41 protein-coding genes and 5 pseudogenes are annotated in these 51,097 nt (G+C 42.8%); 30 read left to right on the top strand and 16 right to left on the bottom strand.

The features are described from left to right. Positions 1–223 (bottom strand): transposase (locus tag IQ224_RS02500; RefSeq protein ID WP_130757148.1); only part of this gene is annotated, 223 nt, incomplete at its 3' end. Between the two features lie 355 nt (positions 224–578). Here IQ224_RS02500 and IQ224_RS02495 point away from each other — a divergent pair. Further along, complete coding sequence (locus IQ224_RS02495; RefSeq protein WP_002736498.1) at positions 579–1,505, top strand: class I SAM-dependent methyltransferase; 927 nt, start codon at positions 579–581, stop codon at positions 1,503–1,505. A gap of 14 nt (positions 1,506–1,519) precedes the next feature. Then, positions 1,520–2,173, top strand: coding sequence for a HupE/UreJ family protein (locus IQ224_RS02490; protein ID WP_194032485.1), 654 nt, complete (start codon positions 1,520–1,522; stop codon positions 2,171–2,173). Positions 2,174–2,304: 131 nt separating this feature from the next. Here IQ224_RS02490 and IQ224_RS02485 read toward each other — a convergent pair. After that, a pseudogene (locus tag IQ224_RS02485) lies at positions 2,305–3,310 on the bottom strand (helix-turn-helix domain-containing protein). A gap of 200 nt (positions 3,311–3,510) precedes the next feature. Here IQ224_RS02485 and IQ224_RS02480 point away from each other — a divergent pair. The 4 genes from IQ224_RS02480 (at position 3,511) to IQ224_RS02465 (ending at position 7,980) form a co-directional block, all read left to right on the top strand. Further along, positions 3,511–4,008, top strand: coding sequence for a hypothetical protein (locus IQ224_RS02480; RefSeq protein WP_194032484.1), 498 nt, complete (start codon positions 3,511–3,513; stop codon positions 4,006–4,008). 183 nt (positions 4,009–4,191) lie between these two features. Then, the gene (locus IQ224_RS02475; RefSeq protein WP_194032483.1) at positions 4,192–4,332 is read left to right on the top strand and encodes a hypothetical protein; all 141 of its coding nucleotides are present in this window, start codon (positions 4,192–4,194) and stop codon (positions 4,330–4,332) included. A 79-nt stretch (positions 4,333–4,411) separates the two neighbouring features. Then, positions 4,412–5,026 (top strand): Uma2 family endonuclease, encoded by a 615-nt coding sequence (locus IQ224_RS02470; protein WP_002744674.1) that lies wholly within the window; start codon positions 4,412–4,414, stop codon positions 5,024–5,026. A 203-nt stretch (positions 5,027–5,229) separates the two neighbouring features. Beyond that, positions 5,230–7,980 carry a glycerol-3-phosphate acyltransferase gene (locus IQ224_RS02465; RefSeq protein ID WP_002744675.1) on the top strand — a complete coding sequence of 917 codons (2,751 nt, stop codon included), beginning with the start codon at positions 5,230–5,232 and terminating at the stop codon, positions 7,978–7,980. 117 nt (positions 7,981–8,097) lie between these two features. Here IQ224_RS02465 and IQ224_RS24835 read toward each other — a convergent pair whose 3' ends face one another. After that, complete coding sequence (locus IQ224_RS24835) at positions 8,098–8,283, bottom strand: hypothetical protein (protein WP_002744676.1); 186 nt, start codon at positions 8,281–8,283, stop codon at positions 8,098–8,100. 303 nt (positions 8,284–8,586) lie between these two features. Then, on the bottom strand, positions 8,587–9,282 hold the full coding sequence (locus tag IQ224_RS02460; protein ID WP_002737332.1) for a response regulator transcription factor: 696 nt from the start codon (positions 9,280–9,282) through the stop codon (positions 8,587–8,589). Between the two features lie 118 nt (positions 9,283–9,400). Here IQ224_RS02460 and IQ224_RS24500 point away from each other — a divergent pair, with 118 nt between their 5' ends. Then, positions 9,401–9,535, top strand: a complete 135-nt coding sequence (locus IQ224_RS24500) for a hypothetical protein (RefSeq protein ID WP_255527397.1) — start codon at positions 9,401–9,403, stop codon at positions 9,533–9,535. A gap of 76 nt (positions 9,536–9,611) precedes the next feature. Further along, positions 9,612–11,768, top strand: a complete 2,157-nt coding sequence (locus tag IQ224_RS02455) for a putative PEP-binding protein (RefSeq protein WP_194032482.1) — start codon at positions 9,612–9,614, stop codon at positions 11,766–11,768. Positions 11,769–12,113: 345 nt separating this feature from the next. Here IQ224_RS02455 and IQ224_RS02450 read toward each other — a convergent pair whose 3' ends face one another. Together IQ224_RS02450 and psaM are read right to left on the bottom strand one after the other, a co-directional pair. Then, a complete protein-coding gene (locus IQ224_RS02450) occupies positions 12,114–12,464 on the bottom strand; it encodes a hypothetical protein (RefSeq protein ID WP_194032481.1) in 351 nt (116 codons plus the stop codon). 155 nt (positions 12,465–12,619) lie between these two features. Then, positions 12,620–12,712, bottom strand: coding sequence for a photosystem I reaction center subunit XII (gene psaM / locus IQ224_RS02445; RefSeq protein WP_012264462.1), 93 nt, complete (start codon positions 12,710–12,712; stop codon positions 12,620–12,622). Positions 12,713–12,900: 188 nt separating this feature from the next. Here psaM and IQ224_RS02440 point away from each other — a divergent pair, with 188 nt between their 5' ends. Both IQ224_RS02440 and IQ224_RS02435 read left to right on the top strand, forming a co-directional pair. Continuing rightward, positions 12,901–13,620 (top strand): TerC family protein, encoded by a 720-nt coding sequence (locus tag IQ224_RS02440; protein WP_002744686.1) that lies wholly within the window; start codon positions 12,901–12,903, stop codon positions 13,618–13,620. 97 nt (positions 13,621–13,717) lie between these two features. Then, complete coding sequence (locus IQ224_RS02435; RefSeq protein ID WP_002744687.1) at positions 13,718–14,200, top strand: thiol-disulfide oxidoreductase DCC family protein; 483 nt, start codon at positions 13,718–13,720, stop codon at positions 14,198–14,200. Positions 14,201–14,348: 148 nt separating this feature from the next. On the opposite strand, the gene IQ224_RS02430 is transcribed toward IQ224_RS02435, so the two are convergent. Then, complete coding sequence (locus IQ224_RS02430; RefSeq protein ID WP_194032480.1) at positions 14,349–15,023, bottom strand: cadmium resistance transporter; 675 nt, start codon at positions 15,021–15,023, stop codon at positions 14,349–14,351. Positions 15,024–15,239: 216 nt separating this feature from the next. Here IQ224_RS02430 and IQ224_RS02425 point away from each other — a divergent pair, with 216 nt between their 5' ends. From IQ224_RS02425 to IQ224_RS02400, 7 genes and pseudogenes are all read left to right on the top strand, one after another. After that, positions 15,240–16,502: a sulfonate ABC transporter substrate-binding protein gene (locus tag IQ224_RS02425; RefSeq protein WP_194032479.1), complete on the top strand. Its 1,263-nt coding sequence runs from the start codon at positions 15,240–15,242 to the stop codon at positions 16,500–16,502. A 171-nt stretch (positions 16,503–16,673) separates the two neighbouring features. Continuing rightward, positions 16,674–16,859 (top strand): annotated as a pseudogene (locus tag IQ224_RS24830) (hypothetical protein). A gap of 245 nt (positions 16,860–17,104) precedes the next feature. Beyond that, positions 17,105–21,526 carry a hypothetical protein gene (locus tag IQ224_RS02420; protein ID WP_194032478.1) on the top strand — a complete coding sequence of 1,474 codons (4,422 nt, stop codon included), beginning with the start codon at positions 17,105–17,107 and terminating at the stop codon, positions 21,524–21,526. Next, on the top strand, positions 21,519–21,713 hold the full coding sequence (locus IQ224_RS02415) for a hypothetical protein (RefSeq protein ID WP_002753142.1): 195 nt from the start codon (positions 21,519–21,521) through the stop codon (positions 21,711–21,713). Before IQ224_RS02420 ends, IQ224_RS02415 begins: the two co-directional genes overlap by 8 nt. 47 nt (positions 21,714–21,760) lie before the next feature. Beyond that, a complete protein-coding gene (locus IQ224_RS02410; RefSeq protein ID WP_228036062.1) occupies positions 21,761–23,722 on the top strand; it encodes a hypothetical protein in 1,962 nt (653 codons plus the stop codon). Positions 23,723–23,933: 211 nt separating this feature from the next. Continuing rightward, positions 23,934–26,939: a DUF6603 domain-containing protein gene (locus IQ224_RS02405; RefSeq protein WP_194032477.1), complete on the top strand. Its 3,006-nt coding sequence runs from the start codon at positions 23,934–23,936 to the stop codon at positions 26,937–26,939. 131 nt (positions 26,940–27,070) lie between these two features. Then, entirely contained in the window at positions 27,071–28,972 is a 1,902-nt protein-coding gene (locus IQ224_RS02400; RefSeq protein WP_194032476.1) for a hypothetical protein, read from the top strand. A 178-nt stretch (positions 28,973–29,150) separates the two neighbouring features. Here IQ224_RS02400 and IQ224_RS02395 read toward each other — a convergent pair whose 3' ends face one another. Beyond that, complete coding sequence (locus IQ224_RS02395) at positions 29,151–30,212, bottom strand: anthranilate phosphoribosyltransferase family protein (RefSeq protein WP_002744702.1); 1,062 nt, start codon at positions 30,210–30,212, stop codon at positions 29,151–29,153. A gap of 43 nt (positions 30,213–30,255) precedes the next feature. Then, entirely contained in the window at positions 30,256–31,227 is a 972-nt protein-coding gene (locus IQ224_RS02390) for a LysR family transcriptional regulator (RefSeq protein WP_002737888.1), read from the bottom strand. A gap of 792 nt (positions 31,228–32,019) precedes the next feature. Between IQ224_RS02390 and bchD the strand changes: the two genes are divergently transcribed. The 5 genes from bchD to ispD all read left to right on the top strand — a co-directional run bounded on the left by bchD (position 32,020) and on the right by ispD (position 37,457). Beyond that, positions 32,020–34,017 carry a magnesium chelatase ATPase subunit D gene (gene bchD / locus IQ224_RS02385; RefSeq protein ID WP_002744710.1) on the top strand — a complete coding sequence of 666 codons (1,998 nt, stop codon included), beginning with the start codon at positions 32,020–32,022 and terminating at the stop codon, positions 34,015–34,017. A gap of 364 nt (positions 34,018–34,381) precedes the next feature. Then, on the top strand, positions 34,382–34,885 hold the full coding sequence (locus IQ224_RS02380; RefSeq protein WP_002744711.1) for a hypothetical protein: 504 nt from the start codon (positions 34,382–34,384) through the stop codon (positions 34,883–34,885). A 10-nt stretch (positions 34,886–34,895) separates the two neighbouring features. After that, positions 34,896–35,786 (top strand): hypothetical protein, encoded by an 891-nt coding sequence (locus IQ224_RS02375; protein ID WP_194032475.1) that lies wholly within the window; start codon positions 34,896–34,898, stop codon positions 35,784–35,786. A 468-nt stretch (positions 35,787–36,254) separates the two neighbouring features. Continuing rightward, positions 36,255–36,653 (top strand): DUF1824 family protein, encoded by a 399-nt coding sequence (locus IQ224_RS02370; RefSeq protein ID WP_002737278.1) that lies wholly within the window; start codon positions 36,255–36,257, stop codon positions 36,651–36,653. Positions 36,654–36,776: 123 nt separating this feature from the next. Continuing rightward, complete coding sequence (ispD, locus tag IQ224_RS02365) at positions 36,777–37,457, top strand: 2-C-methyl-D-erythritol 4-phosphate cytidylyltransferase (protein ID WP_002736698.1); 681 nt, start codon at positions 36,777–36,779, stop codon at positions 37,455–37,457. Here the strand turns inward: ispD and IQ224_RS02360 are convergent. After that, a pseudogene (locus IQ224_RS02360) lies at positions 37,452–37,664 on the bottom strand (serine O-acetyltransferase); the annotation flags it as partial. The gene ispD and the pseudogene IQ224_RS02360 sit on opposite strands and share 6 nt — an antisense overlap. Before the next feature lie 185 nt (positions 37,665–37,849). Between IQ224_RS02360 and IQ224_RS02355 the strand changes: the two are divergent. From IQ224_RS02355 to IQ224_RS02335, 5 genes are all read left to right on the top strand, one after another. Continuing rightward, complete coding sequence (locus IQ224_RS02355) at positions 37,850–38,128, top strand: hypothetical protein (protein ID WP_002744722.1); 279 nt, start codon at positions 37,850–37,852, stop codon at positions 38,126–38,128. A gap of 85 nt (positions 38,129–38,213) precedes the next feature. Then, positions 38,214–38,654 (top strand): DUF4164 family protein, encoded by a 441-nt coding sequence (locus IQ224_RS02350; RefSeq protein WP_194032474.1) that lies wholly within the window; start codon positions 38,214–38,216, stop codon positions 38,652–38,654. A 135-nt stretch (positions 38,655–38,789) separates the two neighbouring features. Continuing rightward, a complete protein-coding gene (locus tag IQ224_RS02345; protein WP_194032473.1) occupies positions 38,790–39,299 on the top strand; it encodes a type IV pilin-like G/H family protein in 510 nt (169 codons plus the stop codon). A gap of 308 nt (positions 39,300–39,607) precedes the next feature. After that, complete coding sequence (locus IQ224_RS02340; RefSeq protein ID WP_194032472.1) at positions 39,608–40,069, top strand: type IV pilin protein; 462 nt, start codon at positions 39,608–39,610, stop codon at positions 40,067–40,069. A gap of 690 nt (positions 40,070–40,759) precedes the next feature. Then, on the top strand, positions 40,760–41,548 hold the full coding sequence (locus IQ224_RS02335) for a hypothetical protein (protein WP_002744728.1): 789 nt from the start codon (positions 40,760–40,762) through the stop codon (positions 41,546–41,548). Here the strand turns inward: IQ224_RS02335 and IQ224_RS02330 are convergent. Continuing rightward, the gene (locus IQ224_RS02330; protein ID WP_002744729.1) at positions 41,545–42,012 is read right to left on the bottom strand and encodes a DUF29 domain-containing protein; all 468 of its coding nucleotides are present in this window, start codon (positions 42,010–42,012) and stop codon (positions 41,545–41,547) included. The genes IQ224_RS02335 and IQ224_RS02330 overlap by 4 nt on opposite strands. A gap of 103 nt (positions 42,013–42,115) precedes the next feature. Next, the gene (locus IQ224_RS02325; protein ID WP_002744730.1) at positions 42,116–42,562 is read right to left on the bottom strand and encodes a DUF29 domain-containing protein; all 447 of its coding nucleotides are present in this window, start codon (positions 42,560–42,562) and stop codon (positions 42,116–42,118) included. A gap of 244 nt (positions 42,563–42,806) precedes the next feature. Here IQ224_RS02325 and IQ224_RS02320 point away from each other — a divergent pair, with 244 nt between their 5' ends. After that, the gene (locus tag IQ224_RS02320) at positions 42,807–43,742 is read left to right on the top strand and encodes an NAD-dependent epimerase/dehydratase family protein (protein WP_002744731.1); all 936 of its coding nucleotides are present in this window, start codon (positions 42,807–42,809) and stop codon (positions 43,740–43,742) included. Positions 43,743–44,292: 550 nt separating this feature from the next. Here the strand turns inward: IQ224_RS02320 and IQ224_RS02315 are convergent. The 3 genes and pseudogenes from IQ224_RS02315 to IQ224_RS02305 form a co-directional block, all read right to left on the bottom strand. Further along, complete coding sequence (locus IQ224_RS02315) at positions 44,293–46,464, bottom strand: EF-hand domain-containing protein (RefSeq protein WP_194032471.1); 2,172 nt, start codon at positions 46,462–46,464, stop codon at positions 44,293–44,295. A 240-nt stretch (positions 46,465–46,704) separates the two neighbouring features. Then, positions 46,705–46,818, bottom strand: a pseudogene (locus IQ224_RS02310) (DUF4277 domain-containing protein); the annotation flags it as partial. A gap of 407 nt (positions 46,819–47,225) precedes the next feature. Further along, positions 47,226–47,666, bottom strand: a complete 441-nt coding sequence (locus IQ224_RS02305; protein WP_002744733.1) for a DUF29 domain-containing protein — start codon at positions 47,664–47,666, stop codon at positions 47,226–47,228. A gap of 713 nt (positions 47,667–48,379) precedes the next feature. Here IQ224_RS02305 and IQ224_RS02300 point away from each other — a divergent pair. Next, positions 48,380–48,565, top strand: coding sequence for a transposase (locus tag IQ224_RS02300; protein ID WP_084989917.1), 186 nt, complete (start codon positions 48,380–48,382; stop codon positions 48,563–48,565). A 530-nt stretch (positions 48,566–49,095) separates the two neighbouring features. Continuing rightward, positions 49,096–49,260: pseudogene (locus IQ224_RS02295) on the top strand (IS5/IS1182 family transposase); the annotation flags it as partial. Between the two features lie 404 nt (positions 49,261–49,664). Here the strand turns inward: IQ224_RS02295 and hisD are convergent. After that, positions 49,665–50,921 carry a histidinol dehydrogenase gene (hisD, locus tag IQ224_RS02290; RefSeq protein WP_002734219.1) on the bottom strand — a complete coding sequence of 419 codons (1,257 nt, stop codon included), beginning with the start codon at positions 50,919–50,921 and terminating at the stop codon, positions 49,665–49,667. Positions 50,922–51,097 lie beyond the last annotated feature (176 nt).

Raw genomic sequence — 51,097 nt, 5'->3', positions numbered from 1 at the left:
CTACTGTACTTTTAGCTTGGGCGGCAATTATATCTGAGGGGTGAAAATAGGGGGAATTCCAAAAGTCGTAGGTGGCACTCGCTGCGGCTAGATTTCCCGAAGCTTGTGGCACACTTGTACTAGGTTGGCTGGCCAAGTTTTCTACGATACTGATTAACCTTTTCTTTCTTCTGGTGTCCCCTAGGTCTGCATATTGTAATTCTTGGGCTGCCCATTTCTCCATTTTTTTGCTTACCTCCACCTTAATTCCTTCTTTCAAAACTATACCTATCAATCGTTTCCCCTTTTTTTAAGTTTCTTCTCTTTTTGTTAAGAAAGATCTGACTAATGGATAGCTTAATAAGGGGGGCATCTGAAAGTTTTCAACACCTACCTACTTAAAAATTGGCAAGATGGGGGTTAGGGAGCTTTTTGCTTTTATCAGTCAACAGTTATCAGATGTGAGTTTTCAGTGAGTGGTATTAACTGAGTAGTATTAAATGGCGGTGACAGTGCTGTTTTTTCACTGATTACTGATTACTGATGACTGATCACTGTTATAAGATGAGAAAGGGAAAATTTACGATCGAAGCTTTTCTATGACAGTTACACCCGTTCCGGCCTCCTTTAATCCTGTTTCTGGTCTAGTTAACCGTATTCTCGGCATAAAACCGCTTTTTGACATCGCTCGCTATCAGGCCCGCAATATGATGATTAAAAGAGCCGAAAAACTAGGCGTACCTTGGCGAGAAACCGTCAAACAATGGCAGCAACGGGATTGGAGTCAGGAACTGCAAGCGGTAGAAAATCCCGATCTCGTCTATCCCGAATACTACGTTTGTTCTTTCCACGCTTACGAAAAGGGCAATTTAGACTGGTTGCCAGCTTTTGAGGTAGAATCTGCCGCCTATGCTGTCCATTCTACCATCTGGCCCGGGGCGGGGATGGACGGCGACCCGCGATTGCGGCGGGAATATCACCGGATATTAAAGGAGCAAATCAAGGCAAAAATTAACGATATTGTCGATTTAGGCTGTAGTGTCGGCATGAGTAGCTTCGCGCTGCAAGATACTTATCCGCAAGCGCGGGTAACTGGGTTGGATCTCTCTCCCTACTATTTAGCAGTTGCTCAATACCAGGCTCAACAAAAACAAAAGACGATTCAATGGCAACACGCGGCTGCGGAAAAAACTCAATTACCCAGTCAGTCCTACGATCTGGTATCTTCGTTTTTAATGTTTCACGAACTACCCCAACAGGCTACTAGAGAAATTTTCGCCGAAGCGCGTCGTTTATTGCGATCGGGGGGTTATTTGACGCTGATGGATATGAATCCGCGCTCGGAAATTTATCGAAAAATGCCCCCTTATGTCCTAACCTTACTCAAGAGTACCGAACCCTATCTCGATCAATATTTTACTCTCGATATCGAACAGGCATTAGTTGAAGCGGGGTTTCAAGCACCGATCATTACCCCCACCAGTCCCCGACACCGGGCGATTGTGGCGCGGGTTTCCGAATCATAATTTTGAGGTAATCAATGAAGATAATTTTTCGTCAAAGCTGGACAAGGATATTAACTATTGTCCCTCTCTTCCTGTTAATTTTTGCCAGCAAAACCCTTGCCCATCATGCCACGGGAGGGCAAACTCCCGATAATTTTTGGAACGGATTTTTATCGGGTTTAGCTCACCCAGTTATCGGTTTAGATCATTTAGCTTTTGTGGTGGCTAGTGGTTTAATTGCTGTGGGGATGGAACAGGGTTTATTAATTCCGATCGCTTTTGCGATTGCCACTTTAATCGGGACGGGTATTCATTTACAGGGAATAAATTTACTTTTTCCTGAAGGGATTGTTGCTCTTTCTGTGGTGCTTTTTGGCGTGATTTTAACCCTGAAAAAAGGTTTACAAAATCATTCTAATCTCTATACGATCGCTCTGGCAACTTTGGCAATGATCGCGGGAATTTTCCACGGTTATGCCTACGGAGAATCAATTATCGGGGCGCGAGTTGCCGCTTTAGTTGCCTATTTAATTGGTTTTACCGTGATGCAATTAGCGATCGCATCTGGTGCTTTTTTCCTTGGCACTGTCATCAAGGAAAAATTAGCCCAGCAAGCGACTCTAATTAGTAAGTTCATCGGATTGGCAATTATGGCGATCGGTACAACTTTTTTAGTGGGAATTAAGTAAATTAATCTCGATGGGGCTAATTATTAATGGCTCTCTTGAGGTTATGGAATCGAAGAAAGGGCGTACATATACGCCCCTACCAAACAAGTACGGGAAAGGCACTAATCCTAATTCCTATGCCTACTATTTTTTTAGGTTTCAGAGGGGAAGTAACCAAACAGTTTTTTATAATCAGAGGCCAGATATCCTCGATGAAAAAAACCTAATTCTTCGGCAATTTCATAAGTTAATTTTGTCTGATTATTATTTTGGTTAAGAGATTGATGTAAAGCATTAAGACGAAGCAATTTAAAATAATTGTAAGGCGACATTTGATAGAAGTCCTTAAATATATATTCTAAGGTACGTTGACTTACTTCTAAGTCTTGACAAATAGCTGGAATAGTCAGATCAGAACGCAGATTTTTTCTCATCATTTCTTCAGCTTTTTTGAGGATAGAGGTGCGTCTGATAGTATTTTTAGGGGTTTTAATATCTTTGGTTACTGCTAAAGTCAAAAGAAAATCTTTGACAATTTTTTCTAATTTTTGCCTGACAAAATTCAATCTTAATACTTTTCTTTGCCCAGATATTTGTTGACGATCTAAATTAAATAGCATTTGATAAAGTTGATGACAATATTGTTGGAGATGACGAATTTTTTCCGATGGGCAAATCACAATAGAAGAATCGGAAGAATTTAAAAAATTTTTCCGATTCTGGTAGCTCTAAAGTTTGGCACAATTTCTGAAGATAATCATCATCAACGTAAAGCTGAAAACGATTGGAAAAAGGATGTTGAAAAACGGAAATTTCTGATTTAGGGGGGACAATTCCCAGATAGTTATTTTCCAATGAGTACAAATTTTGGAAGAAGACAGAATTCACCTGAACAGGAATCGCAAAAACCCACATTTTAGAATGGACTACTCCCGCAACATTCGTTAAACAATTACGTTGGGATAACTCTAGCATCACTTCATCGATGATGATCCTTGAAAGATACCCTTCAAAATGATCGCCACTGAGTTGTACAGCATCTAAATCGACAAATTCTCGATTCTGAAAATAACGAGAAAAGTTGCAAAAATATTCACTTTTAAAGGTTAATTCCTGAGAATTAATTAAAATATTGGTTTTACTGTCAAAAATAAACATCTATGTATAACTCCTTAGTTATTGAGTAAAATTAAACTTTTTTGCCCATCAATTTAAAAACTTGCGTTTTTTGGATCGTTTTAGCATAGACGACTGAGTAGTATGAGTTACAGCAGAGTTGATTGGTTAATTTTGTCCATCAGTGTCATCCAGGTTAAATCTCTCACTTTTTCCCGTTATCGATTACCAAGTAAATGTCGATGGTTAAACAATATATGCCATTTAAAGATTGCTCTGGGGTATTGGGTGCAGAAATTCCTCAATTACGTCCCCCGGCATTTTCTGATGACCAAAAATATAACACATTTAGCTATACCTATTATCCAGGGGGATTGGAAATTTCCGATAGCTATATCTATTATCCAGGGGGATTGGAAATTTCCGATAGCTATATCTATTATCCAGGAGAATCAGAAATTTCCGAAGCCCTTGCCAGAGAAATCACTATGTTCGCCGTTCCCCCGACAAATTATCTAGGGGGATTGGAAATTTCCGATAGTTATATCTATTATCCAGGAGGATCAGAAATTTCCGAAGCTGTTGCTGGGGAAATCTCTATGTTCGCCGTTCCCTCGAAAAATTATCCAGAGGGATTGGAAATTTCCGAAGCTGTTGTTCCTAATATTAGCACTCGTTTCTATGCGATCGAAGCAATCATAGCATTTTTCATCAGAATGAGGCATGGGCAAGGGGCTTAAACCCTTTGTTGGCAAAACTTGTCGATACCTCAGTAACGTGAAAAGCGCTATAACTATACATCTAAGCCGCCGACATCGTCTTCATCATCAGGAGGGGCTGTAACATTCAGCGTTAATCAAGGAGACCCGATCATAAACTTACTAGGCGGATCCGATGGTAAAAATTTTTATGAGGGTGTAATATTGCCAAATGGAGATATTAAAACTAACTGGCAACTGACTCCTTTTATGAACCTCGCCGTCGTTACCAATTATATTTTTGGTTTCGTCCTCATCGTTTTTGGCAGTGATAGTGCGATCGCAGATTGTGTAGAGAGTTTGTAGGGTGGGCAATGCCCACCCTACATTCAAGGTAAAATAGAGCCAAGGAAGTTAGTAGAGAGAGAAAGCTATTTTGCCAGCTATGAGCCAAACCCTACCTAAAACTGTTAATTTCGAGGAATTCGTCCCTTGGCTGCCTGAAAATTCTGAAGTACGTTATGAGCTACACAATGGAAATATTATTGAAATGGCACAACCCGCAGGAGAACACGAGGAAATCAAAGGATTTTTAACTGTTAAACTCAGTGGAATAATTGATAGACTGGGGCTTCCTTATTTAATTCCTAACCAAGCGATTGTCAGACCTGCTGGTAAAAACTCTGGTTATTTTCCTGATGTATTAGTGCTAAATCGAACCAAGCTCGCTCAGGAAAAATTATGGAAAAAAGAATCAATCCTTAGTGAGGGTGCATCTATCCCTCTGATCATTGAAGTGGTATCGACTAACTGGCGTGATGATTACTACTTAAAATTTGCTGATTATGAAGAAATGGGTATTCCCGAATATTGGATTGTCGATTATGCAGCCTTGGGTGGGCGTAATTTTCTTGGCACTCCTAAACAACCGACCATCTCTGTTTGTCGCTTAGTTGAGGAAGAATATCAAATTCGGCAATTTCGAGACAGTGATCGCCTAATTTCCCAGACTTTCACGGAATTAAATCTCACTGTCAATCAGATTTTCTTAAGTCTTTAGGGTGTGTATCGTCCACCTTACTCTTTTCGCTTTTTTCTTCAGTTTGAGGGGTTGATTTTGCCGCTTAAAATCCGCAATTATTGCCTTTATTTGCTCCATCTGCTTGAGTTTTAAGCCATTAATCTCAATTTATTTTATCGCTTTCGTGTTCATGTTCTCAAGGTCGTTACTAAGACAAGATCGTAAACTAAGACGCATTTAAAATGACAGAAATTTGGGGATCTCTATTTATTTTTTTAGTCTGTCCTATAATCGGGGGATTGCCTCTGATCGATTGGATAAATTATCTCGTAACTGGACGTAAATTATCCCAATTAGGTACTGGTAATATCGGTGTAACTGCCGCTTTTTACCATGGGGGTAAATTGGTGGGAATTTTGGCGGTAATTTCGGAAGCAGCCAAGGGAATTATCGTTATTTTCCTAACCCGTTTATTTTTTTCCACCGGCTCCACGTGGGAATTATTAGCTTTAATTGCCTTAGTCATGGGGCGCTATTGGTTAGGAAAAGGTGCAGGAACTACTAATGTTTTCTGGGGATTAATTGTTCACGATTTTGTCGCTGTTTTTCTCACCTTAATCATTAGTGGGATTAGCTTTACTGTCTTTCGAGAAAAATCTACGGGTAGATTGGTAGGATTATTTTTATTAGCTTTAATTCTCACCTTGCGTCGTCCCCACGATTCAGGTTATATTATAACTGCCATTGCTTTAGCCTGTTTATTAGGGGCAATTTTTCAAAAAATCCCCGACGATTTAGACTTACCTGAAGCAAATGTTAACAATGAATCAAAAACTATGTTTCGTTTTTTTCGTGGAGATCGATCAATCCAAACTCTTGATGACAATCTAGCAGCTTCAAAAGTGGGACAAAAGTCCGCCACTTTAGCCGATCTTAAGCGTGCCGGTTATCCCATTCCTAGGGGGTGGATTTTACCACCAGGAGATGATCCACAACCGTTAATAGAATCTCTTCATCCTGATATTAATCATCCCTTAGTCGTCCGCTCTTCCGCTATTGGAGAAGATAGTGAAACCGCTTCATCTGCCGGACAATATACTACAATTCTTAACATTGTCGATCAAGAAAATTTAGCGGCGGCGATTTTAACTTGCCAAACCTCCTATAATAGTCCTAATGCTGTTAATTATCGACTCGATCGAGGTCAAGAAAACACGGCCATGGCTGTGTTAATTCAAGAACAAATTCGAGGAGTTTTTTCGGGGGTTGCCTTCAGTCGTGATCCGATTAATCCTCTCAGTTTAGATGTGGTTATTGAAGCTTTACCCGGAGATGCCACCAGAGTTGTATCGGGAAGAATCACCCCCGAAAGTTATCGAGTTAATTTAGAAGAAAATATCATCATCGGAGAGGGAGATATTCCCCCAGCTATTATTCAACAGGTAGCCAATCTTTGTCGGCAATTAGAAACCCTTGATCATGGCATTCCTCAAGATATAGAATGGACTCATGACGGACAAAAATTATGGTTATTACAGTGCCGTCCTATCACTAATTTACAGCCAATTTGGACAAGAAAAATCGCAGCTGAAGTTATCCCCGGAGTGATTCGTTCTTTGCCTTGGTCGATTAATCGTCCTTTAACCTGTGGAGTTTGGGGAGATATTTTCCAGTTAGTTTTAGACAAAAAAGCTCTCGATTTGGACTTCAATGAAACAGCGACTTTACACTATCAAAGAGCCTATTTTAATGCTTCTTTATTAGGCACAATTTTCCGTCGCATGGGATTACCTCCAGAAAGCTTAGAATTCCTAACCAAAGGAGCAAAGTTTACCAAACCACCGTTAACGGCAACCTTGGCTAATTCCCCTGGTTTATTAAAACTTTTAGGACGGGAATTACAGTTAGAAAAAGACTTTAGCCAAGATCAAAAAAACTATTTTATCCCAACGCTCGAAAAAATTAACGCTACTTCCCTAGAAGCTTTATCTTCAGGGGAGATTTTAGAGCAAATTGAGGAGATTTTAACCGTCTTAAAAAAAGCCACCTATTATAGTATTCTTGCCCCCCTTAGCTTCGCTTTGCGTCGCAGTATCTCGCGAGTACCTTTTGAGAAATTGGATAACTCTCAAGCACCAGAAATAGCCTCAATGCGATCGCTGTCTGAACTGAGAAAAAATACGCTCGATCGAGATTTTGACTCAGCTTTTTCCCTCTGGTTAGAAACCTACGGTTATTTAAGCGAAGTGGGAACCGATATTTCGATACCGAGATGGCGAGAAAATCCCCAAGAGCTGCTACAACTACCCTTAGATAGTCCGGGCAATAATAGCCATAAAAAAGTTAAATCTTCCCATACTGTCCAAAAAAGATTAAATATCAAAAACCAAGTGACTGAAATTTACTCCCGTCTTTTAGCTCACCTACGCTGGCATTTTCTCGCTTTGGAAACCCTCTGGTTACAGCAACAAATATTATCAGAGACGGGAGATATATTTTATCTAAACTACTCAGAAGTTACCCAGTTAGGTCAGAATAATACAATCGCCAATCTTAACCAGATTATTCGTCAGCGTCGCCAACAATTCCAAGAAAACTCTCAATTAAACGATATTCCCTATATCGTCTATGGACAACCCCCGAAAAAAGAATTTTTAGTCTCAAATTTAACTGCCAAAAAACGCTTACAGGGAATTGCCGCTAGTGGGGGGACAGTGGAGGGACGAGTCAAAATTATGCCAACCCTACAAAATCTAGAAATTGCCCCTGATACTATTCTCGTTATTCCCTATACTGACTCAGGATGGTCCCCTTTATTGTCCCAGGCTGTGGGCATTATTGCCGAGGTGGGGGGACAATTATCCCATGGTGCTATCATTGCCAGAGAATACGGAATTCCGGCGGTTATGGATGTGCATAATGCCATGAAATTGTTAAAAGATGGTCAATTAATTCGTCTCGATGGCAGTCAAGGAATTATTGAAATTCTCTAGGCATTAGGGGACAGGGTGTTCCCTATCTAATAAGTAGTCATGCAAAATAAATTTCCTAGTGAAGATAGGCAAAAGGCAAAGGGCAAGAGCTTTATCAAAATGTGTAATTAATTTTGCTTAGGTACTTACCAAATCCTCTTTAAAAGGTATAGGAGAGCAGGGAGCGCCGGAGTTAGGAGAAGGGAGAAAAAAGCTATCTCCTGTCTCCTGTCTCCTGACTTCTAACCCAATGTTGGTCAAAGATAAGCAAAAATTATCTATTGACTCCAAAAACTTGAGAATATTTAAATTAATATTTCGCAATATTTACAAATTCTTAAGAATTAATTGAGAAAGATTTTTATTTAACAACGATGTTCCAATGGTTACAGCGATTTGATATAATTTAATAATCGGGTATTCTATACTTTTTTGGGCAGCAAAGGTTGAAACCCTTGCCACACCTAGAAGATAATCCCAATTAAGACAGGTAAATGAGTCAATTTCACCCACAACGATGATCTTTTTTTTGTGTAGTTTTATTGCAAAAAAAAAGTTTTTTTGACAAAAAGCACAAAGTATGATATACCACCAATGGATTTCTAGCCGCAAACAGTAGCTGCTATATTAACTGGTTAAACCGTGTTTTAGGGCAAAACGTACCAATTCCGTGCGACTATTAGTACCAGTCTTGCTAAATAAGCGACTGACGTATTTTTCTACGTTCCTAACGCTGGTTTCTAGACGACTGGCAATTTCTTTATTCATCAATCCCTCCGCTACTAAATCTAAAACACTTTGTTCCCGGGGGGTCAGATCAACTTTAATCGGGGGGGGAGTGGTAGTAAAAGTGTTCTGTTGTCCCACCTGCTGTTTTAATTCCCGGATATCTCGGGCAATTTCTTCTAATCTAGCGTTTTCGCTGGTGGCTTGCAGGGATTGACGACGGCGCTCGATTAAAGACTTGATTAATGCTTCTAATTCTTCGGGATCGAAAGGCTTGGATAAATAAGCATCACAACCAGCATTATAACCCTGAATGCGATCGCTGGTCATACCCCTTGCAGTGAGAAAAACCACGGGAATTGTCTGAAAACGAGCATCTTCGCGCAATTTCTTCAGAAACTGATAGCCATCCACCTGCGGCATCATAATATCGGAAATAACTAATTCCGGAATTTCTTGATTGAGTAAATCCCAGGCTTCGTTAGCATTACTAGCAGTTCTTACCTCGAATTCATCCCCGTACTGTAGATATGCTTGCACAGATTCACGAACCCCCGGTTCGTCATCCACTAACAAAACTTTCGCAGGTGTGTCCATCAATTTCTCGCAGCGATCGAATATTGTCCGAATCCTATCTTATCAGCTAAGGAGATAGGAGTCAGTAGTCAGGAGATAGGAGCCGGTCGTCAGGAGTCAGGAGATAGGAGTCAGGAGATTGCTTTTATTTATTCTCCCCTCTCCACACCCTACACCCCACACCCTACACCCCACACCCTACACCCTACACCCTACACCCTACACCCTACACCCCACTTTCCAGATCATCCTCAAGATAGTGACGGTGAGTTAAACTAGCAGATAGAACCAAAAAGTTACAAAAATCACACAATAATTTTACAATCCTTTCACCATTCTTAACAAATCCCGTGACCATTCTCTGCTGGCTCGATCGCATTAGTGCTTCTGATCGCCCCCTGGTGGGGGAAAAAGCTTTTATTGCCAGTGAATTACACCAGCGAGGATACCCAATTATCAGGGGATTTGCCATTTTTAACCGCATTTTTGCGGAATTTTTGGAAACTATCAACAATACTGACTCATTCCTGACTGATTTTCCCCAGTCTTCCCTCTATTTAGACGTAGATAACCCAAAAGCTCTGCAATTAGTCGCCAAAGAAAGTCGGCGGGCCATTTTACAAGCGCAAATTTCTCCTCTCTGGTTAGAAGAACTAGAGGCGGCCGTGGCACAATTAGCCATGGATAGCCTAGTATGGCGCTTTTCCTTACCAGCTAATCTGTCTCGGCGAACTCTCGGTTTATTTTCCGCCCCCATCAGTGGAATTAAAGCAGATAATCTAGAAAATGCCCTAAAACAAGCTTGGGCGGAGTTATTCACCGCCAGAAGTCTATTTTATTGGCGAAAAATGGGAATTGGTTTAGAAAAAATTCAATTATCTTTACTGGTACAACCGTTATTACCAGCCAATTGTGCGGGAAATGTGCTGATTAATGAGGATAACTGGCAAATTCAGGCGGTTTGGGGATTAGGACACAGTTTAGTTAATGGAGAAGTGGCACCGGATATCTATATTATCGATCGCTCCGGTCAATTACGCAGTCGGCAATTAGGCAATAAATCCAGGGCTTATTATCTCAACAGTGACAGTAATCTGCTTGCGGCACAATTATTAGCACCCAGTTTACAGGAAAGCTACTGTTTAGATAATTTCGCCATCGATCGCCTTTGTCAACTGGTTCAATCTCTGCTAGCGGAAAAACCCAGCTTAACCAGCATAGAATGGCTGATGATGCTAGATGGTCAAATTTATATTCTCAACTGTCACAGTCAGGAAATCACCGCTACTACCTCCAATTATCCCTTAAGAGGATTAGGGGCATCCCCGGGGTTGGTATCGGGAGTGGCAAAAGTGATCAGCAATTTCGACTCCCCAGAGGCAAATTTTCAGGATTGCATTCTGGTTACTACTAATTTACCTCCGAAAAAACTGCCCCATTTACGCCAAATTCGAGCAATGATCACGGAACAGGGGGGATTAACTAGCCATGGAGCCATCTTAGCCCGGGAATTAGCCATTCCTGCCATTGTCGGGGTAAAAAATGCCACAGAAATTATCCGCTCAGGCGAGATAATTTTAGTAGATGGTACGAGGGGAATTATTTCTCTAGCATCTCAGGAACAGATTTCCTTACCCCCACCACCCTCCAGAGAAACCGACGGGACGGCAATTGCTACCCGTTTGATGGTTAATCTCAGTCAAACTGAAAGTATTGCCAGAATCCGAGAACTGCCTATTGATGGGATCGGTTTATTGCGCTCAGAATGGATGATTTTAGAGTTACTTTCTCAGCGCAATCTAGAAGAATGGTTAACACCAGAGCATCAAGAAGCATTGATCGAGAGATTAAGTGATTTAATCGCACAATTTGCCCTTAGTATCCAGCCTAAGCCTTTATTTTACCGTTCTTTTGATGCTCAACATTCGGCTAAAGACAGTCGGGGAACCCATGGTTATATATTAGATCCGACTCTATTTGATCTAGAATTGCAAGCTTTACGACGGGTACAAACCACCAGCGCCACCAATATTAATTTACTGCTTCCCTTTGTCCGTGGGATTGAAGAATTTATTTTCTGCCGGCAACGGGTACAATCGGCTTTACTCACTCAAGTCCCTTCTTTCCAATTGGGGATAATGGTGGAAGTACCGGGGGTAATCTTTCAATTGAGGGATTATGTGCAAGCAGGGGTAAAGTTAATCGCTATTGGTACTAATGATTTAACTCAATTAATTTTAGGTAGCGATCGAGAACATTTCTCAGAATATTTTAACGCCCGTCATCCCGCAGTCAGGGCAGCTTTACAACAAATTATTACTCAAGCAAAAGTTTTACAGATTCCCTGTTCCGTTTGCGGCATGGCTATCGTCCAGTATCCTGAAATTATCGATGATCTGATTGCTTGGGGTGTGACTTCTCTTTCGGTGGATACAGAAGCAGTTTTAGCCACTAGAGAGGCAATTGTTCGCGCCGAAAGAAGGTTTTTATTGGAAAATGGCAGATAACCTCGGCATCTCCTATTTGTGACTTTCCCTCACATATTGGTGAGCAGCAGCAGTTATTCAAAGAGGGCGAATGCAATTCGCCCCTATAATAATATGATTGCGCCAATGGTAGGGGCGCACCGTGGTCAGTGAGTTTATCGAACTGCGTGCGCTCAAAATTTCCTCTAGATATTTCTCCAAAATTCAGCTGCACCCATAATAATCCTCTTTTGTCAAGGCAGAAATGCTTAAGAATTGTGTCGCTGTGGTCATTAGTTTTATACTGACAAATGCTCAGACCGACTCTGTGGATATCTCCTCTCCTCTAGAGTCTTAACAAGTAATTGAGATCTACGAACAGCTAATCTACTGGGAAACCCAAAAAATGCGTCTTTGATTAGGATCCCGTCGGGGACTTTGTTCACCCATCACTTGCCGCGCTTGACTAGGATCGAAGCTGCGAGTAAATTGATCCCGCAATTGATTGACGCGTTCCTCCTTTTCTTGGGCTGCCAAACGCACTTCTTCTAATTTTGCCTGTTGCATCTGTTGGTAGGGGAGCAAACGAGCGATCGCAAAAACCGCCGTGATGGAAATGGCGCTATAGGCAATAATTCGCAGCCAAATCTCGATAACTTGCCATTTTTGGGATTTATTGCCACTTTTTGGCTTTTTTTGTGTTTTTTTGTCGGTTTGGTTTCGTGTTCGTGCGGTCATAGATTTATGAGTACAAGTAAAATCGGTGAGAAAGGTGGCTAATTACTTTTAAGTTACACCTAATAACTGATAACTGATGACCGATAACCGAAAAAACCCCAATCGGTCTATCCTATAGCTAGGTCAGACGGGATTGGGGTTTATTGAAAGCGACTTTACTTATAAAGTTCCGTCGCTAGACGAAAAGCCAAAATCCCGGGGATTAAAGCAATTACCAGAGCGACTAGAACTTGAGTATCAGAAAGCATTGCTGATTATCTCCTCATAAAGATATTCATCCAATACTTTCCGACATCATCGGGGTCCTCTGCATCATTTCGTTACAAGACTTCATATCTCCCCCCCCGATGACGGTTATCTCCCCTAGAAAAGAAAGTTGTAAAAGCGTTAAGCTGAAGTATTGCCATGATTACATTTATTTTTACCTGCGGCCTCAATGTTAGACTCGCTCCTTGATTCATCTCTAACCCTTAGTCTAAAAACCCCGTTAATTCTGTTGGTTCTCATTGCCCTAGAAGCGGTATTATCAGCAGATAACGCCATTGCTCTCGCTTCCATAGCACAGGGATTAGGAGATCATCAGCGTCAACGTCAGGCCTTGAATATTGGCTTAGTTTTCGCCTATATTCTCCGTATGGTCTTGATTCTTACTGCCACCTGGGTGGTTAAATACTGGCAGTTTGAACTTTTGGGAGCAGTATATTTGCTCTGGTTAGTCTTTAATTACTTTGCCTCCCCGGAAGACAAGGATCACACCCATCATAGTCTCAAGTTTCAATCTCTCTGGCAAGCTATCCCCCTAATTGCCGTTACTGATTTAGCTTTTTCCCTCGATAGTGTTACCACCTCCATCGCCGTGGCCGATGATACTTGGTTGATCCTGCTTGGTGGTACGATCGGAGTAGTTACCCTGCGATTTATGGCGGGTTTATTTATTCGATGGTTAGAGGAATACACCCACCTAGAAGATGCTGGTTTTGTCACCGTCGGTTTGGTGGGTTTAAGATTGCTGTTGCGGGTGATTAGTCCCGATTTTGTGCCGCCAGAATGGATTATGATCAGTTTAATTGCTATCCTCTTTGCTTGGGGTTTCTCAAAACGCAACGATCGAGAACCAGTAGATAGTGATCCCATCCAATCTGATGAATTGCCATAAAATAATCATCAGGAGTCAGTCATCAGTGATCGGATTTGAGTTTTCAGTTCACTGATTACTGTTTACTGTTCACTGAAAAGAGAATCCCTAGAAGATCATGTCATCTTTACCGACTCCATCTGCTGATACCTTAGAAAATTCTACTCGATCGCCCTCTTGGAAAATTAAACTCCTCTACGATGGAGAATGTCCCCTCTGCTTGCGCGAGGTCAATTTTCTGCAAAAACGGGATGCTGGGAGAGGATTAGTTGCTTTTGTCGATATTGCCGCTGAAAACTATAATCCAGAGGAAAATGGCGGTATTTCCTTCGCAGCAGCCATGGGACGAATCCATGCTGTACTAGCCGATGGTACTATCATTCAAAATGTGGAAGTGTTTCGCCAAGTCTATGATATTTTAGGCATCGGTTGGATTTATGCCGCTACCAAATGGCCGGTTATCGGGTTTCTAGTGGATACTATCTATGAAATTTGGGCTTCTTGGCGATTAACCTTAACTGGACGACCGAATTTACAAAAAATCTTAGCAGAGCGTCAAAAACGTCTGGAATGCAACGCATCAAATCGTTGTTCTGGCTGAGTCAAAATCTTCTAACTCTACACCCCACTCAGAATCACTCCCTGGGATGGGATAATTCTGCCTAGGAAATAAATGGTGTTTTATTCTCTCTTCCTCAATTCTGACTCCCGTGGGAGCCAGAGATTGGCGATTTTTACGGAGGCCTAATTTAGCTGGTGGGAATCAACAGGCGATAGGAGCCGTTATCGAGAATAATCCGTAGGCCCAACCACATCAGCACAAAAGGGAAAAGCTTGCTGGCATAACGGCCGAGGACAACCGCGATCCCCGGTTGGCGGGTTAGATTATAGGAGAGAAATAACCAAGTACAGACGATTAGATAGCAGATCGGGATGATTACGGCTAACTGCGCCACGGTACTATTGGCGAATAGGGGAATATAGATACCGAGATTATTGCCGCCATTGGATATCGTGACCGCGGAAACTCGATAGGTTTGGCGATCTCTGAGGACTTGACCGAGGGATAGTCTGCGGGAGGCGAATCCGTGAAATCGGGCGTTTCTTCGCAAATTAACCTTGCGATCTGCGGTTTCCCTCTCGTTATCGCGATTTAACGTCAGTAAATTTCTCACACCGATGAGGATCGGCAAGATTCCGAGAAGACCGATATAAATCGGTGGGATGATTAGGCCGAGTAGAAAACCGACCAAGCTAACCGATACCAAGACCGTAAACCCGACTAGCTCGCCTACGACAACGTGAACTGGGCGAAAGGTACGATTTACCTCGCTAAAAAAGCCGGTTAGATAAATATTGTCGTCGAAGGTGGTGGCTATGCCAGTGGCCACCGCGATTTTGACGATTTCGATCAACCAATCCATCCATACCACCTCGATCTCTCAAATGCAGGCGCAATTTTATTTTGAAACTATATCATTTTCAATACATTTATAAATGTACTTTGTTACACAATCGAGGAGTCGTGGATTTCTATAGTATGTAGATAAAACTAATGGCAGCCGTGCCGATCGAGTTGGGAAACCCTTCCTTCTTGTCTCCTTGCCCGACGATAAATCTTGTTTTCTGCGAGAAATCCCATGCTCCACCGTTCGATCAAGTGTCTCTGGAAACCGTGGCGAAATTGCCGGGGAGTTCTTCCCGCGCTGCTTTTTTTGACCAGTCTGGTGGGGAGCTTTCTCCTAGCTGGATTTTCCGACACGAACGCAAAGCGCTCGCTACGCGAGATCGCCGTCGGTCAAAATTCTCCCTCGGATAACCCGATTTTGAGCCTCGTCAATAGCTTTAAATTCCCCCGGAATACCACTCCCCGGCTATTAGAGACCGTGGGATTATTTATCGCTGGAATTCTCTTCTGTATCCTGATCGATCGCTGGTTCAAGCGCTCGACCCCCTCCGATATCACTCCCCTCGCCAAACAAGCGCGGCGGTTAGGAACCCTCAAGATCGGCTACCCTGAGGGCATGACTAATCTGGAAGTTCTCCGCGCCCAGGCCTTTCTGGAAAGACGCTTAAAACCCTTTGGGGTGACGGTAACGTGGACGAGTTTTCTGGCTGCTTCCTCTCTGATCGAGGCCTTGAGCAACGGAATGATCGACTTCTGCGGTGGTGGCGGTACGGCGAGTATTTTCTCGCAAGCGGCCGAACACGTCTTCGTCCGGGTAGCTAAAGAAAAATATACCGCCCCGAAAGGTCAGGCGATTCTCGTGCCAGAGGATTCGCCAATAGAGACGTTGGCGGATTTAAAAGGAAAAAGAATCGCCTTCGATCGAGGTTCGAGCGCCCATTACGTCCTTATCCGCGCCCTGATGAGAGTGAATCTAGAATTAAACGATATCGAACCGGTGTATGCAACCCAACCGGAAGCGCTGGTGCTTTTCCGTCGCGGTGAGATCGACGCTTGGGTGGTGTGGGTTCCCTATTCCCCCACCGAGACGCGCACCTATCCGGGAAGATCGGTGGCCGATCTAGGGGGTATCTTTGGGGAAAACGCCTCTCTAGAAGTGCCGACCTATTATTATGCAGTTCCCGAATTGGTGCGGGATTATCCCGATGTACTGAAGGTGATTTTAGAAGAAGTGAACGAGGCAGGTGCTTGGGCAAAACAACAGGAGTTAGAGGCGACGAGACGCTTGGCAGCTCACCATGAGATCGATCCAGCGATCATCACTAATCTTGAACAACGGGCCTCTGAACGTGCCATTATCCCGATCGACGATCGCTCTCTGACGGCCCTACAACACCAAGCTAATATCTTCCGAGACCTGAAGCTGATCCCCCATCGAGTCAATGTGCGCGACGGAACCTACACCCTACAGACGAAACAAAATTGGACCTATTAACCCGACGGCAATATTTTGGGCATTGGTTGGATTTATGCCGCTACCAAATAGCCGATGATCGGGTTTCTAGTGGATATTATCATTATTATTCTCCCTTTTGCATGAGCGCCTGTCCTTATCTAGCAGCGGAATTTAAAGCATTGACAAACTTGAAATGTTTGGTTCTTCAGTTTGTCTTATGCAGTGGACGGGATTGTAAGGAATGAAACCCTTATAGAGACAGGCGTTGCTGCGATTTTTGCCAATTGTTTTCGATCTAGAGCGAACTAATCAATTAAATCTCTTGCCAGATAAGGATTTAGTCGATTTATACCCCCTATCGAACCATACCAAGTAACGAAGAACCCGAATTCATAACAAAAAATAACAAGAAATAACAAGAAATAACAAAAAAATTTACAAAAATTTACAAAAAAGAAGACCAAAAGTGTTGAAAAATAAATCAATGATCCGTACCATTCAAAAGGTAAAGAAAAAAACGAATCTTAAAGCTTCTGCAAGTGAGTTGGGCGCATTTGCCAACCTCTCCCCAGTGGAACAGCGAAAATTCCCAAAACTGACGATTTAGGTTTCTGCTTCATTCATCCCTACATACTATAGTTATGACCACACTTCTAGTCCCGGTTTACCTTGATGCCCTCTACCTCCCCACCAAGACGGATGTACTGGGGGAAATGACTGATTATAGTAAGCTCCCCTACTATAAAAATAGCCAATTAGTAAATCGCGGTAGTGCTTATATTAGCGAAACTGTATTAACGGTTCCCTTTACACAACCCCAATTGTCCTTAAAAGCAGGCATTCACCTACACTGGTCTTTACCAGATGCGCTGACTAACGGTATAGCAAGAGATGGAGAACAAGGCATTACATTTCCCCTTGTACCTAATCGCTGGTTAATTATACGACGTGGGAGCAATATAGCAGAAAAAAAATGGGTTGTAGAAAGTGATTATCTGTATCCTGAAGGTGCTACACCAGAAGATACAATTAATATCCTCTATTATCCAGCTACCAATGAGTATCAACCCTATCGTTTTCTGGGGCGTAAATTAGAATTGGGAGCATGGCGCTCAGGTACAGCAAATGCCCAATATATTCAGGAATTGTCCGCTATTGGACCCTTCGCCACAGTTGACAACTTAGACAACGAAAAAGTTGCCTTTGCTGGTTTTTATCCTAACTGTCGTAGTGTGTTCGGTTTTCATGATGGGGACTTCACCACCAATACAACCCCGCCCAAAGACCTACGATATGATGTCATTGGCTGGTATAGCGACGGCAAAAATGATTATCTTGACAAATTTATCAAAGAACAGTACCCAGACAGAGATCCTTTAAGCCTTTTAGACACTTTGCAAAGTAAAGCTGGCTGGACAGTAGAAATAGGCAATAACCAAAGTTTCCCCGATCGTCTTCTCTGTCATGCTTCCCTAAGTTTTGCGCCTGGTGCTTCTGTAACTAACCCACAAGCGATTAAAGGAACGATCGCCGTAGGAAACAACCAAGAAGAAGCCATAGCAGCTTATGTAGCTCGTCAACTGGACACAACAAATACAGAAAATCGCAAAACGATTGAGGAGCAGCTAGAAGCCATACAAATGAGTGGGCGTTTAGTACAGCAAAATCTCGACTTTGGACCCAAGTTTCGACAAGGACTACACGAGGACAGCTTTACTGGCCAATGTAAAGAGATATCATGGCAGGTAGTGCCGGAATCTGATCCCAAAATTTCCCAGTCGGGAAGTGCCAACCCAGCAAATGCCGTGCAAGGCGAGGGAATAATGCAGGTGACATTATCCGCCACCATCGGCGATCGCATAAGTGAAGTTAACGAAGCACAGCGTGAATACGACCAACAATTAGCAAAAGTTGGCTCAATTCGAGAACAAGTCTATGCTGATTGGTATAAGTATATGCTGGCCACTTATGTTCTTGTCAATCCAGATGAAAGATTGCTAGATAGAAGCAAAATACAAACACTGGGAACAAGCGCAGTTAATTTTATCAACAAAACAAGCGACAGTAATCTAGTTCAAACGTTCCTTAAGGACACTGCGGATAACAATCAATATGGAGTAAAAGCCTTAGAGAATGCCATCAAAGCTGCTGGAGTTTTGAAGGTACTAAAAAATGAACAGGATCAAAATCAAATTGTCAGTGCCTCTGTCTCTAATAATCTTCCAGGATTTCCAAATTACCCTTTTGACAGTAATTCAAAAGCAAGCCAACTGGCCCGGTCGATTAACACACTAATTGCTGAAGTTCAGAAGTTTAACAAAGAATCCCGTTTAATTGCTCCCAAAAAATCAGTCCAAGTCACTGGCGATTCTACCTTAGTGGATGACGATATTGCCATGAAGTGTTTATCTTTCGATGGCAATCAGAATTATGAAATCTCTAATTTAGGAAATATCCAGTCCCTCTCGATGTGGGTAAACATACCAGAGGGAGTTCAGGGTTCCCTTTTAGAGGTGAGAAGCACCAGCCTTTATGTTAATTCTACTAATGGAATTAGCAGCACTTGGCAAAAAATTTACATTAACGGACAACAGGTAAACGGACCGATTAACTGGACAGCAATTCCTAAGAATCGGTGGGTTTTCCTCCACTTAGAGGCTAATAACCCCTTTAGTGGCACCGTCTATTTAATGTCTAACTCTTCCGGTAGCCATCGTTTACGGGGGCGCATTGCCAGCGTTAGCTTCCACAAAAAACCCCTATCTCCGACCGAAATTGAGCGGGATTACCAAGACAAAATCGGTTTGTTCCGACCATCTTACACCATCAAAATAGTTCCAGGGCCTCGCTATTGGCAGCCAAGTGATCCCGTAGTTTTAATGACTGGGGAAGTCGCTAAACCGACTCGCAACCGTGACGACGAGCGTTTGAGGACAGATGGTTTGCTCCAATGTAAATTATTAACTCAGTCCATTGACTTGCAGAGCTTACCTGACAACACCTTAAATATTTTTGTCCAATTTCTCAGCGAGTTTGGCAACAACCCCACAGAAAAAATTGGCTTCCGTCAATGGGCAAATCAGCCTTGGAATCCCTTCCTGTTGGAATGGCAAGTGCAATTGAAAGGACTAGAACACAACAGTCAACAAACCAAGAACGACAACAATAAGCACACTCCAAGTGTAAACTACGACACTAACATCTTCAAAGATAAATATCAATTGCGGGTCGATGGACTTGAAATCACCCCGACGAATCTAAGTGCGAATCATTTTGCTAATTATCCCGACCTTTACAGGGGAGCTAGTTTTCTCTCTTCCTCGGCTAGTATGTTGCTCAAGGACAATCTTATAGATTACTTGACTAAGTATTTGTTGCCCGACTATTACCAAGAACAAAATATATCCCCAGACGACCAAACCGAGGACTACCTGGTCAAGAATTTTAACGCTGTCAAGGGGTGGTATGACAAGAAAAACCCCACAGCTAGTGATCCTTTTTTTACGGCGCTGCGGGCCTATCAACAACTGCAATCTCTTAACGGCTGTCTCGCCCAGAGTCTCGGTGGTTTTAGTGATGCGCTACTCACCTATAATCGGACAATTCAGTTAGATGTCAACGATAATCTACTTGCAGCAAATGGACCAGCAAAAGACTTCCTGAAAAACGTGCAGAACACTTTAGAACTTAGCTCTCGTCTCGTACCGGACAGTATTTTGCGATCGCCTTTAACTGGATTCGATTTTAGTCCCATTCGTGTAGGAGGATTAAAAATTACTGATTTACGACTTGTGGATACCTTTGGACAGGTTAATGTCGTGCTTGACACTAACAATAGCCGTGAGATTGTCACTAGCCAACCCCTAACACTGCCATCAGCTTTTGCTAATGTATTATCATCCCATCCCATCTACCTGCCACCCCGTTTAGCCCAACCCGCCCGCTTGAATTTTCGCTGGCTATCGGCCACCCGACCACAGGGGACTCGCCGCAGTAAAAGCAGTAAACAAGATCAGGAAATGAATGATACCCTCGCCACTAAACCAATCTGTGGCTGGGTTTTGCCCAACAACTTAGATAACAGCCTGACTATTTATGATGATGAGGGCAATGCTCTAGTCATGATTGACCGCACCGCTCAATTGCGCTCTATTCCGGGACATGATTACACTGAGCAGGAAATTAACGACATTATTGCTCGGACTAACCCCTATCTCAAGCAAATGGTCCGGTATCTGAGAGATCAAGGATCGGCTTTTATCGCTGATTTCCTCACCACTGTCAATGCAGCCTTAGAAACCATTGACCCTGAAGGATTTGCTCAAAATAAAGCCATATCCTTGCTAGTGTCGCGACCTTTAGCCCTAGTGCGCTCACGCATCAATCTAGATATCCAAGGCATACCCGCCGTTAGCCAGAACAGGATATCTTTCTCTAACGATCTTTTCTACAATAAATTCCGAACCACACAAGCTTTTGAAAAGGTCAAATTCCCCATCCGTATTGGTGAATATCAGCAGTTTAATGATAGTTTGGTGGGCTACTGGGTAGAAAAAGCCGATGGTACTTACACAGACAGCGTTTTTTATGCTCCCCAAAGTTGCTATGTTCCCCACAAAAATATCAAAACCCTGTTTGATGATGAAAAAGATCCCACCCCTGACACTCCCTTGAATCTGGAGCAAACCTTAGAGGAAAATACAGCCCAAACTCTAGTGATGTTAATCGACCCTCGTGGACAAGTTAACGCGACTTGTGGCATACTTCCTGCTAAGAGTATTTCTATTCCGCCAGAACAATATTTACCTGCCTTACAAGCGATCGAAGTTACTTTTTTAGCGGCACCACTTCTGAGTGATCTTAACCCAATCAATGATCTTGATCAGATCAAGCTTTCCCTTCCCGAAGTACCCAATTATGAATGGTCTTGGTTAGGAAAAGAAGGGAATACCTGGTCAAATCGTCCCCTCGTTCCCTTTGATTCTCAGTCCGTTTACTCCAGTCCACAAAAAATCTATGATGGCTGGTTAAAATTAACCAGAAAAACAGAAACTAATGAATGAAGCCGAACAAATTTCCCTCAAATTAACTTTGGGGGAAGTCAACCAAGTTTTAGAAGCTTTGGGTACTATGCCCTATCGCCAAGTCTATCAACTGATTGGCAAAATCCAGAGACAAGGAGAATCCCAATTACAGCAACCTGAATCAACCGATTCATGGACTCAAGAAGTCCAAACTGTCAGCGAGTAAAACCCAACCACAAAAATTAATTTCTTTTTTTCCTAGGAGTAATGATCATGCTTACCAGAGTTCCCGAAGAAATCCGTCAAGCCCAAAAGGCCATTGATTTTGACGAGTTTTTCAGCCAAGAGCCTTTGAAATTTCAGTTTTATTACGGAGACAACAGCCAAGCTGAAATTGTTAACACCATCTATTTAGAAGATGGTAATGAACCCTTAACGTTATATTTAGAGGTGTTTAATGATAGCGAACAGGATGTCATCTTTAAAAATTCTAATTCCCTAGCTGGAAAATTAGCGACTGTTCAAGCAGGAGGTTCTCAAGCGGCTAGTGAGAAAAAATGCCATTTTCAACTCCGTTGGGAAAAAGATTTAGGACTTAAACCTAGTGAGATAGAAATAGATGATAAAAGTGGCCAATGGCAAGTCAACTATGACGAAGAATTCCGCTTTTTCTCAATGTATTTTCTTCACCAATCTGGACTAACGTTAAAACCAAATGAGAAGATTCAAATAGGTTTCTCGAAACTTACAGCCAATAATCGCACTGTGAAAAGCAGCAACGTTGAATTGCTGTATGGTGGAATCGGTCTAATTTCGACAGGAACAGCAAACGAACTCATTGAAGAGCAAGTAAGTTCCAAAAACGCGGTCTCTGTAATCAATCATCTCCGCAAGACGCAAATTCCTTTACAATTTCGGGTCTTAGGTTCTAATGCGATTCTCAATGATGGAACTACTCAAAACACTCTGAAATTAAAGGTACTCAATTCCCCTTTATCTAATAACACGCGACCAATTCTCTTATTAAACCAAAGTTCAAAGTTTATTGTCAGCTTTGAGCAGGGAGATCATCCAGACGCACTGGTGGCAACAACTAGCCAGTTAAATAGTGTTAAAATCAACGTAACAGATACCAATTCTTGGGCATCAGACCATACGGCAAATTCCACTCAGTGGAGTTTTACACCCAAGATAAACCAATTAACAGCAGGACAGGGAATCGAGCTAACAATTAGCCAGTTAGTGACCAGCAGTGCTTCTGGACTAGCCTGTATATATATTGACTATCAAAACATTGGTAGCTATCCCGATGGTCGGCTAGTTATACCTATCGAAAAAACGCCACTTTTGTATAGTGGGGGACAGGTTGGCATCGGTACTAAGACTTTTGACCGGGAGACGACTAAACTTAAGGTTAACGGCGATATAGTTTTAGGGAAGGATGAAACAAATAAAAAATTTATATTTCACAGTCGCACAGATTATAATGGCGATTTTCTACAGATCACTCATGACAAGGATAATCAAAATTGGGATTGGGATCAAGGAATCACTTTAAAAAGAGGTGGTAATGTCGGCATCGGTACGAGTACTCCCGCAGCAAAACTTCATGTCGCTGGTGGAAATGCGGTTATTAATGACAATGTCGGCATCGGTATTACGAATCCCACAGCTAAACTTCATGTGGATGGAATGGCCATTGTTACTGGAAAACTTGCCATTGGTAACAATTTCTCACCAGAAATTGATCTAGCAATTGGTGATAATCAAACGGGGCTAAAGTTAGAGTACAATAAAACCCTGAGCCTCATAGCAAAAGGTCAGCAACGAGTAAGAATTAATGCTGATGGACCAGTTGTCATCTTTGGTGCGTTTATGGCGGGTTCTAGTAGCACATCGATTGATCGAATATTGTGTGGCAAAGTCATTGTCAGACCAGGGGTAAGCCCGAGTGGTTGGGCCTGTTTCGGAGCAGAGATTAAACAAACCTCTCGCCCACAAACTGGTGCGTTCAAACTATGGTTTGAGAGACCATTTATGAGAGATGGGAAATTTTTTTCTGACGATCTTATTCTTATGCTGACGTCAGGAGATGCAACCTGTACAGTCCATCTTGTTCAACTTGCAGAGAATTACATTGAGGTACAGACGAAAGATGCTATGACTCAAAAACTTAAAGACGCATCTTTTCACTTTGTTATTATTCAACCAACTTCGCATCGGCAAAAGTTATAGTTATTTCAATTAAAATTGAGACTATCAATGCCAGAGTTAATAAGGGTTTCATCAGTCCAGAGTGTATCAGACTTATCTGAAATGACTATATTTTTTTGAGCAAATCACTGATTAGCAAAATCCAGAAGCAAGGAGAATCCCAATTACAGAAATATGAACCAAAAATTCATTGTCTATTGTTAAAATTCATCAACCAAACCCCAACAAACCGATGGCTACAAACACAAAACCCAACTTAAAAGAAGAACTGGAAAAAGGTCTCTCAACAACCTCAGATGACTCACCACAAGAAGGTCCAAAAATAACAATTTCTCTCGGGGAAGACATCGAGTTTATCTGTGAAACTAAACCTGATAAATTGCCAGATAAAGGTAAAACCATTGTCGCCTATACAGCTTACAAGGAAGAAAAGGAAGACCCCTTCAGTATCACCCTCAATGATTTGATGGCAACCCTGGACCAAAGTATAGCTGACTTGTTACCAAAGGGACTCAAGAATAAATCCATCAATTTCAAAAATGTGATGGTGATTTACCGGAAAGAAAACAAAACAAGTAAAGGAGAATGGCTGTTTGTCCTAGATTTAGATATCGCCACCAAGATCAAATTAAAATCCCTTCCCGTAGTGGGTGATTTAATCTCCGATGAAGTCGGTGAAGAAGAATTAGTTCCTTCCCTGCGAATTGTCGCCGCTTCTAAAGCTTTTAGCATCAAAGAAATTCGCGTTTTAAATGACAAAATCCCTGAAGTCATCTCTCCACTACCGGTTCCCGAAAAAGAGGATAAAGACGACAAACGCTCTGTCCGTAAAGGTTTCAGCTTATCAGGTAAATTGGGATTACCCGATGCTGATAAGATTTTGAGCTTGTCGATAAGTCCACAAGCAGAAGAAGAACAAGAAGAATTGGCTCCTGGTGGAGAAGAAGAAGAAGATAATGTCACCAACAGTAACTTAGCCGTTTGGTTTGATATAGACAAAACCTTCGGACCGTTTTCACTTAAGCAAATTGGCTTCCAATATGAGGAAGAAGACGACGAGGCAGAAATAGCCATCGTCATTGATGCTGTCCTCAAAATCGCTGGTTTGACCCTCTCTTGCGACGATTTAGGAGTCGGGATTTCCTTAGACGACTTAACGCCATCCTTTAAAATATCGGGCATTGGCATAGAGTACAAGAATCCAACTATCGAAATAAGCGGGGCCTTACTGCGTGCCGACAAAGAAAAGAACGGCATAAAATACACAGAATATCTGGGTTTAGCCAGACTCAAATTTGATCTAGCAGGTAAAAGTTTTGGTGTCAGCGCCATCGGTGCCTATGCCTACTACGACGGTAAACCCTCCCTATTTCTATATGCCGTTCTTGACGTCACTATAATAGTTGATCCCTCCTTCATTATCACGGGATTTGCTCTGGGTTTCGGCTACAACCGCTATCTGAAAGTACCCTCCATCGACGAATTACTAGATTTTCCCCTAGTGGCCGAAGCAGTAAAACCCAGCAAGAAGAAATTTTCGGATGATAATGAACTGATTACCAAAAAACTGACTGAGATGGATAAATACATCCCCGTATCCATCGGCTCCGGCTTTGTTGCCATCGGACTCAAGTTTACCTGCTTCCAGATGTTAGACTGCTTTGCGCTGCTAACCGTCGCCATTGGGGAAGATTTCGAGATCAACCTGTTGGGAATTGCCAAAATGAAAATTCCCACTCCGGCAAAAGACTCGAAAAATACAAGCTGTATTCTCAATATGACGATGCTCCTACGAGCCAGATTTTCTCTGAGTGAAGGAGTAATCTCCATAGAAGGTCAATTAGCCTCGGATTGCTATCTCTTATCCCCAGATTGCCGCTTAACTGGTGGCTTTGCCGTCTGTCTCTGGGTTTCTGGCCCTCATGCAGGGGATTTTGTCATTACTTTAGGCGGTTATCACCCCCTATTCAAAAAACCTGCCCACTATCCTACAGTTCCTCGTCTGGGTTTCCACTGGAAAGTAGGAGATTGCCTATCCCTCAAGGGAGAAAAATACTTTGCTCTGTGCGCTCATGCCATCATGGCCGGTGGCCGACTAGAAGCCAATTTCAAACTCGGTAAACTGTGGGCTAACTTTGTCGCTGAGGCTCATTTCCTCATCTCTTGGAAACCCTACTACTACGAAATCCTAGTACAAGTGAGGATTCAAGCTGGCTATGGAATACTCGGACCTGTTAGTTTAGGGGTGCAACTCCATATTTGGGGTCCAGAATTTGCCGGTACAGCCACATTTAGAATTATCTTCGTCAAAGTCACTGTGGAATTTGGCGATCAATCTTCTCGCTTACCAGAGCCTATCGATTGGGAAAGTTTCCAAAGTTCCTTCTTACCCCCTGCGAAATCAACAGCACAAGGTTCATCAACAGCTGCAGACGTTTGTAGTGTTGTTCTCAATCAAGGAGTCACCAAACAACTCTCACCGGCAACAACCAAAGAAGTCGCCTTTGTCGTCAATCCCAAAGAGTTAGAGCTAGTAGTTAATTCTGCTATCCCCAGCAAGCAAGCATCTTACCAAAAAAATACCCAAGATACCGAACCTCTCACTGTTAGCAATGCGAACACCGATTTTGGCGTTCGTTCCATGGGCATTAAAAAGGATCAACTCGAAAGCAAGTACAACATCAAAATTACCCGGAAGACAAAGGGAGGAGATGAGTCAGAGTCAGTAACCGTTGACTATGACCAGTTCCAATTTATCCCGATAACTCAAGATGTGCCAACCGCACTTTGGGGCGATGCTAAAGTTAAAGTTGTCAAAGTAAAGGGTAAAGACTCAGAACGAATTCTTCTCCCTGAAGCTAATGATCAGCAATTTGTCAAGAACGTCTTCTCCGGTTTCCGGATTGTTCCTCAAATCAAGCAAGATGTCTGTAGCACCAATAGTATTGATGTCAAGAAATTGCAACACGATACCACCTGCATAGATGATGTTTACGCTTGGCAACAAATGACGGCTTTTTCTGGGGTTTTTACCCACAATGAAGCTCTAACTACTTCTGAGGTTTCTGCCAAAAATGAAGCTCGAACTACAGCCATCAAAAACAACATTGTCAGTGCCAATACTGAGAATAAGCGCAACAATCTGCTCCAATCTCTCGGCTTTAATCTAGCCGATGATGTTAAATTAACCGATTCGGTGGCTAATTCTTTTGTCATTGCACCCCAGGTTAAAGCGTAATGCAATTAGGGGAGGTCAGCTGTTGCCCATTTAAACGGGGAATTCTAGGGTTAGAAAATCCCTAAAACTCCCCCCTCTCTCTCCTACTCTCTAGCTTCAATCCACAATCTATAATCCACAATCGATTAATCATGTCCACATCAACAGTTAAAGTTCAATTCATCCAACATCGCCAACCTCCCCTAGATAGTGGTACTTACACAGTCGAGGTTGAACAAAAAGTTAAAACCAAACAGTCTGACAAAATACCTGAGCAGACATTCAGTAAAGAGCTTACCTTTTATGTAGATGGCCACCGTTTTGCTCCCCTAACTCCTGATGCCATTTATGCCGTTTTTCCCCCTGCGGGAAACTTGGGTGAGTATTCTAATGCCTTGCCCCATATCATCCTCAAACGCGGTACTCTGCCTTGGGAGCGTACTATCAAATCAACAGATCCTGATCTCCCTTGGTTAGCTCTCCTTCTGTTTCAGGAATCAGAAAAACCTGAACCAAAAACAATTAAATTAAGGGAACTCAAAGCAACTTCTGGTGACACTAAATTCCCCACATTTATAGACGAGCCAGGGCAAAATGATGAAGATGTTGTGACGGTAATTGATATCCCTCAAAACATTTTAGAAAAGATTCTTCCTCCAGAAAAAGATATGACTCTCCTTGCGTCTGTTAACCAAATAACCAACGAGAAAAATGAATCTCTCAGTGAACCTTTAGCCACTATTTTAGGCAACCGTTTACCCAAGAAAGGGGAAGTAAGTACCGTTCATTTAGTCGCCCTTGAAGAACGCTATGATAAGGATTCTGGAAAATTTAACTATCAAGGTGCAGGACCTAACGATTTCATCCGTTTAGTTAGTCTTGCTAGTTGGAGTTTTACCTGTGTTAATAGTAAGCACAATTTCGATGCCCTGCTTAAAGAAATTGATCGCGAACCCGATACCCTCAGACTTCCCTCCCAAGAACCTCCCCAAAACCCAGCGAAGCAATACCTAGATTTAGGTTATGTACCTCTCCACCACGCTCTGCGACAAGGAGATAAAACAGTTTCTTGGTATCATAGTCCTTTAAGTACAGGCCAAAGCCAAGATAACTTAACCGCTCCTGTTGCTATAGCTGATGAATTAATGCGTTATGATCCTAATACGGGTATGTTTGATGTTTCCTACGCTATGGCTTGGCAGTTAGGACGAATGCTGACCCTACAAAATCAACCCTTGGCTGTTGAGATTTTTAACTGGAAACGCTCTAAAGCTCAAGATTTACATCAGATACAGCAACAAGTGCTGCACCTACCTTTCCAAAGCACAACTGAAACTAACGGGGATCTACCAACAGCGATCGCCAATTGGTTCCAAGATTTAGAATTGCTCAAAAACGTTCCCTTTAACTATTTGGTTCCCGATACACGGTTACTTCCCCCCGAATCTTTGCGCTTCTTTTGGATAGACTCTTATTGGGTTGACTGCTTACAAGATGGGGCTTTTAGTGTCGGACGAGTCACGAAAGAAGACTTGCGATTAGATGTTCAAAGTCGTAGTTTACGCCGAAGCAAAACCCAGTCTGATAAAACTATTACCGGCTTCTTGTTACATTCAGAAGTAGTATCCGGTTGGCCCGGTTTAGAAATAGAAGGTTACGCCACTCCCGTAACTGGAAATAATTTTGTCGGACCAGAGAATAAACTAACCATACTCCGAAGAGATCTGCTATCAGATAATATCTTACTCTGTTTTTTTGCCGGGGAAGTCAAAACCCTTGACCTTTCAATTAAGGGATCATCCGTTAATTGTGGTGTAGATCCGATTAAAAAAGGAACTAAGATTACTAAAGGACTACGAAACCTCGATGGTGAGCAAAAGACGGACGACATAGAGGTTCCCTTCCGAAATGAAAATCTAGGAGTGATTAATATTGAGGAAATGGCCAAGAGGCTCAAACAAGGGTTAAATGTCCCCTACGATTTCACTTCTGCTCAATTGGCAGCAACCATGATTGAGGGATCGCCCAAAGTTAGATTTGTCGCACGGGGTTAGAGTTGTTGGGTAATGTCTTTGGGCTTTTGGGAAATCAAAAAGTACCGGATATGGGAGTGATCGGGGGGAAAATTCCTGGACTTTTTCCCTGAAAATTAGGTAATTGACCCCCTCAAAATCGGTAAAACCCTACACCCGACACCCTACCCCCACGACAAACTTTTTCAACAGACCCTATCTATTGCTGATTTTCCAGATAATTACAGATTTGTTCTAATTTAGCCAGGGCTTTTCCTGACTGTAAAGATTGTTGTGCTTGCTGGAAACCGGTGGGGATATCTGGGGCAATTCCACAGCGCCAAAGATAAAAACCACCGTTAAAAATTGCCGCATCGGTTAATTCGTTATTTTCTCCGGCTAATAAACCCTTTAATTTAGCGGTGAGCATCTCTAAAGATTCGAGGGGATAATCCGAGGGACAGAAGCCATAATCGCGAGGATTTAGGAAAAATCGCTGAAAGGAAGGGGGATCGGTGGGATTTCCCAGACCAATAATCGCCGTCCGATTACAGGCTAAATCACAACTCCCCTCTAATCCTTTCACGGTGGTGAAGTGAGAGATATTTCTCAGAGCGAAAGTTTCGCGAAAACGATCCTCGGTGGGGGGATGAACAAAACCCGATATCTGATGAATATTACCCACAAAAGGCGACCACATTAACTCTACCGTGGCCATGGGCGGACGTTTACCGATTTGCTCCCGATAGGTGACAAAATTCTGTACTAGGGGAAAATGGTGCGGAATATAGAAAAAAGTCAATCCTGTGGTGATTAAACAGTCTTTCACTGCTGCTAAGGATAATTGACTAAAATCTGCTCCTAATTGCTGCCAGATTTCCCTGAGGGAAATACCGTATTTAGTCGGCATTCGATCGCCCCCGTGCAGGACTACGGGAACCCCCGCCAACCCTAAGATTAAAGTAGTGATCGGAGTAACCGGGGCAGTGCGAGAGCGTCCATCGTAGGGATTGCCAAAAATAGCGATCGGATGCTGAAAAGAGGCTGATTCTAGGGTTATTTGCGGACCAAGCTCGGCGTAGGCATCAAGCATTCCCGCTAACTCATCGCTGGTGGGGCGTTTAATGCGATGGGCAATCATAAAAGCGCCGATTTGGACTGGGGTTGCCTCTTGGGTTAACATCATCTTGGTGGCCATCGCCGCTTCGGGACGGGTTAGATTTTTGCCCGTATGGGTGCCACTACCGATCGCTTTTAATAATTCTCGAAAAGTATCGCTCATCTCAAGGAAGAAAATAAAGAGTAAATAGGATTGATGGGAATTGCTAAGGCTGGACAGGGTGATTTTCTAAGCTTTTAACCACACTTTGATTCATTTGCCGCACTAATTGACAAAAATGAGCGATCGGTGGTATCTGTAGGCGATCGCTGGTGGTGACAAGGACTACCTGACGGGTGAGACGATGACTAAATTTACCATGGTTAAGATGGGGATTTTCGCCACTAGGGGAAGCAAGAGGACGAATGGCGAGAGTGGCATCGCTACGCGCTTCCATCAGGGCAGATTGAGGCAGAAGAGCGATAATATTACCCTGACGCACCACACCGCGAAAAGCATCAAGGGTGTTTAATTCCATGACAGTTTTTAGGTGGGCATCCTGACGGGAAAACCATTCTTGTACTAATCTTTGCATTCCGTAGCCATCTTTGAAAACCACTTGCGGATAGGGGATTAATTCCGACCATGGCACTTCTTTGTATTGGGCAAGGGGATGATTAGCGGCCATGAGAATTTCGATCGCTTCTTCGTATAATATTTCTACCACCATCTCCGGGCTAGAGGTGAGAAAACGATTATTCATTACCAAGGCCAGATCTACTAAACCATCCCGCAGCACTTTTAATGCGCGATCGCTGCCCAGGGCTGTAACTCTTAACTGCACTTCTGGGTATTCAGCACAAAATTTCGGCAAAATCGGCGGTAAATAGTGGGCGCACACGGAATGAATCGCCGCCACGCACAATTCTGGCTGTTTTCCCGCCTGTAGGTCAGTGATTTCCTCGTGAACATTCGTCCATTCTTGACAAATTCGTTTCGCCCGGGGCAGTAATTTCTCGCCAGCAATGGTTAATTTCGCTTGGGCGGTACGATGGAAAAGAGGTAAGCCCAAATCGGTTTCTAGGGATTGAATCTGGCGACTGATAGTCGATTGGGTGACTCCACACTGGCGGGCAGCTTGACCGAAATTGCCTGTATCGGCTACGGCTAAAAAGGCTTGCAATTGCTCGATCCGCATTCTTTCTGGTTTTAATTACATTCCGTCATGACCTTATGACAATAACGAATTTTACTGGGACTTTTGGTAGAAATTGCTACCGTTTTCTCAGTTATCAGTTAGCAGTTAGCAGGTGTCAGATTTGAGTTTTCAGTTCACTGATTACTTTGGCTCTTCGGTTTGTGTTATGCAATGGATGGGGGTTATAAGGAATGAAACCCTTATAGAGACAGACATTACCGCGATTTTTGTCAATTGTTTGCGATCTAGAGCGAACTAATCAATTAAATCTCTTGCCAGATAAGGATTTAGTCGATTTATGCCCCCATATCGAACCATACCAAGTCCCGAAGAGCCATTACTTTTTACTGTTGACTGAGCATTGAAAAAAGCTCCCTGCTCCCTAGGGTTGATTCATTTAAATTAAGTACAGCTGATTTTCAGTCAATAAATTTGATCGAAGATTCTCAAGTTTATCTTTTTCTAACCAAAAGAGTTAGTCATAATAATTAATCTTTAATCCTCTGCCAATATTTATTATGAATAGATTGATAAAGCTTCTTTCCAAGCCACTAAAAGCCTATCTCTCTTGAAATTGTCTGAGAGTACATCCTCATTTTACAAAGACAGCGATCGCTTTTACTTTTGATATTCTGATGGGAGAATGAAACAGCCCTACCTTGATAAGGGGGGTGTCTGATAATTTTTAACGCCTACCTACTTAAAATCTGGGTTCGGGAATCAAAAGGGGAAAAGCGCCAGACCAGGGAGCTTCTGTTTTACACTAGAATTTGGCCGCCTGAATCTAGATATATGCCCACTCTGACCCTCAATTTTCCCCTGACTGCCGTTGTCGGCCAAGAAGCGATTAAATTAGCCCTACTCTTAGCTGCCGTGGATCCCGCCCTCGGGGGTGTGGTAATTGCCGGTCGTCGGGGAACCGCCAAATCAGTCATGGCGCGAGCGATACATTCCCTACTGCCACCGATCGAAATTATTGCAGGTAATGTCTTTAATTGTGATCCCAACAATGCCGACGAATGGGACGATCGCACTAAAGAAGAATATAGCAGTGGAGAGGTCCCCACGGAAGTTATACGGGCCCCTTTCGTGCAGATTCCCCTGGGAGTCACCGAGGATCGTTTATTGGGTTCCGTCGATGTGGAAGAATCGGTGAAACAGGGGGAACCAGTCTTTCAACCCGGTTTATTAGCCAGCGCCCATCGGGGAATTCTCTACGTCGATGAAATTAATCTACTCGATGACCAAATTGCTAACCAATTACTCACGGTTTTAAGCGAAGGACGTAACCAAATCGAACGGGAAGGCATCAGTTTTCAACATCCCTGTAAACCAATCCTGATCGCTACTTATAACCCAGAAGAAGGGGATTTACGAACCCATTTATTAGATAGAATTGCCATTGCGCTTTCCGCCGATGGTGTCCTTAGTTTAGACCAACGAGTAACCGCCGTCAATCAGGCGATCGAGTATGCTGTTTCTCCCACCGCTTTTATCGCCCAATATGCCCAAGAAATCGATGATCTAAAAACCGAAATTATTCTAGCCAGGGAATGGTTAAAAGAGGTAAAAATTAAACCCGAACAAATTAGTTATCTAGTCGAAGAAGCGGTGCGCGGTAGGGTAGAAGGTCATCGCGCCGAGATTTTTGCCGTGAGAGTAGCCAAGGCCGCCGCCGCTTTAGAAGGTCGGGATTTAGTCAGTGCCGATGACCTAAAAAGAGCCGTCGAATTAGTTATTGTACCTCGATCGCTGATTACGCCACCACCTCCGGAACAGGAACAACAGCCACCGCCACCACCGCCACCACCGGAACCGCCCCAAGACGAAAACCAGCAGGAACAGGAAGAAAAAGAGGAGGAGAAAGAGGAAGAAAAAGAGCCGGAACAGCCAGATAATCTGCCGGAAGAATTTGTTTTTGACCCAGAAGGGGTTTTACTGGATCCTAGTGTGCTGTATTTTGCCCAGATGGCCCAGCGTCAGGGGAAATCGGGGGCGCGTAACCTGATTTTCTCGGAAGATAGGGGACGTTATATTAAGCCGATGTTACCCCGGGGCAAGGTAAAAAGAGTCGCCGTCGATGCCACTCTCCGGGCGGCCGCACCCTATCAAAAAGCCCGTCGCTTGAGGAATCCCGAACGTCATGTGATTATAGAAGAAGGGGATCTGCGCTCAAAACGACTGGCCCGCAAGGCCGGTTCTTTAATTGTCTTTGTCGTTGATGCCTCCGGTTCCATGGCCCTGAATCGGATGCAGTCGGCCAAAGGTGCGGTTATGCGTCTGTTAACGGAAGCTTACGAAAATCGCGACCAGATTGCCCTGATTCCTTTCCGGGGTGAGCGAGCGGATGTACTATTGCCGCCGACCAAATCGATTACCCTAGCGAAAAAACGTCTAGAAACCCTGCCCTGTGGTGGCGGTTCCCCCTTAGCTCACGGTTTAACCCAAGCGGTTCATGTGGGGATGAATGCCCGTTTATCGGGGGATATCGGTCAAGTGGTGATTGTGGCGATTACCGACGGTAGAAGTAATATTCCTTTGGCGAAATCTTTAGGCGAACCGATTCCGGAGGGGGAAAAACCCGATATTAAGGCAGAACTGCTCGATATTGCCGCTAAAATTCGCTCTTTAGGCATTAAACTGCTGGTTATCGATACGGAGAAAAAATTCGTCTCCACTGGTTTTGCCAAAGAATTAGCCCTAAAAGCCGGGGGTAAATATTATCATCTACCCCGGGCCACGGAACAAGCGATCGCATCTATGGCGCGAGGGGCAATTGCGGGACTGTAGCTAGTGGTTAGGGGGTGCAGATCATTTTTGTCAATCTACCATCCCCACCCTAGCTTTAAGCCCTACCCTGTCAGGGTTTTAGACTATTCTTGGGCTAGAAACAAATCGCACCCCCAAATGCGAGATGCTTACACGCAGTTTTTCATACATTTGTATTAATTGAAAAGTTACCGATAATTTCTCGGCAGTGGATATTTCTGTAATCTTGAGATACACGCCTAAAAATTGGCTATTGACTCTAATTTTGCTGATTTTCTGTTTTTTTTGGTCTGGTGTGGCAGAATCTAGAAAAACTTAACAATAATCAGCAATCAGCGAGAGATATACTACAAACAAACATGAGCAAGTTTTAATTAAGATAACTATGAGCTTTCGATTTGGCAAAATCTTGATAGCAGGGGTATTAGCGACACTTTTGCTAGTAACTTCCTGTGCTAAAGCTCCCTCGCAATTTGACCAGGCGCAACAGGAAAGTACCGCTCGCGGGGCGGCGGCAGTGGTGAAAGAATCCACCTCTGGCGGCAGTTTTAATCGGTTTTTCCCGCCCTCTGGGGGAGGATACGAGCGCGTCTATACCCAGGAGAAAAAAGGCTTTGCTGAGGCAAAACTGAAGCAAGATGGCAAAGTTCTGGCTATGTTAGCCATATCTGACATTAGCAATAATCCCGCCGCGGCCAATAAATTCCAAGACAGTCAAACCACAATCAAAGGTTTTCCCTCTGTGGAACAGGGTGCAACCGCCAGCGCCGTTTTAGTCAATAATCGCTATCAAGTCAAGGTTTTATCGCGGGATACGGATTTTACCGCCAGCGATCGCCAAGCTTGGTTAGCTAAGTTCGATTTAGATGGTTTAGCAAAATTAAAGTAAGGAGACATCCGTGAGTAAGCCAATTTTTGAACTGGTGGACAAATTACCGACGAATAATCTCACCGTCAAAGTTCTCAAAACCCTTGATTATGTGGTGCCGGGAGAGTGGGATAACCTAGTCGGGTTTAAAAATACGATTATCAAAGTCACCGGCGAAACCGACGAAAGCATGATCCAACAGATTGGCGATCGCGCCGTTTGGTTGTTTAATGATAAATCCCAGGGCTATCAACGGGCGCTCTGGCTCTACCAAACCATCGACAGCGCCGATAATGCCCTAGCCACTGCCTCTCTTGCCAATGCCGTCGGTGGTAAAATTCCCCTCATGGGCGGTTTAATCGAAAGATTAACCCCTGCCCCCGAAAAAGCGCAAACCATCGATCTAACCTTGAAATTAGTGACCGAATTAATCGCTTTTTGTCAAATTAATGGCATTCCGGGGGATAGTATCGATGATTTCGTCACTTCTCTGGGAGATTATAGCGGCGAATCCCTAATGCGGATGGCGGCGTTAGTTTGTTTGGATGGTTTAATTCCCCTGGGGGGCAGTTTTATCCGCAAAGTGGAATCCACCCTCAGTATTCTCCACCCAGAAGACTTAGAATCTAACTCTACTTTCGGCAGTATCAAAGAATTGATTCCGGGGGGAAATACTGCCAGAAAATTAGACTTTATCGGTCAAAGTTTCGACTCGACTAAAGGTTGGATGAGTAGTTTTGTCAGCGATCGCGATTTGAGCCAGCAGGGATTATTGAGCAAAATTCAGGGATTTATCGACTTTTCTGCCGATAAATTGGTGTATGTTGGGGCATTCCTCGATATGACCACCAATTACTATGAACATACCGGCATTCAAACCCTGGCTCGTCGTTTAATCGAAAGAGCCGTGGCGGAAATTTAACTGCAAGACTCTGAAACAACCGAAGAAAAAGCTCTAGAAAAAGTTTAGGCTCTTCTAGGTTCTGTGTGATCTCGCGTAGCGAGCGCGTTGCGACCAGTTTAACTTACATAATGATCGATCGATCTTTGTGTCCTTTGTGTCTTTGTGGTTCGTTCCACCCCCTCGCTCTTGAGAAATGTATCCTAGAATACATTTTACCCACCAAACCTAGGAGAGCCGTGCTTACTTCAGCTATTAAAAAGCAGCGCGTGAAATGCCCGCACAAAATGGAGCGATCAAACAACCCCGATAAATTTTCCTGTCCCCAACCTGATATGATCGAAATTGGCGATCTTACGATTAAGACCAATGCAAAATTTTCCTATCTCTAAACCCCAATGATTTAGGGCTTTTTTACTTGGGAATTTGTCGTTAAGGACAGCAGCATCAGCTTATTTTTTATCTTTAGCCCCGCCTATCTAACCGCTCATGTCTATTGAAGAAGCTTTGAAACTCCTAAAAGAATATGGATGTATTAAACTAAAAATTGCCCAATCTCCTGAAGAAGAAGAAGCTCTAAGACAGGCAATTTTATTGGTTAACCAAGGTTCGGAATCAATTAATTTAGGTATCTGTGCCGATAACAATGAAGAGGGATTTAAAGCTCTGAAAGGTTATCTACAAGCCCTAGGATACCCCCTGCCTAATAGTCTCCCAGAAGACCAGCCAGAACAGGGAGCGGTGTATATTAAATATAATACCCAAAGACAAGCTTCCTATCTCGATTCTTATACGGGAACCTATCGCGGTGTCCTGGTTTCTTGTCAATCAGAAAACGATCAATTAGTCGGTACTTATGGTCACTTTCCCCTCGATTTATTCTCTTAAGAGGGATAGTTTTGGGCTTATTTAAGCTATTAACAATCATCGGCGCCCCCCTAATCAAGGGGGGATTAAGGGGGGATCAAAGACCAAATCTATTGAATTCTTAACTTTTTACCTGAAAAAAATATGTATTTGTTAATTCCAGCAGCGGGAATGGGTAAACGGATGGGCAGCGATCGCAACAAGTTACTGCTCACCCTGCACGGAAAACCTCTCCTCGCTTGGACTTTGCTGGCTGCCATGCAATCCAGGGCAATTATCTGGATTGGCATCATGGCACAACCGGAAGACTTTGAGGAGATCCGAGAAATTATAACCGCCATAAATGCCCTTAAACCCGTGAAAATCATCCAAGGAGGCGAAACCAGACAAAAATCGGTTTACAATGGCTTACAAGCCCTTCCAGAGGGGGCTGAGACGGTTTTAATTCACGATGGGGCGCGATGTTTAGCCACCCCCGAATTATTTGATCGCTGTGCTGTCGCTTTAGCCACTTGTCAGGGTTTCATAGCGGCGGTTCCGGTGAAAGATACGATTAAAATTGTCGATAGCAAGGGTTGGATTAAGGATACACCCGATCGCTCGCGGTTGTGGGCGGCCCAAACGCCGCAAGGTTTTCAGGTAAAATTATTAAAAGAATGTCATGAACAGGGCCGAAAATTAGCTTGGGAAGTCACCGACGATGCCGCCTTATTAGAAAAATGTGGTTTTCCCGTCAAAATTGTCGTCGGTGAAGAAACTAACTTAAAAATTACTACCCCCGGAGATCTGGCAATTGCCGAATATATTTTAAGTCAACGTTTATAATTTTTCATCTACTTTAACGCCGTCCGGTTTAACAATACGAGCGGGAATACCCACCACCACGCAATTAGGTGGAACATCCTTGACTAGCACTGAATTTGCGCCCACGGTGACATTATCGCCGATGGTAATATTTCCCAAGACTTTAGCGCCGGCGGTAATCCTGACATTATTGCCAATTTTGGGGCGACCGCTTTTATCTTTATAGCCAAAGACCGATTTTGTCCACAATGTAGGGGCGAACTGCGTTCGCCCAAAAGGTACATTATCAAAGCGCAAGTCCCTTATTTATGACAATGAAGTAACTAGAAGTGGCTACTAGGCAAGGCTACGAGCTTTATGATCATAATAAATAGCTGCTCAAAAAACCCGAAAACCCCATAGGAGTTTAGCAAATGTCCAACGAAACTGTAACTTATTCCCTAGAAGCTATCCTGATAAGGATTGAGAGTAAAATCGATAAAATCGATGAACGTCTCACAAAATTAGAAATCGGACAGGCCGAACTCAAAGCAGAGTTAAAAGGCGACATTAAAGTATTAGACGAGAAAATCGAGGGGTTAACTACACGGGTTGGTTATCAGGAATTTACCAACCGGGGGATTCTCATCGCTTTGGTGGTGGCCGTCCTGGGAGGTGCCGCTAAACTTTTTGGTTTTTTCCCCAATCCCTAGAACTGGCTCCTAGGCAAGGCTAGAGGCCTTATGATCATAATAAATGGCCGCTCAAAAACCCGAAAACGCCATAGGAGTATAGCAAATGTCTAACGAAACTGTAACTTATTCCCTAGAAGCTGTCCTAACTAGGATTGAGAGTAAAATCGACTCCCTAGAAAAACGGATGGATGAGAGATTTGACAAAGTAGATGAGAGATTTGACAAAGTAGAGGACCGGCTAACCAAAGTAGAAATCGGACAGGCCGAACTCAAAGCAGAGTTAAAAGGCGATATTAAGGTATTAGACGAGAAAATCGAGGGGTTAAAGGGAGAGTTAAAAGGCGATATTAAGGTATTAGACGAGAAAATCGAGGGGTTAAAGGGAGAGTTAAAAGGAGATATTAAAGTATTAGACGAGAAAATCGAGGGATTAACGGCACGGGTTGGTTATCAGGAATTTACCAACCGGGGGATTCTGATAGCTTTGGTGGTGGCTGTCCTGGGAGGTGCCGCTAAACTTTTTGGTTTTTTCCCCAATCCCTAGAACTGGCTCCCAGAAACGACAGCAACCCACTTCCCCAAATTCCCAAAAAAATTTTTTCCGACAGTGATAGGTTTTCTCAAACAAGTGGGTAAGTTGTTTATAGAGAACAAAAAACACCCACTCGAGGAGATAGCCATGAACTCTACCTTTAAATTCAAACTCATCCAAACTCTCAACAAAAAGAACGCTAATAAAGGTTTCACCCTCATCGAACTCCTAGTTGTTGTCATCATCATCGGTGTACTCGCCGCCATCTCTCTCCCCAACCTCCTCGGTCAGGTAGGCAGAGGCAGACAAGCTGAAGCTCGCACCAATCTCGGTGTCGTTAACCGCGCTCAACAAGTCTTCCGCCTGGAAAACCTCACCTTTGCCACTGCTATGGCTGACCTGCCTGTCACCACCAGTACTACTTACTATGGTGCCGTTGCACTTAATGGTACTCCCACTGCTACATTCGCCGCTCACACTGTTGCTGCCGGAAGTAACTATACCAACGATATTCGCGACTACTCTTCTGCGGTAGCTCAAACTACCTCTGGTGCGTTCAGTGCAATCATTTGTGAAATGAATACCCCCACTGATACAGCTACAGCCCTGACTTCAACCGCTTCTTGTCCAAGCGGCAGCCGACAAGTCGGACAATAGATATTTTTTCCAGATTGCCTAAAAGCTGTCTGGCATAATAACCAAAATTTGATACTTAGCGCAAGGTGGCGGGGAAATCTTCTCTTGAAACCTTGCGCTTTTGATTATTTTGGGGAGAGGGTTTTTCAGTAATCAGTTTTTTTTAGCCATTTGGTTTTTTCCCCAATCCCTAGAACTGGCTCCCAGAAACGACAGCAACCCACTTCCCCAAATTCCCAAAAAAATTTTTTCCGACAGTGATAGGTTTTCTCAAACAAGTGGGTAAGTTGTTTATAGAGAACAAAAAACACCCACTCGAGGAGATAGCCATGAACTCTACCTTTAAATTCAAACTCATCCAAACTCTCAACAAAAAGAACGCTAATAAAGGTTTCACCCTCATCGAACTCCTAGTTGTTGTCATCATCATCGGTGTACTCGCCGCCATCTCTCTCCCCAACCTCCTCGGTCAGGTAGGCAGAGGCAGACAAGCTGAAGCTCGCACCAATCTCGGTGTCGTTAACCGCGCTCAACAAGTCTTCCGCCTGGAAAACCTCACCTTTGCCACTGCTATGGCTGACCTGCCTGTCACCACCAGTACTACTTACTATGGTGCCGTTGCACTTAATGGTACTCCCACTGCTACATTCGCCGCTCACACTGTTGCTGCCGGAAGTAACTATACCAACGATATTCGCGACTACTCTTCTGCGGTAGCTCAAACTACCTCTGGTGCGTTCAGTGCAATCATGGCTCTTCGTTACTTGGTATGGTTCGATAGGGGGGCATAAATCGACTAAATCCTTATCTGGCAAAGGATTTAATTGATTAGTTCGCTCTAGATCGAAAATAATTGACAAAAATCGCTAAATGCCTTTCTATATAGGGGTTCCATCCCTTATAACCCCCGTTCATTGCATAACACAAACCGAAGAGCCGCAATCATTTGTGAAATGAATACCCCCACTGATACAGCTACAGCCCCTGTTGATACCAACACTTGTGGGCCCAACAGCCGACAAATCGGACTATAGATATTTTTTCCAGATTGCCTAAAAGCTGTCTGGCATAATAACCAAAATTTGATACTTAGCGCAAGGTGGCGGGGAAATGTTCTCTTGAAACCTTCTGCTTTTGATTATTTTGGGGAGAGGATTTTTGGGTCTTCTGGACATTGGGTGAAAAATGTTTCTGTCACCTTTGGACGAACCCAGTTTGCACCTACATTGTGAAAAAACCCGTTACTGTAGGGACGCAAGGAACCTGCGCCCTCCGATAGATAAAATTTGCTTATCATCGAAAGTACGGGATACCCTGATTATTGACTTTTATTTCAAGCTAAGTAGGTAGGCGTTAAAAATTATCAGATGCCCCCCTTATCAAGGGGGTATTAAGGGGGATCCGCACCCCCCTTATCAAGGGGGGATTAAGGGGGGATCGAACCTAAAATCCATTTTTAATTTAATTATAACCAGCTACTTATGCTAGGCGCAAAAACATCTCTCAATCTATCCTTACTTAAAACTCTTGGTTTAGTCGCCGTCATCGGTGGACTAATGGTGGCTATGGTGGAAATGCAACAGGAAAAGGTGAAAACCTTGACCAAAGAAAAATTATTAGAAAGAAATTATAGTCAAGAATCTCTCCTAAAAAATGCTCAGGTTGAGTTATTAAAAAATATACCTTCCTTTGGCTTTGATAATATGTTAGCCAATTGGGCAATGTTGCAGTTTATACAATACTATGGCGATGGGGATGCTCGTAGGGAAACTGGTTACGGTTTAAGTCCCGATTTTATGGAGATTGTCACCAAAAATGACCCAAAATTTGTCCGCGCCTATTTGATGATGTCTGTCGCTTCTTCTGTCAATGCTGGCAAACCCGAAAGAACCATCGAGATTATGAATAAAGGTTTAGCAAAACTCAGTCCTGATATTAATGATGCCTATTTTGTTTGGTTATATAAAGGAGTGGATGAACTATTATTTTTAGGTGATATTCCTGCGGCAAAAAAATCTAATCAAATGGCCGCCGATTGGGCGAAAATTGCTGGTAATGAATTTATCGAAAAATCCGCTAGGGGAACAGTAAAATTTTTAGAAACTAATCCCGATAGTCGCGCCCCTAGAGTCGGTGCTTGGATGTTAGTCTGGATAAATAGCCAAGACGAAGAAACCCGCAGGTTAGCTAAGGAAAATATCGAAAAATTGGGCGGTAAATTGGTTGTGGTTAATAATAATCAAGTGATGGCAATTCCTCCGAAAGATTAGGAGTTAGCATATTTTTCATCCTGCCAAAACTTATTATTTAATAAGCCATCAATATCCTCAGCAAAGGGACAAACATCGGGAAAATTAGAGTCTGGATAATCCTCTTTCACCGCTTCTAAAGCTTCTCGATAACATTCTTCTAAAATCTCTATCATAAACCTTTTCAAACTAGGAGAATACTTAAATTCCTTCTTCAACTCCTTGCGAAAATTTCTAATTTCAATTTCCCACCCTCGATAACAATCGGGAAGAACCACATAACAACGTTTTAATAAATGTTCTAATAAACGAGTTAAAAAATTATCGACCGCTTTGCGTTGACTTTTCCCCAAAGATTCCACCTCCTCAATCAAATTCCCTAAATCAACCTGAGATAAATCCCCAGATTTTAATTGCTTAACCGTCTTCTCTATCCACAAAGCAAAATCTTGATCATACAGATTTTTTACCTTGGCTAAAGTCATAATTTTTCCCCTGTTAAACTTAAATTCATTTCTTGAAAATCACACTAAATCTGGTTATTAAAGACTGATTATTTATTCCGCTTAACGGATTTAGCATCAGAGTTTAACTTTCCCAAAACCTATGGTTTAATAAACTATCAATATCCTTAGAAAAAGGACAAATATCGGGAAAAATAGCATTATATTTAATTCGCATATTCTCCACCGCTTCCTGATAACAATCATCACAAATATCGGTTAAAAAACTGTATAAACTAGGGGAATCTTTAAGGATATCTTTTAACTTCGATTGACAGCGTTTAATTGTTACTTCCCAACCTCGATAACAGTCGGACAAAGGAAGATAACGCCGTTTTAAACCGTGTTCAAATAATGTAATTAAACGGTTTTTAAGTTCTCTTTTTTCTCGTCTTCCCAAAGATTCCACCTCCTCGATCAAATTCTCCAAATCAACCTGAGATAAATCCCCAGATTTTAATTGCTTAACCGTCTTCTCTATCCACAAAGCAAAATCTTGATCATAAAGATTTTTTACCTTGGCTAAAGTCATAATTTTGACCTCCTCTGTTGACTAATTGCCTTCATTTTAGCGAAACTTGGCCAATTCAGACTAAATCCGGTTATTAAAGACTGATTAACTATTGTCCCTAAGTAGAAAACGGGTTTCTCCGAGAAACCCGTTTTCTGTGCGTTACTCAACGGATTGATGGGATGCCCCCAAAACCCAAAACTAACAAGCCACAAACTGCACCGATCGAGGGATAATATAACCTTGATATTGACAATGGCGACCGATGAAAATTTTAATTATGGGTGGAACCCGATTTATCGGCGTTTCCCTGACTAAAGTGTTAGTAGAACAGGGTCATGAGGTAGTATTATTCAATCGTGGCAATAAACCCGCTCCGGTTGCCGGAGTACGACAGATTCACGGCGATCGCACCGACCCAGCGCAACTGCAAGAAAAGCTTAAAAATGAGAGTTTTGAGGCAATTTTCGACAATAATGGCAGAGAATTAAGTGATACTCAGCCCCTCGTCGAGATTTTTAGAGACAGAATCCGGCATTTTGTCTATGTTAGCTCGGCGGGGGTTTATCTAAAATCCGACCAAATGCCCCATAAAGAAGGGGATAAACTAGATCCCAAAAGTCGCCACAAGGGAAAACACGAGACAGAAAACTATTTAAGCGAGATGGGTTTACCCTGGACTTCCATCCGTCCAGTCTATATCTACGGACCGCGCAACTATAATGACCTAGAAGCTTGGTTTTTTGACCGTTTGGTTCGTAATCGTCCTATTCCTATACCCGGTCATGGGGAACATTTTACCCAATTTGGTCACGTTGCCGATCTAGCTAAGGCCATGGCCGCAGTATTGGGTAATTCTCAGGCTATCGGTCAAGTGTATAATATTTCAGGCGATCGCTATGTAACTTTTAACGGTTTAGCAAAAGCTTGCGCAGCAGCCATGGGGAAAAATGCCGAGGAAATCGAGATTGTTAACTATAACCCCAAAAAATTTGACTTCGGCAAAAAGAAACCTTTCCCCCTGCGGGTTCAACATTTCTACGCTGATATTAATAAGGCCACCCGGGAGTTAAACTGGCAGCCTGAATATGATCTCGTCAGTGGTTTAACAGACTCCTTCCAGAATGATTATCTCGCTTCCGGCCGCGATCGGCAAGAAATAGACTTGGCGATCGATGACCAGATCTTGGCCAACCAATAAGGGACTTGCGTGGGAATAATATCCCAGCCAGAAAATCGCTCTGTAGAAGAATCAGACCAGCCAGATGGCATATTATCAGCAATTCTCATTTTAACCCACATTCCGCACCCTAAAGTGTCACATTGAAAATTTTATCCAAATCGTCAAAACGATTGCTGGCTCTGAATTACAGGCTAATTTGTTTGTCTAGCAGATGCACAATTAGCCCTAAAAATCTGATAGCTCTGATACCAAATTATTGAGATAAACTCTCATTAAGCTGGCGATCGCTGACTAGAGTGTGACACTTCATAATTCTTAGTAATCGCTAAAAGTCTTACTATACAAGGGCTAGAGCAACTTTTGATTTCAACGACTAGGGTGCGGAATGTGGGTTTTAAGGTTTCATGACATTAAAACCCTTGCACCTAGAGGGGTTAATAATTCTTAACGAATCTCTAGATCGCTGAAACAACGCAAAATCCTTTCAAAATGAGAATTGCTGTTCGAGATGTTAGGGACTTGCGCTAATGTCTTGGAATTCATGACCGACGCAATAGTTGCAGACAGTTTATTTGTGGAATTGGTGCAGTAGATCGCGAAATTCCTGAAAACTAATCTGATTATCGCCACCAGTATCGGCCCGTTGTAACATAGCTTCGATTTTCTTGTCTGTCACCCCCGGTTCGATCGCCTGAAGACAAGCTTTTAACCCCTCAAGACTAATTTGTCCCGAACCATCACTATCGAATAGACGGAATCTTTCCAATAAAATCCTCTCCTGTTGCTCACGATCGCTCTGACTACTAAAAGATAGACGATCGAAGACCTGAAAAGCGCGGGCGATATTTTGCCATAATTGATCGGCCGGAGGACGATGGAGAATGGCTTCCTCCTCCTGACCAGTAATTCTGTACTGACGACGCAAAGACTCGACAGTTTCCGTTCCCGCAGCCGGCAATTCCGTCAATAAATGCTTGATCGCTTCCCTAGAACTCTTACCGGTTAACACTTCCAGCAATTCCGATCCCACCTTGTGATCAGGGTCTTTTTTCCAAGTCACCAACAGACTTTCCAACAAAGCATCGCGATAACTCTGCAAACGCAACCAATCCTCGCGACTATACTGCTTTTCCGGATCGAGAAGTTCGGCCGATTCCACACCCAACTCTGTTAAAATCGCCTGATGTTCTGCCTCAGTAATCGTCAACTCTAAGCGCATTTGTTGCAGGATTTCGAGGCTGTGGACGAAGTCACTATATCCCTCCTCCAAAGCCTCTTTTAACACGGCTTTATAGGCTTTTAAACACTTCTGGTGCGTGAAATCCGGCAGTATCTTGGCCAACACATACACCTCATCTGCGTCCAAAGTTTCCAGCGATCGCCGATCGAGATATTTAGCCGTATCGAGATTCAGTTTACGCAACTGTTTACGCAATTTTCCTGCGAGTCCTTCCCGTTGGTAACGACTCGGATCCCTTATCCAAGTGCGATATAACCATAAACTACTCAAAACCGCCACTAAAATACTAGCGAAATAATGCCAAAATTTTGGCAAAAGATTAATAAAAGGACGACCACCGAAAATAAAGAAGAAATTGAAAATCAGAAAAGTTCCGACAGTAAAGACTCGATGACGGATAATTTCGGTCGGTAAGGGCGACTTTTTGCGGATTCTATAGACTTTATAGGCATTTTCAACTTTTTTACCGAGAAAATAACCCAAAAAAGTGCAGATTGCCAAAGTTAAGGGAACAGCTACCAACTTCGGAATCGCAATTACCTGACCGGCAAGATAAAAACCCGGTTTAAGGAGGGATTCTAGTTGATTTTCGTCGTGCGCCCAAGCTCCGGAGAAATAATAGTCCCAATTGCCAGCATAGAGGTAATAATAGCTAAAATAGCTAAAAACTAAACCAAAATAACCGTAATAAAGCCATTGGCGATCGCTCTTAGTAATCCCATCCCAATAGGCTCTTTCCGCATCGATATCGATACAGGGACTCTGACAGGCAACACAGGCACTTTGTTCGCTACCATCTTCCCGGACAATACGACACATAGATTGAGTAATCCCACTGCGACTGTCTTCGTGAGCGGTACTATTCAGCAACCCCCTCGGTTCACCATAAATCCTTTCAACTGGACTCATGGGACAGAAATAGTTACACCAAGATTTGCCCCCATACCAGTAACCCACAAAGATCGCCGCTAGAATAGTAAAGATTAAAAAGCTACCCAAGACTAAGCGATCGGAATTATAAAAAAGAATCCGTCCGCATAAACCCAAAAATAACAGACTTAATTGTAGATAGAGATAATTCCGAGCTAACCAAGAGTTTTTCGGCACTTTATAGATTTCAGAGCGGACTTTTCCCGATTTATCGGTCTGTTTTTTCTGACGCTGTTTACCCAAAGCACGCGGTATTTGAGAAAGAAAGGATAAAGGACAGATACGCCGCCAGAGTTCGTGACCAAATACTAATAAGATAAAAACACCACTAGGAACCACTATTCCCCAAAAAATCGGCGCACCTAACTGATAGGAGGATTGGGGTAAGCAAACTCCCTGGACTTTAATGCAGACATCGGGATCAACTCTCAGGGGACTAGAAAGATTATTATAATCGGTTAATTTTGCTGAAATAGGGTCAAAAAACAGAGAAAATATCACAATTAACCAAGCGATGGTCACAACCCATCGCAGATAGTGCATCGAGCGTTCGGGAATTTGTGCAAACATAAATCTGAGTCAAGTCGTTTTGCTAAATTAATATCCAAGTCTCCAATCAATCATTCGGGAATTTGTGCAAAAATAAATCCACATTCCGCACCCTAAGTGTAACAACGTCTTAAAAGAGGAAGGGGCGTGAGTCAAAATACTTATCTAGAGGAGTGAGTTGGCGGCAGCTTGCCGCCAACTAAGCCGAAAATTTCAGGCTCTTCTAGGTTCTGTGTGATCAGTTTAACTTACATAGGATCTATCAATCTTTGTGTCCTTTGTGGTTCCTTCCACAATTCCTATTTCATCGATAATTCCGGCTACTAATCCCAGATGGTCTAGATTTTTGACTTCAATTTCTGTTGATTGATTCATGGTCGAACAGTTCACTCGCCTAAGTTTTCCAACAATTCCTATTTTTTCATAATTAGGGGTCTCCATACTCCCCCTAGCAGCCACCGAGAAAACCTTCACCAGCTAACTATTTTTACTCAAGTCTCTGGAGGGGGACAGCTTATGCGACAGTTGAGGGTGCGGAATGTGGGCTACAAACAGGAAGATTTTATGCTCACAATAGTGATAATCCAAGCTGCCATATTTCCCATCTCCTAAAACTGCTGAAGCTAGAACTCAACCCCAGGGAGCAGAAATAAATTTAATCGCATTATTTGACCTAAAAAAAGAGGGTTCGCAGGTCAGGAAGGGATTCCCATTTTATATATAAGCATCTGTCAAGGGCGGGGATTTGTCAAGGGTTTTTTAGGAAAAAATCTGCCAGAATTTCAGGGGAGAAAATCGGAATCGAGGATTTGTTCGGGACTATAGGGACAGCTTTCGGCAAAGATAGCGGCCGGTAATTGGCTTTTTTGTCGGACTCGCTTCACTGCTTTGGGGTAAATAACCGCGATTCTGGTTAAAAAATGGTTATAGAGGGTTTTCGATTCCAATAAAAGTTCTAATTCCACCCGAAAGTTACCGATTTCGTCCTGCCATCCCCGCGCACATCTTTCTCGTTCCTCCGGCCAGTATTGGTAGAGGAGCAGATGAATGAGTAATTTTAGGAGATAACTATCTACTTTATGTCTCTGTTCGTTTCCCAATGCTTCGATTTCTTCTCCGAGATGTTCCCAATCTAATACATCTGTCTGTCTTTGTCGCAGTTGTTTGGCCGTTTCTTCTAACCAAGCAGGATAGTCCTGTTCATATAAGTCTTTAGTTGTCATAACCTATCTTCTTTAGCTCTGGTCAGGTATCAGGTTTTTATTTTCTTGACGCTTATCTAACCTGAAAAAAGAGGGTCTGTAGGAAGGCACGGATTCTCATTCTATACATAAGTATCTGTCAAGTGCGGGGATTTGTCAAGGGTTTTTTTGAGAAAATCTGCCAGAATTTGGCTGGTAGGATAAGAGATTGTTTCACCTTTGCCTGTGGGCTACAATAAGCAGATGAGCAAGAGGATAGGATTACAGGAGTTTTAACAATGCGGTTACTACGGGTTCAAGTTCCTGACTTTCGAGTGTTAAAGAATATTGATCTTAGTTTCGGGAAAGACTTTTTTCCCAGATATTCCCTATCGGTAGTTTAGTAGGTTGGATTGAGGCACGAAACCCAACGCCAGTTGTGTAAACACCAATCCAATAAATGTTATCCTAACTTGATGCAATACCGTAGGCTCTTCTCGACTTTGTGTGATAAGTTTAACTTATACATTAGCGATCAATCTTTGTGTCCTCTGTGTCTGGAGTGGTTCATTCCACTCCCTCGCCCGCAAGACTGTATCTTAGAATACATTTTACCCACCAAACCGGGGAGAGCCTACCGTAGAGCAAAAACACCTAGAGCCACTTATTTTTTTACAGTTGTGACATACAATCGTCACAGAATTTTGTGTGAACCTGAAAATGTGGATTGACTACGAAATGATTTTAAATATGTTATGCGACAACATCATTTTAAGATTGATGCTATTGTCATTTTACCAGATCCCATTCATGCTCTTTGGACATTGCCTGAAACGGATGCGGATTTTTCAACTGGTTGGCGATTAATTAAAAGTTATTTTAGCCGTCAATGTCATTTTCAATGTCAGGGTAAAATTTCAACATCTCGACAACATACATAAAGGAGAAAAGGCTATTTGGCAACGCAACTTCCCTTTTGGGAGCATCAAGTTCGAGATGATCGAGATTTTGTTAATCATCTCGAATACCGTGCATCATGGATTAGTAAACGCTCCGAAAGATTGGCAATATTCCAGTTTTCACCGTTAGGTTGAAGAAGGAATTTATGATCAGATGTGGGGAGCTTCAAAAAAGCTGATCTTTGATAGTGATATTGGTATGGAATAAAATGTAGAAGTGAAACCCCAAAAAATTAAGGTAAGAAATAAAGGCAATGTTGGGTTTCGTCACCTCAACCCAACCTACGGATCAGCGATCACCTTTATCGAGAAGAAATAGCTACCTGCAAATTCGGATAAAAATTCTCGATTTTTCGAGAAGCATTAAGAATTTCAATCCCGATTACATTAGACCTCTTGCATAATTTTTTTATGGTATAATATAAGATTTTGCTTTTTTCTCAATTCTTAGATTGAAGTGGAAAAAAGAATAAAATGTGATCTTAGGTCAGGAAATCATCTATAATTTTGCTATGTTTATTAGCAAAATTATGGATTATCAAAACTTATCAGATGAACAATTCAAACGCCGTTTCGGTGTGTATAAACAAACCTATAGAAAGATGGTAGAATCAGTAAAAAGTGTTGAAGCCGACTCTAATTCACCATCTAAAAGGGGACCGAAACCTAAACTATCTAGGCTCTTCGGGAATTGTTATGCAAATAATTAACTTAAAATAAAATTCAATGAGAGTACCTACGCCCAAAAGTAGCTGAAATCCATACAGGGAGACACTTACGGCACAAATAAGTTAATATCAAAAGATAGACAATCGAGTTAGGATTTGATATAATAGCCAAAAACCAGAGTATTTTACTTATGATACTTGACAAATTTTTGAACCTAAGTAGATATTGCCATAGACTGGATGAGTTGGGGAGCAATAAATATCTTAATGGTGAGTCTAACTTATGACAAGAGAGTCATCCCAATCTATGGGGAGATATTAGATAAAAAAGGAAGTGGTAATCTCGAAGAACAGCAAGGTAAAAAAATTAAGGATATGGGAATCAAAAAATATGTCACAAGACCATACTTTTTCTAGGTTTTGTCCTGTCCTCGGTACTCTATGCCCTCATCCGTTGCCGTAAAGCCCTCTGCTTGCGCTAATATTTGTAGATTGTGGGCTATGGAGGCGAAGGAATCGGCGGGATATTCGATCAAAGTGGCGGAATCGAGAAAAGTTTCCACTCCCACGGGACAACCTAAATAATCAGCCACCGCTTTTGGAGTAGTAGAACCAAGGAGAATAGTTCCCGATTGTCTCACAGAAGATAGCTTTTCCCAGGGTTCATCGATCATTAAGGATAAATGGGTAGGAGCAAAAAGATTCGATAATTCGATCGCTTTCTCCAATGATTCCACCACCACGATTAAGCCATAATGAGCGATCGCTTTTTCCGTTAACAATCTCTGGGGATGTACCTGTAACTGTTTTTGTACTTCTTCCTGTACTATTAAAGCCAAAGCCTTATCCGTCGTCAATAAAATCGCTGCCGCTAGGGAATACTGTTCCGCTTGCGCTAATAGATCTAGGGCCAACTGTCTAGGATTAGCTTGATTATCAGCAATAATAACTAAATCAGAAGTAATAGAAAGATAATCGATTTTTACATGGTCAGAAACCAGTTTTTTAGCCAAATTAGTGTAAAAATCACCTATTCCGGCAATCATCTCCACAGGAGCGATCGTTTTTGTGCCGTAGGCTAAAGCGGCGATCGCCTGTGGTCCAGCCACCCGATAAATCTCACTAATACCCACCGATTGGGCTGCCACTAAAATCGCCGGGTGGATGCGTAAATCCTCATCGGCGGGGGACACCATGACAATCCGTTTAACCCCCGCTATTTTGGCAGGAATCGCCTGTTGGAGCAATAAACTGAGATAGGCTCGTTTACCATCGGGAACGACAATTCCCACACTGTTAATCGGTTGATAACGTTTCCCTCGAACCGTACCATCCTCAGGAAACTGCACCCAAGCTTTGGGAAGACGCTGACGGTGAAAAGCCTCCATTTTTGCACAGGCAATAGCGATCGCATTTAATAAATCCTGGGACACCTGTTGATAAGCAGCATCGAGTTCCGAGCCACTCACCTTAAGTTGTTGTAGATTAAGGGACTGTTGGTAGAATTTTTCCGTGTAATCCACCAACGAGCGATCGCCAGTAAGTCGCACCTGATCGATAATCTCTCGGACAAGCGATTCTTTTTCCCGAATTTCCGGATCGTCGAATCGTTCCCGAATTCGTCTCAGTTCCGTTCTGGCCGACCATGGCTCTGTGATAATTCGCAACATCGAGCTATTATCCTCTAGGGGCGAAACGAGATTAAAAGGTTTTCACTTCTCACACTCTAGCTTATCGCTTTCAATCTTGACCGGGGAGGGAGACGAAGTCGGTTAATTTAGCCGTCAGGAGTCAGGAGATAGGAGTCAGGAGATTATTTTTATTTTTTCTCCCCACACCCCACACC

This window comes from Microcystis sp. LEGE 00066 (genome assembly GCF_015207925.1).
Lineage (GTDB): Bacteria > Cyanobacteriota > Cyanobacteriia > Cyanobacteriales > Microcystaceae > Microcystis > Microcystis ichthyoblabe_A.
The sequence above is the reverse complement of the archived record's forward strand: the minus strand, read 5'-3'. Positions and strand labels throughout refer to the sequence as shown.

Coding starts and splice junctions, on each gene's coding strand:
- IQ224_RS02495 (WP_002736498.1), top strand. CDS start 579: ATGACAGTTACACCCGTTCCGGCCTCCTTTAATCCTGTTTCTGGTCTA.
- IQ224_RS02350 (WP_194032474.1), top strand. CDS start 38,214: ATGTCTAACGAAACTGTAACTTATTCCCTAGAAGCTGTCCTAACTAGG.
- psaM (WP_012264462.1), bottom strand. CDS start 12,712: ATGCTTTCTGATACTCAAGTTCTAGTCGCTCTGGTAATTGCTTTAATC.
- IQ224_RS02320 (WP_002744731.1), top strand. CDS start 42,807: ATGAAAATTTTAATTATGGGTGGAACCCGATTTATCGGCGTTTCCCTG.
- IQ224_RS02450 (WP_194032481.1), bottom strand. CDS start 12,464: ATGACCGCACGAACACGAAACCAAACCGACAAAAAAACACAAAAAAAG.
- IQ224_RS02470 (WP_002744674.1), top strand. CDS start 4,412: ATGAGCCAAACCCTACCTAAAACTGTTAATTTCGAGGAATTCGTCCCT.
- IQ224_RS02430 (WP_194032480.1), bottom strand. CDS start 15,023: ATGGATTGGTTGATCGAAATCGTCAAAATCGCGGTGGCCACTGGCATA.
- IQ224_RS02325 (WP_002744730.1), bottom strand. CDS start 42,562: ATGACTTTAGCCAAGGTAAAAAATCTTTATGATCAAGATTTTGCTTTG.
- IQ224_RS02370 (WP_002737278.1), top strand. CDS start 36,255: ATGTCTATTGAAGAAGCTTTGAAACTCCTAAAAGAATATGGATGTATT.
- IQ224_RS02345 (WP_194032473.1), top strand. CDS start 38,790: ATGAACTCTACCTTTAAATTCAAACTCATCCAAACTCTCAACAAAAAG.
- IQ224_RS02465 (WP_002744675.1), top strand. CDS start 5,230: ATGACAGAAATTTGGGGATCTCTATTTATTTTTTTAGTCTGTCCTATA.
- IQ224_RS02480 (WP_194032484.1), top strand. CDS start 3,511: ATGGTTAAACAATATATGCCATTTAAAGATTGCTCTGGGGTATTGGGT.
- hisD (WP_002734219.1), bottom strand. CDS start 50,921: ATGTTGCGAATTATCACAGAGCCATGGTCGGCCAGAACGGAACTGAGA.
- bchD (WP_002744710.1), top strand. CDS start 32,020: ATGCCCACTCTGACCCTCAATTTTCCCCTGACTGCCGTTGTCGGCCAA.
- IQ224_RS02460 (WP_002737332.1), bottom strand. CDS start 9,282: ATGGACACACCTGCGAAAGTTTTGTTAGTGGATGACGAACCGGGGGTT.
- IQ224_RS02305 (WP_002744733.1), bottom strand. CDS start 47,666: ATGACAACTAAAGACTTATATGAACAGGACTATCCTGCTTGGTTAGAA.
- IQ224_RS02415 (WP_002753142.1), top strand. CDS start 21,519: ATGAATGAAGCCGAACAAATTTCCCTCAAATTAACTTTGGGGGAAGTC.
- IQ224_RS02435 (WP_002744687.1), top strand. CDS start 13,718: ATGTCATCTTTACCGACTCCATCTGCTGATACCTTAGAAAATTCTACT.
- IQ224_RS02380 (WP_002744711.1), top strand. CDS start 34,382: ATGAGCTTTCGATTTGGCAAAATCTTGATAGCAGGGGTATTAGCGACA.
- IQ224_RS02425 (WP_194032479.1), top strand. CDS start 15,240: ATGCTCCACCGTTCGATCAAGTGTCTCTGGAAACCGTGGCGAAATTGC.
- IQ224_RS02330 (WP_002744729.1), bottom strand. CDS start 42,012: ATGACTTTAGCCAAGGTAAAAAATCTGTATGATCAAGATTTTGCTTTG.
- IQ224_RS02410 (WP_228036062.1), top strand. CDS start 21,761: ATGCTTACCAGAGTTCCCGAAGAAATCCGTCAAGCCCAAAAGGCCATT.
- IQ224_RS02490 (WP_194032485.1), top strand. CDS start 1,520: ATGAAGATAATTTTTCGTCAAAGCTGGACAAGGATATTAACTATTGTC.
- IQ224_RS02315 (WP_194032471.1), bottom strand. CDS start 46,464: ATGTTTGCACAAATTCCCGAACGCTCGATGCACTATCTGCGATGGGTT.
- IQ224_RS02440 (WP_002744686.1), top strand. CDS start 12,901: ATGTTAGACTCGCTCCTTGATTCATCTCTAACCCTTAGTCTAAAAACC.
- IQ224_RS02335 (WP_002744728.1), top strand. CDS start 40,760: ATGCTAGGCGCAAAAACATCTCTCAATCTATCCTTACTTAAAACTCTT.
- IQ224_RS02300 (WP_084989917.1), top strand. CDS start 48,380: ATGCGACAACATCATTTTAAGATTGATGCTATTGTCATTTTACCAGAT.
- IQ224_RS02405 (WP_194032477.1), top strand. CDS start 23,934: ATGGCTACAAACACAAAACCCAACTTAAAAGAAGAACTGGAAAAAGGT.
- IQ224_RS02355 (WP_002744722.1), top strand. CDS start 37,850: ATGTCCAACGAAACTGTAACTTATTCCCTAGAAGCTATCCTGATAAGG.
- IQ224_RS02390 (WP_002737888.1), bottom strand. CDS start 31,227: ATGCGGATCGAGCAATTGCAAGCCTTTTTAGCCGTAGCCGATACAGGC.
- IQ224_RS02340 (WP_194032472.1), top strand. CDS start 39,608: ATGAACTCTACCTTTAAATTCAAACTCATCCAAACTCTCAACAAAAAG.
- ispD (WP_002736698.1), top strand. CDS start 36,777: ATGTATTTGTTAATTCCAGCAGCGGGAATGGGTAAACGGATGGGCAGC.
- IQ224_RS02400 (WP_194032476.1), top strand. CDS start 27,071: ATGTCCACATCAACAGTTAAAGTTCAATTCATCCAACATCGCCAACCT.
- IQ224_RS02395 (WP_002744702.1), bottom strand. CDS start 30,212: ATGAGCGATACTTTTCGAGAATTATTAAAAGCGATCGGTAGTGGCACC.
- IQ224_RS02420 (WP_194032478.1), top strand. CDS start 17,105: ATGACCACACTTCTAGTCCCGGTTTACCTTGATGCCCTCTACCTCCCC.